Raw genomic sequence first — 54,631 nt, forward strand, 5'->3', positions numbered from 1 at the left:
CTCCTTGCCGCCGGAGACGTGCCCGCTGCGGGCCCGTCGTACACCCGCTCGAACGACCCGAAGACCCGCGGCACGGCCAAGGAAGAAGGTCGGCTTCACCGGGATTAGGTCGACGGTCAACCGGCCGACATCGCTGTGCGCCAGTTTGGCCGCGGACATCAGCACGGCCATTTGGATCATCCGGCCGAAGACATGCGCGAGCGGCAGGAACAGCAGCGTACTGGCGTCCTCGCTCTCGAAGAGTTCTGGCAGCGCCTCGATCGCGCTGGTGATCTCGGCCAGGAAGTTGCCGTGGGTGAGCTCGCAGCCCTTCGGTCGGCCGGTCGTGCCCGACGTGTAGATGATGGTGGCGAGCTTGTCTGCGTTGAGGTTCGCGCGGCGGCGGTCCAGCTCGGCGTCGTCGACCTCGCGGCCGGCCTCGATCAGGCTGGCCAGCGTGTGGCCGGCGTCCTTGCCGTCGATCACCCAGTGGTCGCGCAGCTCCCGGAGCCGTTCGGTGAGCCCGGCGAGGCGGCGGTCGTGCCCGGGCGTCTCGACGATCGCGGCGACCGCGCCGGAGTCGCCCAGGATCCACTCCAACTGGTCGGCTGACGAGGTCTCGTACACCGGCACGGTCACCGCGCCGGCGGCCCAGATCGCCGCGTCGCAGAGCGTCCACTCGTACCGCGTCTTGGACATCAGCGCCACCCGCTCGCCCGCCCCGACCCCGCGCGCGATGAGTCCCTTGGCGACCTCGACCACCTCGGCGTGGAACTGCGCGGCGGTGACCTGCTGCCATTCACGGTCGACGCGGCGCTGCATCACCACCTTGTCCGGGATCTTCTCCGCATGCCGGACGGTGATGTCGGCGAGGCTACGCGGGGCGGGTCGGACCGATCCACCAGGTGTCGAGGCTCATCGGGCGCATCCCTGTCGGGTAGTCGAAGTCACGCAGGGACCTTACGAAACATGGCGTTAACGGTCCAGGACGGCCACCCTAACGCACCAAAGCATGTTCTTCTTTCGCCACCTGAATGATGGGGTATGCGGTGTGTTTGGCAGCCTTCGCGAGTGTCCTTTAGGGGAGCCCGTCGGCTCGGGAGCCCTGACGGCACTTGCCTCTGGGTTTCGTACGTAGGGAGCTTACTCGCGCGGCTCGGGAGGTGCCGTCCTTGTCGATGCGCCGGTACGTGTGGGCGCCGAAGAAGTCGCGCAGGCCCTGGGTCAGCGCGGCCGGCAGTCGAGACGCCCGCAGGCCGTCGTAGTAGCTGAGCGCGGAGGCGAAGCCGGGGACCGGCAGGCCGTACTGCGCGGCGCCGGCGACCACTCGCCGCCACGCCGACTGCGCCTGCCCGACGACCGACGAGAAATAGTCGTCGACCAGCAGGGTTGGCAGGTCGGCCTGCTTGTCGTACGCCTCGCGGATGCGGTTCAGGAAGCGGGCCCGGATGATGCAGCCGCCCCGCCAGATGGTGGCCATCTCACCGAGGTGCACGTCCCATTCGTACGCCTGCGAACCCGCCCGAATCTGGTCGAATCCCTGCGCGTACGCGACAACCTTGGAGGCGTAGAGCGCTTCCCGTACGTCCGAGATGAAGGCGTCCCGGTCGGTCACACCCCAGCCGCCGGACGGGCCGGGCAGCTCGCGGGCCGCGACCCGCTGCTCGGCGTGGCCGGACAGCGCCCGGGCGAACACCGCTTCGGCGATGCCGGTGACTGGTACGCCCAGGTCCAGGGCGGACTGGACGGTCCAGCGGCCGGTGCCCTTCTGCTCGGCGGCGTCGGTGATCACGTCCACCAGCGGCTTGCCGGAGTCGGCGTCCACGTGGCCGAGCACCTCGGCGGTGATCTCCACCAGGTACGACTCCAGGTCGCCGGTGTTCCACTGCCGGAAGACGCCGGCGATTTCCGCGGGCGTCATGCCCAGGCCGCTGCGAAGCAGGTCGTACGCCTCGCCGATGAGCTGCATGTCGGCGTACTCGATGCCGTTGTGCACCATCTTCACGAAGTGGCCGGCGCCGTCCGGGCCGACGTGCGTGCAGCACGGGGTGCCGTCCACGTTAGCCGCGATCGACTCCAACAACGGGCCGAGCGACTCGTACGCCTCAACCGACCCGCCAGGCATGATGCTCGGTCCGTTGAGCGCGCCCTCCTCGCCGCCGGAGATGCCGGCGCCGACGAAGTTCAGCTCGTGTTTACGCAGCTCGGCCTCGCGCCGACGGGTGTCGGTGAACAGCGCGTTGCCGCCGTCCACGATCACGTCGCCGGGTTCCATCAGCGGGACGAGCTCGTCGATCACCGCGTCGGTGGGGCCGCCGGCCTTCACCATGATGATCACCCGGCGCGGCTTCTCCAGGGAGGCGACGAACTCCTGCATCGAGGACGCTGGGATGAAATCGCCCTCGTCGCCATGATCGGCGACAAGCGCGTCCGTACGAGCCTGGCTGCGGTTGTGCAGGGCCACCGTGTGCCCGTGCCGCGCGAGGTTGCGGGCCAGGTTGCGACCCATCACCGCCAACCCGGTGACGCCGATCTGTGCCTTCTCCGCCATGCCCGCTCCCCTGTAGGTCTTTCTGCCGCACTCGTTCCTACCAGGCGCCCATCCCGGCCGCGTGCTGGGAGCCCGACTGCCAACGTGGCGAACCCCACGTCGTCGCGAAGTAGTCCCGGCGCGGCTGGGCGATCCACCCGAATTGCCGATTTTCCTTTGTCCCAAAGGGACCCTTTGGGGCAGTCAACGCCCCAGAATTCCGTTAGCGCTGGCCAGCGGTCCAGGCCAGCAGCTCGTCGACCGGCCACGTGTTGACGATGTGGTCGACGGGCGCGCCGCTCAGAGCCGCGCGTTCGCAGCCGTACGGTTGCCAGTCGAGCTGGCCGGGGGCGTGCGCGTCGGAGTCGATGGAGAGCAGGCAACCGGCCTCGATGGCCAGCCGGAGCAGCCGCTTGGGCGGGTCGAGACGGTCCGGCCGGGAGTTGATTTCCACCGCCGTACCAGCGCTCGCGCAGGCCGGGAAGATCCGCGCCGGGTCGAACTCGGACTCCGGCCGGTTCTTGCCCTTGACCTTGCGGCGGCCGGTGCAGTGCCCGAGAATGTCGGTGTGCGGGTTCTGGACGGCGGCCAGCATCCGCTCGGTCATCTGTTCCCGACCCATCCGCAGTCCACTGTGGACGGACGCGACCACCACGTCGAGCTGGGCCAGCAACTCGTCTTGCTGGTCGAGCGAGCCGTCGTCGAGGATGTCGACCTCGATGCCGGTGAGTACGCGGAACGGCGCGACAGCCTCGTTGACCTTCGCGATCTGCTTCAGCTGCTTCGACAGTCGTTCGGCGGACAGCCCGTTGGCGACCGTGAGCCGCGGCGAATGGTCGGTGATCACGAGGTAGTCGTGGCCCAGGTCGATGGCCGCGGAGACCATCTCCACCAGCGGCGATCCGCCGTCCGAGGCGTCCGTGTGACTGTGGCAGTCGCCGCGCAGCGCGGCCCGGATCCGCTCGCCGCCGACCGCTACCGGTTCGCCGCCAGTGGCCTCTAGCCGGCGGAGGTAGACCGGTTCCTCGCCGGCGAGGGGACTCACCGATGCAGCGCGCGGTCACCTCGCCGACTCCGCGTAGCTCGCCAAGCGTGCCGGCGGTGGCACGCTCGGCCAGGTCATCGCGGCCGGCGATCGCGGTGGCCGCGGACCGGAAGGCCTTCACCCGGTACGTCGACTCGCCGGCCTTCTCCAACAGGAAGGCGATCCGCTTGAGGTCAGCGAGCGGGTCCCGGGGGGGGTCTGCGGCCATCAGGCTTTTCTAGTGCAGCCGCAGCGACGCCGCATCGGCGCCGCCGGTGGCCAGCAGCTGGGTGGCGGCGACATGCACCTGCTGCTCGGCCCGCCGCTCGGCCTGCCGGACGCTGCCGGCGGCCGGGATCTCGGCCCAGTGGTAGTGCCCGCCGGCGACCGGATGCCAGTGCTCGTGCCCGACCGGTTGCACGTAGAGCATCGCCTCACCGTCCGGCAACACCTCCGTGCGCAGGGTCACTGGCCCGCTGACCGTGCCCGCGTCGTCAGTGTGGATCCCGCCGTTCCGTGGCTCGACGCCACTGATGAACGACCAGCCATCCAGCGGCGGAATGGCGTCGATCCCGGTCCCGTTTGACGTATCGAAAGTACGCACAAATACAGCATCTCCCATCACGGAAGGTCATCGTTTCCGGGGGACTCCAGCGTTACCGGGCTTGACCAGCCGGTCAGTCACCGAGCTGGCCGGACGGTCCGTACGGACTGGCCACTATCGGCCACGCCGGTGACCCAGCCGCCGCTCCGGCCGAGTTCCAGCAACGTTCTCCGATCCGCGCGTTCGACCTGCTCAGGACCTGATTCGCCGGGCCATCCGGCGCGTACGCGCTGACCCGCCGCCAACCACGACGTCAGGGCCGCGATCGGGTCCGGCGCGGTCAACAGGTGGCGTGCCTCGGTCAGCTCGGCGATCAGCCGGTCCAATCGCCGGGCCACCGCGGCGCTATTCCCGCCACACATAGCCGCCGTCAACGCCGCCCGAGTGGCGGCCACTCGCGTACCGTCCGCGAAGGACCCCCGGCGGCCAGCGCGAGCGCGAGCGGCTCGTCGGCGGCGCCGGCCGCGACGGCACTCGCGACGACGTGCGGCAGGTGGCTGATGGCAGCGACGGCACTGTCGTGCTCGGCGGCGGTGGCCGGTACGACCCGGGCGCCCGCGCTGGTATACAGATCGGCCAGCCGCAACCAGTCAGCTACCGAGGTCCGCTCGTCCAGGCACAACACCCACACCCGCCCAGTGAACAGCGCCGGATCGGCGGCCGCGAAGCCGGACTTCTCGGTGCCTGACATCGGGTGCCCGCCGACATAGCGAGCCGCCGGGAAAGACCGCGCCACGATCTCTCGGCCGGCCGCTGCTTAACCGACGTGACGTCGGTTAGTACGCCTTCGAAACCGGCGTCTCGTACGAGCGTCACCACCTTCTCCACCGCGGGCAGCGGCACCGCGAGCACGGCGATGTCCGCGCCGGCGACCGCCCTCGCCCCGTCATCCATAGGCTGACCAGCGGCTTCGAGGGTTTGCCGGGTCGGTGTCATAGCCGACCACGTCATGACCAAGCTCGGTCAGCCGCAGCAGCAGCAGCGAGCCACCGATCAGCCCCAGCCCGAGAATCGCGATCCGGTCAGCCATGGCCGCCGGTCGACTCCCGAATCACCAGTTCCGGCATGAAAACCAGCTGTTGGTGCCGGTGTTCGGCGGGCCGGTCGCACTCTTCCAGCAGCAGTTCGCCGGCTCGCCGGGAGACCGCCGCGGTCGGCTGCCGTACGGAGCTGAGCGCGACCGGCGAGGCGGCGGCGATCTCGATGTCGTCGTACCCGATCAGGGCCACGTCCTGCGGGACCTTCACTCCGTGCCGCAACAGGCCGCGAAGGACACCGAGCGCGAGTACGTCATTCGCGCAGAAGATGCCGTCCGGCAGTCCCTCCGCGAGCAGGTCCTCGACGGCTTGCTCACCCGCGGCCGGCGTCATCATCTCCGGCACGACCAGTTCCCGCAGGTGATCGCGTACGGACAGCCGGGCCGCGCCGGAGCGCTCGCCGGACGCCGGCCCGCCGGTCGGCGCACTGCCGGATGCTCCACGTCGAGGAGATGAAGGCGATCCGGCGCCGTCCGATCGAGAGCAGGTGGCTCGCGGCCAGGTCACCGCCGTGCACATCGTCGACCGCGGTGCTGCACTGGTCGGGCTGCTCACTGGCCCGGTCGACCAGCACCACCGGGGTGCCACGGGCTCGCAGCGTGTTCATCACCGCCGGAATCTCCTGCAACGGCGTCAGCAGCACGCCACTGACCTGCTGCTCGACCAGGGCGCGGAGATACGCGGCCTCTTTCTCCGGGGAACCGGCGCTGTTGCACAGGTAGAGCAGATAACCGCTGTCTGTCGCCGCGTCCTCGGCGGCACGTGCGACTTCGGTGAAGAACGGGTTCATCACGTCCTGCACGACCAGCCCGATCGTGCGCGTACGCCCCTGGCGTAGGTGTCGGGCGGAGGCGTTGCGAACGAAGCCGGTCCGGGCGATCACTTCCTCCACCCGCTCGCGGGTGGTGTCGGCGACCATGTGCGGCCGGTTGAGCACGTTCGACACCGTGCCGATGGAGACGCCAGCGACCCGTGCCACGTCCCGGATGTCGTGGATGACGGAGGTATCGGTCGTGCTCATAAGCCCACCCCTATGCGCAGCCAGTGCCTCAAAAGAGTAGGGCCTGCCGGGAGCGCTCGGTGACAGCGGAGAGAGACCACAAGTTGACACAACGTACGACCGGTGTGTGAAAATACAACTGACCACAATGGACGGTCGATGCGCACGGTCACATGCTGCTGTTATGCGTGTGCCGGATGTGGCCAGTGACCGGTGGTCCATCGAACGCACGTGCACCGGGTTGCACGTGCAAACGCACAGTCAAGGGTCCCTTACGGCCCGAATTGGCGTCAGTCGCGCGTGTCCAGCCAGATGAGTTCGGTCAGTCCGTCATGGCCGTGAACACCGAGAATGTCCTCGACGTGGTCCCAAACGGTGACCTGGCCGATGCCGGTGGTGGTGCCGCGCCAGCGCGTGACGGCCTTGCCGTCCGCGTACGCGGTGCCCCAGGCGACCACTCCGACGCCGGAAACTCCGCTCACATCGGTGTGCCGATAGAGCACGAACTGGCGGGGAAGCTCGTCGGGTGCGATCGGTATGGCGCCGAGCTCGAAGCTCGGCGCGATCGTCGGTCCACTCACGCGAACCGTCCCTGAGCTGCGAGTTTAGTTGCCAGCGGCGCCGCCATTGCCGCCGCTGGCAGATCTGTGGGCAGAGGTGGGTGGGGAGCCCGGTCGCGTTGGTTTACTTCCTCGCGTAACCGGTCGAACTGACCCCGATGGGTTCACGTCCGATTCCCCCTCCGCGTCGCGGATGCACCTCGATGTGCGTCGGGTCCGGCCAAAAATGCCACCAACATCCCCCTCGGTGACGACCTACGTACCCGTCGTGACGAAAAGCATATGAGTTGTCGGTAATCGTGCATCTGCACGTGCAGCATAAGATATATATTCGGCCCGCGCATAAACGACAAAAGTGGAGTTAGCGTGGACACGCCGATCATCACCAATCGGTGATCGGCCTTGGGGGGTGAGATCAGTGTCGGCTAGGTATTGCGCCGGTTGCGGCGCTCGCCTCGCGCACGACAACAGGGAAAGCCGGTGCTCGCCGTGCTCGCGGGTGGAAAGCTCGCAGGGACAGCAGGCGCCGGAGATGAGTCCGGAGTTCTGGGCTACTGACCAGATGCGAGACGCACTGGGCAGCCGGGACATGGGCGTGGTCGTACGCGCCTATCGGCGTCATCCGTCCCACGGCCCGCGCCCGTTGTCGCAAGCGAGACTCTGCCGTTGGCTAGGCATCACACAAGGTCAGCTCAGTCGGATCGAAACCGGCCACAACCGGGTCCGCGAGCTGGAGAAGCTCATCGACTATGCCCGCTGTCTGCGCATTCCCAGCGAGCTGCTGTGGTTCGACGTGGACGACCAACCGACTCGCGAGCGGCCGGAACTCAGTGTCGGGGCGATGATCCCGCTGCCCGGTGGCCCGATGGTCTCGGCGGCCGCCAGCCGGACCGAGCCGGCGCTGGCCGAATCGCTGTTGGGCACCCTGCGGCAGTACGCGACGACCGACAACATCGCTGGTCCGCGTTCGCTGCTCGCGGTCGTGCCACAGCAGGTCGCCTTCATCGAACGACTGCTGGACGGCACCAGTGGCCGTGGCCGGGTGGACCTGCTCAAGGCCGGTGCCCGGTTCGCCGAGTTCGCTGGCTGGCTCTACCAGGACGTGGGTGACCTGAGGTCCGCGATGCAGTGGACTTCCGGCGCGCTGGACATGGCCGACGAGGCCAACGACCGGCACCTCGCGTCGTACATCCGGATGCGCAAGAGCAACATCGCCAGCGATGCGCGCAAGCCCGACCTGGCGCTTGCCCTCGCCCGGGCCGCCCTGCAGACCCCGCAGGTGCTGGCACCGCAGGTGCGTGCGGTCGCGTTGCGCCAGGAGGCGTACGCGCACGCTTTGAAAAACAACCATGACGCCTGCGCCAGGGCTCTGGAACAGGCATTTCGTTACGCGGTCAGCGGCAAAGAGGCCGGGACCAGCAACGAGTCGGCCGATCTGGCCAACTACTGCACCACCGAATACCTGGAAATGGAAGCGGCCCACTGCTGGGTCGAGCTGAACAAACCCAAGAAAGCCATTTCCACTCTGCAGGAGGGTTTGGCCGCCTGGCAGCCGACTTTCCGGCGCGACCTCGGCCTTTGTCTGGCCCGGCTCGGCGTGGCGCACGCGCGCGACAACGAGCCCGAGCACGCGGTCACGGTGGCGGAGCATTCCATCGCCATCGCCGCCCAGACCAGGTCCCATCGCACCGAGAAGCAGTTGCGGCGGATCAACGACATTCTGCTCGCGGGCGGTGCCCGCGGCGAAGCCCAGCGATTGCAGCACGCGCTAGCGGCACTGTAGTCGGCTGGGGAAAACCTGACAGGAGATTCCCCGTGCACCTGTTCACGACAGCGACGTCGACAGATGAGTACGGGCGGGACTCGCGCATCGCGGTACTGCCCGTCGGAAGCTTTGAACAGCATGGTGACCATTTACCGCTGGCGACCGACACCATTGTCGCCTGCCTGATCGCCAAGCGAATTGCCGAGGCGAACAGCCTTTTCCTACTGCCTCCGGTGACGATGTCGTGCTCGCACGAACATGAGGGCTTTCCGGGCACCGTCGCGGTCTCCGCCAAGACCTTGATGTGCATCGTGGACGACGTACGGGCCAGCCTGGCCCGAGCGGGTATCCGCCGGCTGGTGATCGTCAACGGGCATGGCGGGAACTACGTTCTCTCCAACGTCGTCCAGGAAGCCAACGTGGACGGGCCGTGTGTCAGCCTGTTCCCCCCGGCCGGTCCGACTGGGAAACCGCCCGTAAGCACGCCGGCATGATTTCCACCGACGCGGAGGACATGCACGGCGGCGAGGCGGAAACCTCGATGCTGATGCACGCCTCCGGAGTTGGTCCGGCCGACGTACATGACCAGCGACTACCACCACGCGACCGAGCGGCCGCATCTGCTGGTCGTGGGGATGCGCGGCTACACGCCGAGCGGCATCATCGGACGGTCCTCCGAGGCGACCCCGGAAAAGGGTCGGGACATGCTCGACAGCCTCACCGCGGCCTTCGCGGACCACCTGCGCGTACTGGCTCTGCAGCCGGCACCGGTACCGGGCGGTTCGCTGCCGGGGCTAGTGTCGGTGCATTGCGACGGTCCACGCGCGGAGGAGGTCTTCGGTGTCCGGATCAGCGGTTCCTAGTTGGTCTGGCGGCTGGTCAGGTGGTACGCCGCGAACCGCCTTCCGGGAGACCCGGCCGGTTCGCGGCTGGTTGGTGGTCGCCGGTTTCGCCGGCACCCTGATCTTCTACGCCCTGGTGGCCGTCGCCAGTTGGACCCCGACGGTCCTGGTGGCCGCCCTCACCTGCGCGATCGTCGCCCTGAGCGTGGTGGCGGGCTTGCTGCTGCGCCGCGGTGACCGGGGGGTGGCGGTCGGATCCGCGCTGATGACCGGCTTCGCCGCGGCCATCCTGGTGCTGGTCCTGATGATCGCCTCGCTGGTGGGTTGATGGGTTCTCGAGGCGAAAAAATCGGACCGACCGCTTGACCGCGGGCAGTCTTCTCGGCAGGGTTTTTCCATGCCCGGTTTCGCGATGTCTGATTTTTCGATGTCCGGCCCGTCACTGCGACGACTCGACCCCGAACGCTACCGTCGCCGTGTCCAACTGCTGGCCGAGATGGCCGAGGCACAGTCCTTACGGACCCGGGTGGCGCTGCGGCGGGCCCGGATGGACCGGTTGCGCGAGATCATCGCCGAGCGCAAGCGCATCGCCTGATCATGACCACGACGCAGGACCGGCCCGACGGGCTGGTCGGATTCGCTCTCACGGTGGGGCGCAACGAGGGCATCTGGTCGGTCACCCGGCTGCCCGATCCGCTCATCGACGACCTGGACGGCCTGCTGGAAGTGCTGGCCGATCGCAACCCGGCGGTCAGCCCGTTCGTCTTGGTGGACGTGGACGACGAGTTCTTCGCCATCCTGCGTCCGGGCCCTGGTCCGGAGCCGCGGGTGCTGCTGTCCGATGTCACCGCGGCGGCTGACTACGACATCGCCGCGGAGCTGCTCGACCTGCTCGGCGAGCAACTGCCAGAAGACCTCAGCGAGGTGTGGCCGGCCGGCGATCTCGGCATTCTGGCCGATTACGGACTTGCCGAGATGGAACTGGGCGCCATCCTGGCTGACATGGACCTTTACGCCGACGACATGGTTTCGGCCATTGCGCACCGGCTCGGCTTCGCTGCGGAATACTCCTCTGCGGTGGACCTGGGACCGGTCCCTTAAGGACTCGTTCAGCCGCCGGTTATTTTGTAGGGGCATACGTCGAAACCGAGGAGAGCCGTGTCGTACTACGCCGTTGCCCTCGCCCGTACGGATACGGGCTGGAGTGCCGCCGAGCTGGATCTCGACGACGATGTGGCCGATGTCGACGAGACCGCCGAGCGGCTCCGCGAGGAAGCCCCGGACGCCGATCTCGCGCTGCTGTTCGTCGAGGCCGATGACGAATATCTGGTGGTCCTCCGGCTGGACGAGGACGACGACTTTCGGGTCTTTGGCAGCGATGCCGCCTTCGCGTCCGAGTCCAAGATCGGCGAGATGCTGATCGGCGACCTGGAGCCGGTCCGCCGGCCGACCAAGGCGGTCGCCGAGATCGAGGAGATCGCCGACACCGAGGACGAGGGCGACATCGAGGTGCTCGCCGGCCTGGAGAACGAGCTCGACGACGACTCCGATGACGACGACGTCGACGAGGACCTCGACGACGGCCTGCACGAGGGCGAGGCCGGCAGCGGCGACGAGCCGTCCGATCGTACGGACAAGCCAGCCAAGGGCCGCGCGTCCGACGATGACGACGACGAGGACCAGCCCGACGGCGGCCGCGAGGTGGCCGCCGCCGGTGATCCGGTCGGCGACGCCGGGCTGCTGTCGGACCTTGGTACGGGTCCGGTCCAGCTGCTGGAGCTGTGCGCGCACGAGGGCATGCTGCCCAGCGACGTGATCGCCGAGGTGTGTGGGAAGGCCGGCTGCGGGCAGGAGTACGAGGAGCTCAGGGACTCTGCCACGCTGTGATCGCCGCTGACCAGGCCCGGATGCGTCGCGCGCTCTCGTCGTCGGCGCGGCCGCGCTGGCCAGCGGTGATGTGCCGGTCGGGGCCGTCGTGTACGACCCGGGCGGCGTCGAGCTGGCCGCCGCCGGCAACGCTCGGGAGGCCACCGGCGACCCGACCGCGCACGCCGAGGTCCTGGCGCTGCGAGCGGCCGCTCAGGTGCTCGGGACCTGGCGGTTGGCCGGCTGCACGCTGGTGGTGACCCTGGAGCCGTGCACGATGTGCGCCGGCGCACTCGTACTGGCCCGCGTCGAGCGCCTGGTCTTCGGTGCCTGGGATCCGAAAGCGGGTGCGGCCGGGTCGCTTTTACGACGTCGTACGGGATCGCCGGCTGAACCATCGGCCCGAGGTGGTTGGTGGCGTACTCGAGGACGAATGCGCTGAGTCGTTGAGGGAGTTTTTCCGCTCGCACCGGTGAGGTGAGGAGCGGCGCGGTTATCGCGTACGGTCGTCCCGTGGTCGAGGTCATCAATCGCGGCAAGCCGACGAACCCCACGCTGGTGTTGTTACCCGGCCTGGGGCTCGGACCCGACCTCTGGGAGCCGCATCTCGACGCGCTTACCAAGAATTTCCGCGTAGTAGCGCCGGAATTGCCTGGTTTTGGGAGTTTCAGTGGTCGCGGGCCGTTTCGTTTCGACGACGCGGCGAGTTTCGTCGCGGACCTGATCGGCGATGACCGCGGCGCGGCCTTCGTCTGCGGGCTGTCGCTCGGCGCGTTGGTCGCCCTCCAGCTCACCGTCGACCACCCAGGCCGGGTGCGCGGCCTGGTGTTGGCCAGCGGCATCGCCCGACCGAACCCCCGACGGCGTACAAACTCCAGACGGCCGTCATGCACGCTGTGCCGACTCGCCGGCTGACCCGCCCTGGCTATCCACGGGCGGCTCTTATGGCCGGCTGGCGAGAGCTGGGCAGGTCCGACTTCCGGCCAGTTCTTCGGCAGATCTCGGTGCCCACCCTGGTCCTCTGCGGCGCCCGCGACTACCTGGGCGTACGCGCCGCCCGGGTCCTCTTCACCGGCATCGGCACCGCGTCCATGCAGACCATCCCGCAGGTCGGCCACCTCGTCACCCAGTCGCCCACCTTTCCCGCGCTGCTGACCACGTTCCTCACCGCCATCCCCGACTAACTCTCCGGCGGTTATTGCGGGGTGACTTCGGGGACGAGGTCGGCGATGGAGTTGACCACTCGGGACGGGCGGAACGGGAAGCGGTCGATCTCCGACTTCCCGGTCACGCCGGTGAGCACCAGGATCGTCTCCAGACCGGCCTCGATGCCAGCGACCACGTCGGTGTCCATCCGTCGCCGATCATCGCCGTCGTCTCGCTGTGGCCCTGCACGGTGTTGAGGGCGCTACGCATCATCAGCGGGTTCGGCTTGCCGACGAAATACGGCTCGACCTTGGTCGCCTTGGTGATCAGCGCCGCCACCGAGCCGGTGGCCGGCAGCGAGCCCTCGTTCGACGGCCCGATCGGGTCCGGGTTGGTGGCGATGAACCGGGCCCCGTTGTCGATCAGCCGGATCGCCTGGGTGATGGCCGAGAAGCTGTACGTACGAGTCTCGCCGAGCAGCACATAGTCCGGATCGGTGTCGGTTAACACGTACCCGATCTCATGCAACGCTGTCGTCAGCCCCGCCTCGCCGATTACGAACGCCGAACCGTTCGGTCGCTGCGAGTCCAGGAACTGCGCGGTGGCCAGCGCGGACGTGAAGATGTTCGCCTCTGGTACGTCCAATCCCGACCGCTGCAGCCGCGCGTGCAGGTCACGCGGGGGGTGTAGATCGAGTTGTTCGTGAGCACCAAAAACCGCTTCCCGGAGTCCCGCAGGCCGCGCAGGAACTCGGCGGCCCCGGGCACCGCCGTACCCTCGTGGACGAGCACCCCGTCCATGTCCGTCAGCCAGCATTCGATGGGCGCGCGATCGATCATGCCCGCCATGGTCGCAGCATGGACACCTGTCTGCAGACCGCCCCGCCGCCGCCGGTATCATTCTTCCCGGTGGTGTGTCCGAGCGGCCGAAGGAGCACGCCTCGAAAGCGTGTGAGGGTTTGCGCCCTCCGTGGGTTCAAATCCCACCACCACCGCCAGTACGCAGGCAAAACGCCCGGCGCTCCGATCGGAGCCGTCGGGCGTTTTCGCGTCTGGTCTCAGTTTTTGGTCTCAGAAAGCTCAGACGGCGAGGAGCTGTTCGCGCAGGATGTCGGCGTGCCCGCAGTGGTGGGCCAGTTCGCGCAGGACCTGCAAATACACCCAGCGCAGCGTGCGGGGTCCGGCCCGGTGACCGGTCACGATGGCGTCCAGCGGCAGGTCGGCGACCACCGCTCGGGCCGTCGCGCACGCCTCTCGGTGGGCCGCGGTGACGGAGGCGATGCTGTCGTCGTCGGCGAGCCGGAAGGACTCGTCCGGGCTCCGTACCAGGCCGAGTTGCTGACGGGACGTGCCGCCGACGCACTCCTGGAACCACACTCGCTGCATCCACGTGACGTGCTTGAGCAGCCCGAGCAACGTGGTCGCGGACGAGACGAGCTGGCGCCGAGCCTGCTCGTCGGTGAGGCCGTCGAGGGTCCGCTCGATGGCGCTCCGATAGTCCTCGACGAACGTGTCGAGCTGCGTACGTTCGTCGTCCAGCAGCACATCGAACGAGCCCATCAGAGTCTCCGATCACACCGCAGGGTTCAATGCCAAAGCAAAAGGCCTCGGATGAGGCCGGCGTTTTCGTCGCGCAGTCTCATTTGTAGCCATCGGCGTGCTTGACTGACAGCCGTGAGCGATCCGACGTTCTCGGTGCGGCCACTGGATGAGGACACCTGGCCCGCGTTCGCCCAGTTGGTCGAGGCGAACAACGGTGTGTGGGGCGGCTGCTGGTGCATGGGCTTCCACGTCCGGCTCAAGGGGCGTACGGCTGCGCAGAACCGGGCCGAGAAACAAGAACGGGTCCGCGAGGGCCGTACGCATGCCTCCCTGGTACTGGACGGCGACCAGTGCCTCGGCTGGTGCCAGTTCGGTTCGCCAGCGGAGCTGCCGGAAGTCAAGAGCCGGCGCCTCTACGAGAAGGGCCTGACCAAGCTGCCCGAGTGGCGCATTACCTGCTTCTTCACGGGCAAGGGGCTTCGCCGCCGAGGCGTCGCCGACGCCGCGCTCGGTGGCGCGCTGACCGAGATCGCCCGCGAGGGCGGCGGTCTGGTCGAGGGCTACCCCGAGGAAACCGACGACCGTGCGGTGTCCGGGTCCTTCTTGCACACCGGACCGATGGCCGCCTTCGAAAACCACGGTTTTACTCGTACGCGCCGATTTCCCCACACCGCTGGGTTGTCACCCGCACCGTTTCCCCCACCTGAAAGCGGTCATCGGCATTATGCGGCCATGGCGAAGAACCTGAGGTAGGCAAGGGTGGCCAACACCCGTCGATGAGAGTGGGAATCCTCCGGCAATTGGAGTTTCGCGAACGTACGGCTGATGTGGCATTCCACGGTCCGTTGGGCGATCACCAGCCGGGCCGCTATTGCCTGGTTGGACAGGCCTTCTGCGACCAGCCCAAGGATTTCCCTTTCCCGGTAGGTGAGCTCCGCGACGCAGTCAGCCATCAGAACCAGAAAGTTGGCTGGTCGATGTTCAGCTGGCTTTTGGCATAGCGCTTGGAAGCCGCCGCTGAGAAGAAGATGTGCTGAGAGGCAGTGTGCAGGTCGCGGAAGCAGCGCTGCAGCGGGTGGTCGAGGTGAATTCCGCTGGATCCGGCGAAACTGTAGGCGGTGTCGACCGCGCTCAGGGCGGCGCGCATCGCCTGTTGGGGTCGCCAGCAAGAAACGGGCCCGTAGCTCAACATGTGGTACGTCGCCGGCGCACGCCGAATCCCACAATGCACCAATGGTGTCGAAAACGAAGGCCCGCGCGGCCTGCAGGTCACCCTCGGCTCGGGTCAGGGCGACCTGCAGGTCGGCTTCCTCGGCGATCGCCGAGGGTCCCGGTGGCCGTACTTTCGAGACAGCGAGCCGAGCGAACTCGTCCAACGCGCGGCGGGCCACCCCGAGCGGGAAGCTGACCAGGAAGAGGCCGGTGAGGGTGAAGAACGGCAGCCGCCACAGGGGGCCGTCGTGCCGCGCGGGCTCGAAGAAGGAGGCCATCGTGAGCTCTTCCGGTACGGACACGGCGGCCGCGGCGATGTCGTGGCTGCCCGTGCCGCGCAGGCCCATGACATCCCAGTTGTCGATCACCGATCCCTGGGCGGCCGGGAACACCGCGAGCCGCCAGTCCGGGCCGCGGTCCGCCAGCATCCGCGGGCCGTTGCGTCGGTGACGAAAGCTCCTGTCATGAACCAGTCGGCATGCAGGCAGCCGCTGGTGAAACCCCATCGGCCGTTCAGCTGGAACTGTTTCGGGCCGCTGGGCGTCAGCCGTCCGGTGGGCGCGAAGGCGCAGGCGCTGAGCGCGTCCGTACGACCGCCAAACAGGTCGGTGGCGACCGCCGGGTCGAGCCACGCGGCGTACGCGGAGCCGTTGCCGATCATGATCGTCCAGCCGGCCGAGCCGTCCGCCCGGCAACATTCCTCCAGGATTTCCACGATCCGTGCCGGCGGGAGCTCAGCGCCGCCGAGCGCGCGCGGGGCCGCCAGGTGGAAAAGACCGGCTCGACGGGCCTGCTCGACCAGGTCCGGCGGCAGAGTGCCGAGCCGTTCGGTCTCCCGGGCCCGCTCGCTCAGCTGCGCCAAGATCGGGGCCGCAGTGATGTCCAGCGTTGATGACTGCTCTGCAAACATGACTTGATCCGTTCGCGAAAGGTTATACGATAGAGTGACCTCTATCTGATAGGAGAGTCTCTACTGAAATGACCGATCCCGTCAAGCCCCCGCGCCGCTACGACGCGTCCCGGCGGCAGGAGCAGGCTGAGGAGAACCGCGCGAGGGTCCTTTCGACCGCCGGGCGGATCTTCCGTGCCAAGGGGTACGCGGACACCGCGATGCCGGAGATCGCACGGGCCGCCGGCGTGTCCGTACAGATGGTTTACAAGGCTTTTTCCAACAAAGCGACGCTGCTCAAGGCGGTGTTCGACGTCTCGGTGGCCGGCGACACCGAGCAGACCTCGATGGCCGAGCGGGACGTGATCGGCGCGATCCAGGCCGAGCCGGACGCCGTGCGCAAGATCACCATGTACGTCTCCCACCTCGCCGAGGGCGCGCCTCGGTACGCGCCGTTGCAGCTGCTCGCGCGGGACGCCGCGAGCGCCGATCGGGCCGCCGCCGACGTGTGGGCGCAGATGCGGCAGGAGACGCTGACTGCGATGACGTACTTCGCGGCGGCGGACCTGCTGGCCACTGGCCAGGTGCGGGAGGGGTTGTCGGCCGAGGAGGTACGCGATGTCCTCTGGACGTACCACAGCGCGGAGATCTACGAGCTGCTCGTCGTGGCGCGCGGTTGGACAACGGATCGCTACGGCCGGTTTGTCACAGCGGCGATGATCGCTGGCGTTCTCGGGTCGGGCACGTGACCGAAGAGGAGTTCTGGCAGGTCGTCGCCGAGTTGGGGGGCGAGGTCGCGGAGCCCGCTTTCGACCGGCTGGCCGCCCGGTTGGCGGCCGGGCCGGTGCACGAGATCGTCGCTTTCGGCACCCAGCTCGACCGGGTGCTGCGCCGGCTCGATCAGGTCGAGCTGTGGAGTCAGCGGGTCTGGGACAGCGAGGACGACCGCTCGGTCGACCCGCCGCCGTTGGACGCGGCCGGATTCTTGGACGCGCGCGCTGCAGTGGTGTGCGCCGGCCGCGACCGCTATCTGGCCGTGCTTGCCGATCCCTCCGCATTCGCCGGGGTCTGGGATTTCGCCGGTGAGATGTTGCTCTATGTGCCAGTCGAGGCGTACGAAACGTCCACCGGCCAGCAGTGGCCGTATCCCCTGCCTGGCACCGATAAAGCCGCCGCCACCGACGTGCCGGTGAGTGCTCCGCCGGTGAGCGCGGCGGACGAGGACACCGGGTCGATCCGGCTGGATGTCAGCGCCGAGGCGTACCGGCTGGTGGACGTGGTGGCCACCTATGACGTCGAGCCGATGGAGGGCATCCTCGCCGAGCCATCGCCGCGGACCGCACTGCCGCCCGGTATGGAGGTCGGCCAGTGGCCGGACTGGGTGACCGAGCGCGCGTTCGGGGTCGCCGCGACCCGGATCAGTCAGGTGATGCGCCAGCACGGCGGGCTGGCCGCGTTGGGAATGCAGCGTCTGTGGGTCGTGCTGGTGTTGGCGCAACACTGGGATTTGACGCTTCTGTTGCGTCCGTTTTCGGGCGCGGTGCACGTAAGTTCGGCCGCGGTGCAGGGGTGGACGTACGAACAGGGCGAGCGTGCGGTCTGTGCGTTAATGGCTCACGTCGTTATCGAGGTGGCGCGGGACTATCGGGTTTCGTTGGAGGCTTTCCAGGAACTACGCCAGATTCGGGACGCCGGCGCGGACCTGGTGCCCTTTGGCGCCACAACTGACTGAGGTTCGTGCATACGGCGTTTTTGCCGCCATGGAGGATGTAGCGATGGACAACGCGCTGGCCAAGGGCTGGGAACTGATGGAATCCGGCGATGTGCAAGGCGCTATGCGTGAGCTTCGGTTGCGTGCCGCGGATATTCCGCCCGCCGAGATCGCACCGCTCGTGGAGCGGGTCGCGCGGCTGGCGGACATGCCGGACCTGGCGGAGGCCAGTGCGGCCCTGATCGCCGCGCCTGATCAGGCCCAGCAGTTGTACGAATATGGATACGAATGTGTCGAGTACGGCGCGAGCTTCCTTGCCGTACCAGCCCTTTCCGCAGCGTTGCCCTTGTTCCGGACGCACGCTCGGTGCTGGTCGAGCTGGCGAGCGCGCTCGAACGCGAGGAAAGGTACGGCGACGCCTTCGACATTCTGCGGGCGCATGAGCCCACTCTCCAGGACTGGCCCGAGCGGTATTTGCTGGCGTTCAACGCCCTGATGACCGGCGACTTGGAGGTGGCCGCTCCGCTGGCCGCCGCGGTGCCCGAGCCGGTGCGGGATGACCAGGCATGGCTGCCGATTTTCGCCCGCCTACAGCGAATCTTCGCTCGGGCCGCGCAGGTTCGGCCAGCGGACAACCGGGATCTTCGCGGCTGGCACTACGTTCTGAACGGTACGCTGCTGACGACTCTGTCCCCGTACGGCTTCGACTCTGGCATGACCGGTCGCTACGCATTCTTCCAGGAAAGCCTCGGTCACTGCCTGTTTTCGTTGAGACGGTTGAAAACAATCCTGGAAGCGGCCAACTTGCGACCGACCACGATCTCGTTGCTGGCGGACCGCTCCCAGCCAGAGATCCTTGGCCTGGCCGCCGCTCAGGTGCTCGATCTGCCCGCCGCGCCCTACGCACCGGGCCGACCCGACACGCTCATCGTCGGGTACGACCTGAATGAAGTCGACGAGCAGCTACTGGCCAAACTTTCCAGTCGTACCAACGGAGAAGTCCTCTACGAACACGCCAGCTGCTGGACTTCGCAGCCGTCGGTGTCCGCAGATGTCTGCGCGATGCTGGTGCAGAGCTGCGTGTCGCCGTGGGGTGTCAGATTGCGGCAAACCCAAGACGGTCCGATGGAACGCATTCCAGCCGACGATCGCCCGGTCGAGAAAGTGGCCGCTGAGATTGTCGCCGCGGACCCGGATCTGGAAGACGGAGACGGCGAAACTCCGCCCGATCCGGACGAAACGCTGGCCACCTTCGCCGCCCGCCTCGCCCGTCACTGGCCAGCCGGCCCTCGCGAAAGTGCCGGCTCCCCGGGCCCCGTCCGCAGCAGCCGTTTCACGTAACACCACTCGCGATCTGGGGGATGGGGCACCGAGGGGGTGGCCCGTTGTATTGGTGGCACTCGCGGACGACCCTGGGTTCTACTTGTGCTTCTTCTTTTTCTTTTTCTTCTTCTTTTTCGGATAGTGCTCCACGTACGCGAGCTGCGTCGGGGTCAGCTTCTTCTCTTCGTTGGTCGCGAACCAGATCTCGTTCTCGATCCAGAACCGGTAGAGGAACTCCTCGAATTCGGGACCGCAGAACCAGAGCTGGTCCAGCGCTTCCTCGGGGTCCAGGTCGGCGGCGGTCTCGAAGTTGAAGGACGACACGACCACGAAAGGTGGGTTTTCTTGGTCGAGGTGCAAATACCAGAAAAGCAGGTCCTGGGAGTCGCGCATGAAACGTACGAGATAGGCGCCGTCGGCGAGCGGGCTGGGTGACGGCTTGGCCGGAATGTCCCACGTACAGCAGGTGCAGCTGGAAACACCGGATAATAGTTTTTCGTTGCCGAGAAAGGTGGTGAAGGCGGCTGGAAGGGTGAAGCCGAGTTCGGTGAGACTACTGACAAGTTCGGCGAGAACCACTGGGTGCTGGGCCGGCGCCTGCGCCAGTAGTTCCTGCTCGCGCTTGTATCTGCGGTCCCATTCGTCCATCAGGTCGTCGTTTGTCTCGCCGTTGAGGCTGACGACAACCTCGACGGGAGCCAGCTGCACGCCGGTGGTGATCGCCATCGGCTCGTCGGCCGGCGTGCCCAGCCATTCGTACGCGCCGGAGAAGAGACTCTCGTCCAGCGGCGGCAGTTCGTCGTACGAATAGAGCTGGTATGTGCCGTCACAGGCCCGGAATTTGCCAAGGTCTGTGCCGACCCAGCCGCGCTTTGGTTCCATGCTCAAGTCCTCTTTGACTCGTCCGGCGAACCGGGTTCCGCTGATCGCGTCCATGATCAGCGGACTCGGCGGCACTGGCGACGCCGAACCGTGAAGCGGCGAGGGCACCGGCAGATGCCCGTACGGTCACCTCGCCAGATTCATCTGGAACCAGTGGTGGGCGTACTTCTCGTCGTTGAAAGCAGCGACCTCGGTGAAGCCCGCCGATCGGTAAAGGCTGATGGCCTCGGTCAGTTTTTTTGTTGGTCTCCAGGCGCACGACCGTGGATCCGTGGTTGTACGCGCGCATCTCGAGGGTGCCGAGAAGCCGGCGGCCGAGGCCCATGCCACGGACCGTTTTCGCCACCCACATCCGTTTGAGATCACAGACCCCGCCATCGCGGAAGCGAAGCGCTCCGCAGCCGACCGGCTCGGTGCCGAGTCGGGCCACCACCAGCAGGCCGGTCGGCGGCCGTAATTCGGACGCTGACGCGGAAATGCTTTGCTTCACGTCAAAGCCGGCATCGAATCTGGTGTTGAGTTCCGCGAAATAGGACTCCAGGCAGTGCTGCGCGTGCGGGTCTTCCGGGTCGGTGTCCGAGATCTCGATCATGCCGGCGCGCAGCAGCAGCTCGACCTCGGCCATCGCGGCCGCCAGTCGCTCCCGCTGCTTCGCGCTCAACGGCTCAAGCAGCAGCTCGGCAAGCTCGTCGCTGCGCCGGTCCAACGTCCGCCGTTCGGCGATGCCGTCGCTGGTCAGCCGGGCGATCCGTACCCGCCGGTCCGACTCCGCCGAGTCGACCGTGACAAGCCTCGCGGCCTCCAGCGACCGCAGAAGACGACTCAAGTAGCCGGAATCCAGGCCAAGGCCGGCTCGCAACGTACGGACGTCCTGGCCCGCCGGCCCGATTCCCCACAGCAGCCGCGCCTCGCCGAGCGCGCGATCCCGCCCGAGGAACCGATCCTGAAGGGCCCCCACCCGCTGAGTGACCGTCCGATTGAACGTACGCACCCGTGCCACCAGCTCCGCATCCATTCTCTGACTTTAGTCAGATACTTTGCTGGATATCGAGGCGCGTACGAGAGGAAGGAAGACCTGGTCGACGATGTCGACGAGGGGTTTTTCGGCGATGGGGTGACGGGTCAACAGCATTTCGTGGCGGAGGAGATCCGCCGGCAGGGTGACGACGCGTACGGGTAGATCTGTCACCTTGAGTTCGCCGCGCTTTTCGGCCTGCTCAAGCAAAGTGGTCATAACGCCGTCGATGACCGTGAGGAATTCCGGGGCCAGGTCTGGTGCCTCGGCCATCAGTCCGTGCAGAATTTCCGGGCCAAGGTCGCGCTGGCGTTGTGTCATCCGCTGGAGAACGGCCAGGACATCGCTGCGGAGTTCGCCGGTGTCCGGAATCTGGTCGGCGACCGACCCGATGTGGTGCCGAACGGCGGTGATGACGAGCTCGGCCCGGTTGCGCCAGCGGCGATAGAGGACCTGCTTCCCGGTCTGGGCCCGGGCGGCGACGCCCTCCATGGTGAGGCGTGCGTAGCCAACGGACATGAGTTCCGTCCACGCGGCCTCCAGGATCGAGTCCTCCAGCGCCGCACCACGCCGTCGTACGGTCACAGACTGCTCCTTTAGAGACCTTGCGTCTCTTGTTCGTTGAGAGCCTATCGTACTCACTAGAGACGCATCGTCTCTTATGACTAGTGAGAGGTGTGTACGTGACGACCGAAAACGGCCCGGAGCGGCTGAGCCCGGCGACGCTCAAGTTGGCCGGCATCCTGATCCTCGGCGCGATAGCGCCCCTGTTGGACAGCACCATCGTGAATGCCGCCATCCGGACGCTGGGTTTTCAGCTGCATGCGTCCGTGTCGACCATCCAATGGGTGAGTACTGGCTACCTGCTCGCGATGGCCGTGGCGATCCCGATCACTGGCTGGACGGTGGAGCGCTTCGGCGCCAAGCGAATGTGGCTGATCTCGCTGATGCTCTTTCTGGCCGGTTCGATGCTGAGCGGAGCCGCCTGGAATGTCGGCTCGCTGATCGTTTTCCGGGTGGTGCAAGGCATCGGTGCCGGTTTGATGCTGCCGATCCTGCAGACGGTGTTAATGCGAGCAGCTGGTGGCCGGGGGATTGGGCGACTGATGTCCGTGGTGACGCTGCCAGCGCTGGTGGGACCGATCCTGGGACCAGTCGTCGGCGGCCTCATCGTCGGACATCTCGACTGGCGCTGGATTTTCTACGTTAACTTGCCGGTCTGCGTACTAGCCATCCTGTTGGCCTGGCGAGGTTTGCCGGTGGATTCGCCGAAAAAGGCTCACCGCCTGGACTTTGCCGGCCTCGCACTGCTTTCACCGGCGTTGGCCGCGCTGATCTACAGCTTGTCGCAGGTCGGCGACCAAGGCGGCTTTGGCCACTGGGAAGTGATAGTCCCGCTGGTGGCCGGCGTCGCGCTACTCGCCGGTTTCGGGTACCGAGCATTGCGTACGACCGAACCGCTGATCGACCTGCGACTGCTCGGTAACCGCCGGTTCGCCGCCTCCTCAGGTTTGCTCTTCCTTTCTGGGCTCGCAATGTTCGGCCCGATGCTACTTCTTCCCCTTTACTACCAACAACTCCGCGGCCTGGGCGTCATCGCGGCCGGCCTGATGCTGGCACCGCACCGAAAGGGTTGGGCAGCCTGCTCGCCCGCGGCACCGGCGGCCTCGCCGACCGTATCGGCCCCCGTCCGGTCATTTTGGGCAGTATCGTCCTGACGGCGCTGGGCACCCTGCCCTTCGCTTTTGCCGACCAGCAGACGAATCCCCTGATTTGGCGGCCGCACTGGTCGTGCGAGGCTTCGGCCTGAGTGCGGCCAACATGGCCGTCATGGTCGGCGCCTTCGACGGGCTCGATCGCGTACAGATCCCGCATGCCAGCAGTACGACCAGAATCATGCAACAGGTCGGCGGAGCTTTTGGTACCGCCGTACTCGCCGTCATCCTGCAACGCCAACTCGCCGACCACCCAGCCGCCATCGCGTACGATCACACTTTCCTGTGGACGCTGGCCTTCACCGCACTCGCCTTTGTCCCCGCTCTCCTGCTCCCACCCGGCCGCCACACGACCGCAGTCCAGCAGACCGCTCCCGCCGAACCGGAACCGGCCCGAACCTGATCGTCTATTTCTGCCCGTACGATGTCCACCTCGTGACACGGTGTTATAGAAGTACAGTTCTATAACCTGTATCCCTACATCCTCCTGGGCCACTTCTGTCCGCGCGGCAGCAGACGCAATGTTGGAACACCGAAAGTCGGGTGTTTCAGACCGATCCGGTTGCTACCTGGGCAGACCCGTACCACTGAACTGGCTGGCCGGTCACGGCAGCGATGCAATCGAAGTCGTGGTCGCGGTGGAGCAATGTCAATCCCTGCAGCTCAGCGGTGGCGGCAACCACGAGATCTACGGGGCCTGCACTGCGGTGCTGCTCCTTCATAGTCAGGGCTTCTTGGACCTGCCAGGCACGATCGTAGGCACGATCGGCGGTCGGCACCCAGATGAACAGTGCCCGTATGTCTTCGATGCCTTTGGTGCGGTCAGCAGCTGAACGTGCGCTGAAGAAGAATTCGAGTTCGGTGATGGGACAGGTCGCAATCAGACCGGCGGCAGCAGCCTCGTCCCATCCGTATTTTTTTCGGCGTCGCCGCGCATGAATCGCGCGAGGGCGCTTGTGTCGATCAGGAATTGTGCGCGACTCACCGACGGTAGTTTCTCTTGTCTTCAAGAAGGTCCAGATCGAAGGCGCCGTTGTTGGCTGCGGAACGCAGCCGGGCCAGCGCCAGAGCGCGGCGGCGATTCTCCAGAACCTCCCGCAGAGCGGTGTTGACTGTTTCTTTTTTAGTGCTGGTGCCTAGGGCCTGAGCTACGTCGGCGACCAGCTCGTCATCTAAGTCGATTACGGTCCTACTCATCGGCACACCTCCGCTGATATCAATCCGTGCGCAAAGTATATCCGACGAGACACATAGATGGTAGAGCTGGACGAAGCAGAGGTGACTGAGATCAGCATGACGAACGCCGGGCAGCGAGCGCTGACCCGGCGTTGGTGCTGGCGGAGGATACGAGATTCAAACTCGTGAGGGGTTGCCCCCAACACGCTTTCCAAGTCCGCATCCACGAGTTCGGCAGGGCCGCCACCGTCTGTGACCTGCGCAAACTCCAGCAACCGTACCTCTGTGGACGGCCCCGAACGGTCGCGAATGAGACCAAAACTGAGACTAGCGACCGCGGTGGCGAACGCGGGAAGGTTGAATTACATCGAGGTAGGTTCAACCTAAGCTCCCTTAAGTTGAATCGTGGGAGCGTCGATGCAACCTACATTGAACCGATCCAAGTCGATTCAAGTTACGAGGTTGAAACGTGAACGGCAACACAAACCATTCAGGTTTAGTATGTTTTACTTGAATGATGGACCTCGACAGGCTGGCGAACTCTCCCATAGGGCGACTTGTCCCCATCTCCGGTGTCACCCCCGGCACTGGCGACACATGGCGGTACCACGCCTTTGTGCCCCCCCAGCCGCTCCCCGTCACTCCCGCTCTCGACATGGCTGCCTTGAACAGCGCATCGAAGGCCGCGATGGAGGTGGCGAGGCTTGATCAAGCTGTCTCACAGCTACCGAATCCTCGGATCCTCGTCCTCGTCCGTCCCGTAGTACGTCGGGAGGCTGCAAGTACAGCCGCCCTGGAAGGTACATATGCGACATTTGGTGACGTACTTGAAGCCGACTTCCTGGAAGATCGACAGCTTTCGAGTGAACAGCGCGAGATTCGTAACTACGTCAATGCAACAGAAAAGGGAGTGGAGCTTCTCGACACGTACCCGATTAGCGTCGGCCTAGTTTCGCACTTACAAGAAATTCTGGTTCGAGGCACGTCGAGTGAAGCTTATGATTCGGGCGGCCTTCGGCAGCGGCAGGTCTATATTGGCCCACGGAATCGTCCAATTAGTGAGGCGCGCTACGTCCCGCCTCCGGAAGGGATGATCCTTGTTGAAGGTATGAGCGACTGGGAAAAATGGGTAAATACTGCTAGTGACGTACCTCTCGTTGCGAAGATTGCATTAGCGCACTATCAGTTTGAGTCACTGCATCCGTTTTTCTGATGGCAACGGCCGCATAGGTCGCCTCGTTGCGCTTCTTCAATTAATCCAGGAAGGAATATTGAGAGTCCCTATCCTGAACATTTCCTCGTGGCTTGAACACAATCGGCAGGAGTACCTGGACTCCATGCTCGAAGTGACTATGAGCGGATCATATGACAAGTGGGTCGCGTTCTTTTCTGAGGCAGTCGGAAGTCAAGCTAAAGCGGGGATTGCCCAGATCGATGGACTCCTAGGGCTAAAGAGTCAGATGATTACGGAATTGCGGGCAGCTGGGATTCGAGGGTCGGCGCTTGAGGTTGCTGAAAACTTGATTGGGTATCCTGTGATCGATGTCAGAACCGCCCAATCGATGATCGAGAAGTCTTTTGAGGCTGCAAACAATGCTATATCGAGGCTCGTGGAACAGGGAATACTTCACGAGATAACCGGGCGAACAACGAATCGGCTATTTGCCTGCCGGCGCGTGCTTCAATTGGTCTAACCGGTGGATGTGAATTCGTGGGACTACGCATCTGGTTGCTACTCAGTGCCGTGTACCGCCGGATGCGTTGAGGGCTTCTCGGAGGCGCCAGGGGGTTCGGGGGCCGGTGAGGACCCCCGAGTGCGTACGGCGCGGATGGACGGACAGCAGCTCGGCCTGGTGCTCATCAGGCAATGCTTCTGGCGTGGAGCGGGGGCGTGCCTCCGGTCGTCTGGCCCAGCGCCGCCCGCAGTGGCGGCGTGGCGGGTCGGGCGCGCCGGAGGCGCGCCCTTGATCCAATACAGAGCAATTCAGCAACGAGACGCACTCGGCCGTGCGACTGCTCTGGACGTGACGCGCTGGTCCTGCTGGCAAGGGTCTACGGACCCTCGGAAGTTCTCCATGCGTACTGATGGGTTGCCCCAGTCGTCTACCACACTGCAGGCTTTTTGGTGGAATGCCGACGGAGTGGCGACATCACATGGCCACTGGGTGGAAGGTATGAGGCAAGAATCACTTTCGGAGGAGCGAGCATGAGTGCGCCACAATATCTACGGGAAATTGCCGATCATCTGCACGATTTTGCGGATGGTCTTGAAGAAGTCACCACGGAGTCTGTCGATCCAGGCTTGGCATGGATAAGTACTGCCGATGATCTTGCGGCGGTGATATGCAGGAGGCTTAACCAGCACGACAGGGATCACCGACACGGCCCTGCGATTACTCCACTGTGCATGCACGTCGCGCGCGCGATTCTTGATGCGGACCCAGGGAGGGTCGCGCGTGACGCGCGCCGGTTCGCCCAGATTCGGAACGGGAAGCCGTGATGCTAAGCAACATCTCGTTAATTATAACGAGTCTCGGAGTCGGAGGACTGTTAGGTGTATTTGCGAAATCGATCTTCGATAGGCGACACTTAAAGTTCACAAAAATATTCGAGTTCAAAGAGCGGCGCTATCAAGCCATATCCATCTTAATGTTAGCCGCGTCGAACCCGTCGAACTACGCGATTGCTAAGCTCACGCAACGGCGACCAGATATAGGCAATCGCGAAGACTTGGATAGAGAGCTTGAAGTCGAATATAACAATGCGATGCTATTTGCCTCCGACGCTGTGCTTAGGCGTCTCAAGGAATTCATTGGAGAGAAAAACCCTCGCAAGGTATGAGACAGTGGCAAAGGCTATGCGGCGAGACTTGTATTTCTAAAGTGTCGGTTTAATGGTCGGCGACGTGTGCCGCTGGACTTCGCGCAAGGCAAGCGACCAAGGGAAAGAATCGAATCGGGCGGAGCCGGACCCTGGTGAATGCGGCTCCCAGTCGCCAGGGCCAAAGAGGATACGGACTCCTTCGGCGCGAAGTTCTTGCAGAGCCCGACGGAACGGCCTACGGGCGGCGAGAGCCGAATTTACGAACGGGAGTATGACAATTAGGGTGCCGCGACCGAGGTTCTCCGAGAGTAGGTCGAGGGCGTATGTGTCGGCGGTGCCGTGGGCGAGTTTGTTGATGGTGTTGTAAGAAGCGGGCGCAACGATGATCGCGTCCGGCGCGGGGCGGCCGGTGGCGCGGCGTTCGGGATGAGGTGCGGTGGCTGGTGCGTACGGGGTTGCCGGTCTGCTTCTCCAGGGCCTCAATGTCGATGAAGCCTGCGCCAGCTGGTGTGGCGATGAGGTGTACGTCCCAGCCGTCATCCTGAGCGAGGGACACGAGGATCCCGACTCGGGCGGCGGGGCCAGCGCCACAGACGAAGACCCAGAGGACGCGCGATTTCTTGGTCGGTTCGTCGGTCATTCCGCGGCTCCGATTCGGGCGGCGAGTTCGCGTACGCGCGGTTGCAGACTGGGCGGTGAAGCGGTGGCGAGCTGGTGGACCAGACCGTGAACCGATGACCGGTTAGTCAGCTCCTCCGGCGCGATGGCTTCGGCGTGGCGGATCGCGAGGTACGCCGGTTCGTGCTTGCCCCACTGGGTAAATCCGGCGGCCACGTCGAGATAGAACGTTGCGCGACGCTCAACCAGTTCGATGGAAGCGTCGTCCACCTCGCGAGCAATCGCAATGGCGCTGCCGGCGTCTCCGAGCGTGACGGCGAGGTTGATTCGGTGCAGTTGAACGTTTGTCGGGCCGAATGCGGTCCAGGCGTGGTTGCCGTCGTGGCCGAGCATGGTGGCGGTTCGTTCTGCCTCGCCGACCAGTTCAAGGGTCGTGTCGTGTCTCGGTCGCTTCCCCGCGCTGCGGCGACAGCGCCTCGCAAGAGCAGTGAACCGTAGACGGAAAGCGATGATTCGTCGTCGGGGTCGAGGTGGGCTTGGAAGCCTTCGGCGAATCGTTTGACGTATGTGCTGGCTTGGCGGGCGCCGCCGCTTCCCATGAGTGCGTGGGAAACGATGCGGGCGCTGGCTCCAATGGTGACCGGGATTTCGCTGTCGCGGGCGGCGTTCATGCTGCGGTCTGCGGCGACTGCGGCGGGGCCCTCGTTGCCGACTTTTAAGAGAATGCCAGCAATAACGTGGTACGCATCGGAGATTGCAGACTGCAAACGGGATTTGAAGTCTCCGCTGGAGACTGTGACTGCGGCTTGTAGTGCGGGGACGAGCTCGGCGAGTGTGCGGCGGCGGCGGCGTCGTAGCGGCATGCCTGGTACTGGTTGCGTACTCGCACGCTGAGGCGCAGCAGCTGATCCGGCGGCACGGCTCGCTCGGTCGGCGATGACGGTGCTAGCGGGAAGGGGATCAGCAGCTCGGTAAGGAAGCTCGAGGCGGTGTTGGCTGCTGAGGCGAGTGAGCCAGCGAGGGTGGAAGCTCCGGCCAGTGCCAAGAGGTCCCGCCTGCGCATGGCGTTGTCTGCTCTCTCGTCCGCCCCGTCCAGTACCCGATCCCACGAAAGTAGCCCGCTGTCAGAGTCCGAGCTATCCATCGCTGAGATAGGTCCGATGTCCAACACGGACGCTTCAGAAGGCACATGAGGGGGTAAGGCCGAGATGCATCCGGGACAGGTCTGGCATGCCCAGACCGTCAGCGACCCGTTCCAGGAGCACGATGCTTTCGGCCTGGTGTATGCCCTTCATGAACTCGCTGATCCGGCCTTGCTTCATGTCTGTAGCGATGCCGATCTGCGTCTGCGTGATCTGGTGGTACTGGCGCAGCAACCGGAACAGACGGCCGAGGTCACGGGCGTGCAAGGCGTCGCAGACCTGGGGGCGAGTCCAGAACGTGGAGGGAAGGTTGATCAGGTCGTGTGCTGGCACCCGCCCGGATACCTCCCGTCTAGTGTGCCTGAGCTGCGGAAACTTCCTGGCCAGTGATCCTAAGCCCGCAGAGGGTCACTGTGGGGTGCCGGACTATCTCATCCCCGGATATCTCATCGTGGGGTGTCCGCGTGACCGGTGGCTCGACAAGCTCTGTGACGTGGGCAGATCAGAGCAAGCACAGACGTGCCGGTCCTGCGAGGGCTGTGGCCGGTTCGCGGTTGCTGGTCTATGCCTCGTCTCGAACCGGAGGACCGGGCCGGGTAGATCCTGGCCGTCTTGATCCGGCACCAGGGCAGGTGTACACGAAATCCGTTTCCGTTTCGATGCAAGGTCGGGATTCGGTTCGTGGTGATCGGCAAATCCGCCTGTCCTGGTGCCCTCCACTCTTTCCCACGCCAGCGCCGAAAGGAGACCTGCCCATGAAATTCCGCGACGCCCACACACAGCCAGAGCTGGACGAACGAACCATCTTCGAAGCATTGGACGTACGCACGGAAAATGTCCAGGACTCGCTGCTGTGGGAGCTGGGCCGCGCGGGTCTGCGATGACCACCGCAAGGGAATCGGGTACTGCCTGATCTGCCAGCAGGAATGGCCGTGCTCGGCTTACCTGCTCGGCGTCAACGGGTTGGACTCCTCGATGCGGCCCGCGTGGCGGCGGCTGTCTTGGCGGTCCGGCCTGCAGCAACTCCGCCGGTCAGCTCGCAGTGGAGCTGACCGGCGTTTTGCCTGGTGGGCATGGCGGAGGATACGAGATTCGAACTCGTGAGGGGTTGCCCCCAACACGCTTTCCAAGCGTGCGCCCTAGGCCACTAGGCGAATCCTCCGTCGAGCATCGTACCTACCCGGTGGAGGGGACCTGACCGGCGGGCCGGCGGCTGAACTGACTGTCGGGGGGCGGGGTAAAGTACTGAGTAGCCCCTCGTGCGGCGTGCATCCTGTGAACTCCCCCAGGGCCGGAAGGCAGCAAGGGTAAGCGGGCTCTGGCGGGTGCGCGGGGGGTCCTTTCTTTTTAGCCGAAACCAGCGCTGACAGGCGAAGAGGGAGGCGGTGTTCAGTGGCGAACCTCGCGCTCTACCGAAAGTATCGTCCGCGGACCTTCGCCGAGGTCGTCGGGCAGGAGCACGTCACCGGCCCGCTCATCCAGGCGCTGAAGAACGGCAAGCTGAACCACGCGTACCTGTTCAGCGGTCCGCGCGGCTGCGGCAAGACCTCCTCTGCTCGCATCCTGGCTCGCTCGATGAACTGCGAGAAGGGCCCGACCCCGACGCCGTGCGGTGAGTGCGACTCCTGCGTGGCGCTGGCGCCGAACGGTTCCGGCAGCCTCGACGTGATCGAGATTGACGCGGCCAGCCACAACGGCGTCGAAGACGCGCGTGACCTGCGGGAACGGGCTTTCTTCGCGCCGGTGTCCAGTCGCTTCAAGGTGTACGTGATCGACGAGGCGCACATGGTCACCACGGCGGCGTTCAACGCGCTGCTGAAGCTGGTGGAGGAGCCGCCGGAGTTCGTGAAGTTCGTTTTCGCGACCACCGAGCCGGAAAAAGGTGCTGCCGACGATCCGTTCGCGTACGCACCACTACCCGTTCCGGCTGATCCCGCCAGCGCGCAGCTGCGCGACCTGCTGGACGAGATCTGTACGAACGAGAACGTGAAGATCGAGCCGACCGTGCTGCCGCTGGTGGTACGGGCCGGTGGCGGCTCGGCCCGGGACTCGCTGTCGGTGCTGGACCAGTTGTTGGCCGGCGCGGGCGAGGACGGTGTGACGTACGAGCGGGCCATCGCGCTGCTCGGAGTCACCGACGCGACCTTGCTCGACGACGTCTGCGACGCGCTCGCCGCGGCGGACGGTGCCGCCGTTTTCCACGCGGTCAACAAGGTGGTCGAGGGCGGCCACGATCCCCGCCGATTCGCCACTGACCTGCTGGAACGGCTCCGCGACCTGGTGGTGCTGGAGCGCGTACCGGATGCCGGCGCGAGCGGGCTGATCGACGTGCCGGCGGACCAGTTGGAGCGGATGACCGGGCAAGCGCTGCGGCTCGGGCCGGGGTCGCTGTCCCGGATGGCCGACATCGTGCACGAAGGGCTCATCCAGATGCGGGGTACGACCTCGCCGCGGCTGGTGCTTGAGCTCCTGTGCGCACGCATGCTGCTGCCGGCGGCCGAGGAGAGTCACAGCGCGCTGATGCAGCGGCTGGAGCGGATGGAGCGCCGTCTGGAGATCGGCGGGATGACCTCGCCGGCGCCCCCGCAGCCAGCTCCGGTTCAGCAGGCGCCCGCCCAGCAGCCGGCTCCGGTGCGGCCGGCGCCAAGTTCAACCTGCGGCTCCAGCTCCGCAAGCTCCGGCTCCTGCCGCCCCAACCCCAACCCCGCCTGCGCCGGCGCCGGTTCAGCAGGCACCGGCGCAGCCGGTCGCCCCGGCGCCAAAGCCGGCCGACCCGGTGCCCGCGGCTTCGCCACCGGCAGCTCAGTCGCGTACCGAAGTGGCCCCCGGCGCGATGGACACCACGGCCGTACGGCAGATCTGGCCGCAGGTTCTGGACAAGGTGAAGGGCATCCGGCGGGCGCACTGGTCGGCCTTGATGGACTCGACGCCCAGCGACATCGAGGGCACCACCCTCGTTATCACGGTGAAGAACCAGGGCAACGCGGCCTGGCTGGGCAAGGACGAGGCGATCCAGGCGGTCGCCCAGATCCTCAACGAGCTGCTGGGCGTCCGCTGGTCTTTGCGGTACGTGACTGGCAAGGCACCAACCGCCCCCGCGCCGCCGCGCCCACGGCCGCGCCGAGCCGGCCGGAGCCACCGGCGCCCGCCGCTCCGGCACCGACCCCGCCCGGCCGCGAGCGCACCGCCGGAGAACGACTGGCCGGACGTACGAGCGGTGCCCGGCGGCAACGCGGCGCCCGACCCGGCACCGGAGAAGACGAATGGCGGCGGGCCGCCGCCCGGCGCGAAGATCGTCGACATTGAGCCGCCACCGGACCCGTACGACGAGCCGTATCCGGACGACGAAGGCTCGACGGGCCTGACCGCGCCGGGCGAACGGGTCGACGTGATGAGCAGCGCCATCCAGGCGATTCAGGTCCTGGGCGCCACCGAAATCAAAGAGACCTGAGCCTGACCAGTAGTTCGCCGCCGGCCGGCTAGGCTGGCGGAAAGCCAACAGAGGGAGTCAGCCGTGAGGCCCGGTGGCCAGCCCAACATGCAGCAGATGCTCAAGCAGGCGCAGAAAATGCAGCGCCAGATGGAGCAGGCCCAGGCCGAGCTCGCGGCCGCTGAGGTGACCGGCTCGGCCGGCGGTGGTTTGGTGACCGCGACCGTCACCGGCTCCGGAGAGCTCACCGCGCTTGCCATCGACCCGAAGGTCGTCGACCCCGACGACGTCGAGACGCTCGCTGATCTGGTGCTCGCGGCCGTACGAGCAGCCAGCGACCAGGCGAAGAAGCTCGCCGAGGAGAAGATGGCCCCGGTCACCGGCGGACTCGGTGGCGCCTTGGGTGGCCTGCCCGGCGGCCTCGGCCTGTGACCAAGGACCGGTAGGCCGGCTGTGTATGAGGGAGCGCTCGCCGACCTGATCGACGAACTCGGCCGATTGCCCGGGATCGGGCCCAAAAGCGCGCAGCGGATCGCGTTCTTCATCCTGTCCTCGGACCCTGCCGACGTGACCCGGTTGTCGGCCGCGCTGACCCGGGTCAAGGACCAGGTCCGGTTCTGCACGATCTGTTTCAACGTGTCCGAGCAGGAACATTGCAAGATCTGCCGGGACACCCGTCGTACGGACGAATTGATCTGCGTGGTCGAGGAACCAAAGACGTGGTGGCCGTCGAGCGTACTCGCGAGTTTCGCGGGAAATACCACGTTTTGGGCGGCGCGATCAATCCGCTGGACGGCATCGGCCCAGACGATCTGCGGATCCGTGAGCTGATGGCGCGACTGTCGTCCGGCCTGACCCGGGAGATCATTCTCGCCACCGACCCGAACACCGAGGGCGAGGCCACTGCCACCTATCTGGCGCTGATGCTCAAACCCATGGGGCTTTCGGTCACCCGGTTGGCGAGCGGGCTGCCGGTCGGTGGTGACCTGGAATACGCCGACGAGGTCACACTTGGTCGGGCATTCGAAGGTCGCCGTGTCCTGGACGTTTAGGAATTCCGTCGTACGGAACGAAAGACACTGTCCACAATGGACAAACCTGTCACGGCCATCACAATACGAGGATATTCGCTAACGACGTCCTACCTTTGCGGCGAGTTCTTAGTGTGACTTCCACGGTTCCCTCCGCGTCCCCGTCTGACCCTTCTTTACTCGGTCGGTCCGGTCCCGATCGTCAGATCGCGGCCGGACTACTCCAGACTCGCCTGGCCGATGTGGCTGCTGGGCATGAGCGTTTATGCGATCGCTGTTTTCCAACGCAGCAGCCTCGGCGTCGCCGGGCTCGCCGGGCTCGCTGCCGCCGCGCATTTTCATGCCGGGCCGGCCGCGCTTTCTCTTTTCACTATTCTCCAACTGTCGGTCTACGCCCTCATGCAGGTGCCGGTCGGGTTGCTCGCCGATCGGGTTGGTCCGCGCCGGATGTTGGCCACCGGGCTGATGCTGATGGCGGTCGGCCAGCTCGGGGTCGCGCTCAGCGACCAACTGGCTGGTGGCATCGCCGCTCGGGTGCTGGTCGGCGCCGGCGACGCGATGAGTTTCGTTTCTCTCCTGCGGCTGATTTCGGCCTGGTTTCCGGCGCATCGATGCGCGCTGATGACGCAGCTCACATCTTTGGCTGGAATGGTGGGAAACCTTGCCTCGGTGCTGCCGATGAGCGCGCTTTGCACGCGTACGGCTGGACGCCGACCTTCCTGGCGAACGCTGGCGTTGCGGCGGTCATGCTGCTGCCGGTGGTTCTTCTGCTCCGCGATCGGCCGGGCGGCCGGCGTACCGCTGGGCCGATTCACACCGCGTCCGTACGACGCCAGCTCGCCGAGTCTTGGGCGCAGCCAGGCACTCGACTCGGCACCTGGACACATATGTGCACCCAGTTTTCGTCTTGTGTTTTTGGGCTGCTGTGGGGATTTCCGTTTCTGATCAAGGGTGAGGGGCTGCATACCGCGACCGCCGGTGTGCTGTTGACGGTGCTGGTACTCGCCGGTGCCGCACTCGCTCAGGTTTTCGGGGTTGTGTCGTCACGTTGGCCGACCGTCCGGCACCGGCTCGCGCTCGGGGTCGTGGTGACGACCATGTTTTCGTGGACGATCGTGTTGCTGTGGTCGCCGCACGTGCCGCTGCCGGTGTTGGTCGTTCACATCATCGTGCTGAGTGCCGGTGGGCCTGCCTCGATGCTGGGCTTTGAACACGCACGGGAGGCGAATCCGCCGCAGCGCGCTGGTACGGCGTCGGGGCTGGTGAACATCGGCGGTTTCAGCGCGTCGGTGGTGGCCATGTTGCTGATTGGGCTTGCACTGCAGGTTTTCGGCGGGCTGGGCGCGACCGCGTACACGATCGCCTTCGCCCTGCAGTTCCTGCTCTTCGCGGTCGGGCTGCGTCAGATGGTGCGCTATGGCCGTCTCGTCGCCGCCGTCAAAGGCAGGGCACCGCAACGAACGCTGCGCGCCATTCCTGTCGGCCACCGCCGATAGCGTTGATTCGGGGGGCCCTGGCGCCCCCAAGGGGGATCGAGGTCCCCTGAATTCACGTTATCGGGCGGCACTGACAAAACGGAGCCCCACAGGTCGTGGCACGAATCCGGCGAACCGCCCTTGGCCGTCCCGGCGGGACAGCGCTGGGTTTAGCTGGGCGGGGGCGGTGGCCGCCGCGGTCGAGAGGGTGACGGGCGCGTACGCCAGCCGTTGCCGGAGCCGAAGCGGCCGATCGCGATCGCGATCGCGGCCAGCGCGAGTGCCACGCCGACGCCGCCGGTGATGGCGAAACCCCAGGTGGCGCCGAGGTAGTCGATCGCGAGGCCGGCCAGCGGAGCACCGATCGAGACGCCGGCGGTGCCGGCGGTGCCGTGCCAGCCCATCGCCTCGCCGCGGCGTACCGGCGGGACCAGTCGGTTGACGTCGGAGACGGTCGCGGAGATCGACGGAGCGCACAGCATGCCGACCGGGAGCAGCGCGATGGCGAGAACCCACCAGTTCGGGGCGGCGGTCAGCAGCATGGTGGCGACGCCGAGCGACACGACGATCGCGGCACTCGAAATCGCCTTCGACAGCCCGCCATAGAGCAGCCCGCCGATCATCGAGCCGACCGCCCAGACGGCTAGTACGACACCGATCCACACGTCCTGGTGTTGGCCGCGGAGCACCGCGATGGCGGCCACCTCGCTGCCGACAGCGCCAGAGTGGAAGACGCCATAAGGACCAGCACCGACACGAAACCAGGACTGGCCATCCCGGCGCGTTGCGGCTTGTCAGCGACGGCTTCGGTGGCCGCGCTGACCACCCGCGGGTTGAGCACGACCAGCGTCAGGCAGGCGATCACCTGGAACGCGCCCAGGCCCACCATCGTGACTGCCGGCGACAGCGCGGTGGAGGCGAGTACGCCGGCGAGCGGACCCACCATGTATGACATTTCGACGAGCACGGAATCCAGCGCGAAACCGGTCCGGCGCAGTTCCTCCGGCAGCATCGAGCCGATCGCCTGCCGGGAGATGCTGAAGACCGGCGGGTTGAACAGGCCGGCGAGCACGGCGGCCGGAACCAGCCAGACAAAACTCAGCAACGGCGCCACGGACCAGAAAATCGCGACCGCGACGATGGAGGGCAAGAGTGCCTTGCGTACGCCGAAGCGGTCGATCGCCCGGCCCCGCCACGGACCGCTCAGAGCCGTACCGAGGGTCATCGCGGTGGCCAGCAGGCCCGCCTCGGCGTAACCGCGATGCAGGCCAACCACCACGTACAAGGTGAGCACGATGCTCGCCGCGAGGCCGGGGATGCGGGCCAGCGTGGTGACGGCCAGCAGCCGGGTCATCCCCGGCACCGCGAGGACGCGGCGATAGGGATTCTGTTTCATACCGATCATTCTCCGGTCCGGTTGACGAGCAGTCCACGCATTTTCCGGCCCGCGGTGGTGGGTGTGCTCACAATTTCGCGCGGCTCCATGGGAGCACCCACCACCGACAGTTTCGGTGGCCAGCGGACCATTTCTGCACAATCGGATTCCGATTGTGCAGACGTACGCAGGGACTCCTCTCACTCATACGAGAGAGAGGAGTCCCTGCGGGCACAACGGGACAGCGGTCGGCGGAGCGTGGTCGACGGCGCCGGCGGCGGTCCTACGAGTGAGTCAGCGGAAAGCGCGGTTTACCGCGCTGACTACTGCCCGCAGAGAGGCGGTGACGATGTTCGCGTCCACCCCGACCCCCCACAGCGTCCGGTCGCCGATCTGGCATTCCACGTACGCGGCCGCCTTCGCGTCCTCACCAGCGGTGAGGGCGTGCTCGGCGTAGTCGAGAACCCTGGTTTGGATGCCGGCCTCGGTCAACGCCGAGGTGAAGGCCTCGATCGGGCCGGTGCCGATGCCTTCCAGCGCGCGATCGGCACCATCAAACGTGACGTCAGCCACGAGCTGGTCCTCACCGCTCGCGGTGGCGTCCGCGGTCGTACGGTGGCCGCGAAGGTGCACCCGCCCCCACGGCACCGCCGAGCCCGGCAGATATTCGTCCGTGAAGATCTCCCACATCCGCCGCGGCGAAACCTCGCCGCCCTCGGAGTCGGTGAGCTGCTGGACGACCTGACTGAACTCGATCTGCAGTCGGCGCGGCAGATCGAGCTGGTGCTCCGTCTTCATGATGTACGCGACGCCGCCCTTGCCGGACTGCGAGTTCACCCGGATGACGGCCTCGTACGTACGACCCACGTCCTTCGGGTCGATCGGCAGATACGGCACTTCCCACGGCATATCCTCGATGGACTTGCCGGCCGCGTCGGCCTCCCGGCGCAGCGCGTCGAAACCCTTGTTGATCGCGTCCTGGTGAGAACCGGAGAACGCGGTGAAAACCAGGTCGCCGCCGTACGGGTGCCGCTCGTTCACCGGCAGCTGGTTGCAGTATTCGACGGTCCGCCGGATTTCGTCGATGTGGGAGAAGTCGATTTGCGGGTCGATGCCCTGGCTGAACAAGTTCATGCCCAGCGTCACCAGGCAGACGTTGCCGGTCCGCTCACCATTGCCGAACAGGCAGCCCTCAATGCGGTCCGCGCCAGCCATATATCCCAGCTCGGCGGCCGCGACACCGGTGCCACGGTCGTTGTGTGGGTGCAGCGAGAGCACCACCGACTCACGGTATTTCAGATGCCGGCTCATCCACTCGATGGAATCCGCGTAGACATCGGCGTGGCCATTTCGACGGTCGCCGGCAGGTTGATGATGACCGGCCGGTCCTTGGTCGGCTGCCAGACATCGTTGACAGCGTTGCAAATCTCAACGGCGTATTCCAGCTCGGTGCCGGTGTACGACTCCGGCGAATACTGGTAGCGAACCTTCGTGTCGCCGACGGTTTCGGTCAGTTTCTGGATCAGTCGTGCGCCCTGCACGGCAATATCGGTGATTCCGTCTTTCTCCAGCCCGAAAACCACCCGCCGCTGCAGGATGGAAGTCGAATTGTAGAGGTGCACGATGACTTCGCGGGCACCCCGAATCGAGTCGAAAGTACGCTCGATCAAGTGATCCCGCGCCTGCGTCAACACCTGGATCGTGACGTCTTCGGGAATCAGGTCGTTCTCGATGATTTCCCGTACGAAGTCGAAATCGGTCTGGCTGGCGGCCGGGAAACCGACCTCGATTTCCTTGTAGCCCAGTTGGCAGAGCAGCTGGAACATCCGGCGCTTACGCTCGGGTGTCATCGGGTCGATCAGGGCCTGGTTGCCGTCGCGCAGGTCAACCGCGCACCACAGCGGCGCCTCGGTGATGCGTTTGGTCGGCCACGTCCGGTCCGGCAGGTCGATGGTCTGGACGAGTTCAGGAAAGGGCCGGTAGCGCTGGAACGGCATCGGGGATGACTGCTGCGGTGCGGGCATTGGGAGGGTGGCTCCTCAGGAGGCTGCCGTGACTGGCAGGGCGGTGAGGGCCGGCGGAGGGCAACAGCAAACTCCGCGACGGGGAGCCGGCCTGGTGATTCGTCAGGCCCCGCCGCGGCAGCGAAGAAGAAGAAGCAGCGCCATCCGCACAAAGATCACAGTAGGCGAGTCCCGCCCCAGGATGGAAACCCCATCCCACTATGTGGACTCCGCGACTCTCCCCATACCCGCTCCCGCCGAAAATTTTCACGCGCGCGCGTCCTCAAACCCCCCCCCCCCACCCGATCACTGGGTGGGGGCCAGAAAACAGGCATCGGTACGACAATTTCACGCCGTAACAGATACCTCACACCCATCCCACCCACACCGCCCCCCCCAACCCAGCCACACCGGCATTCAACTCAGCCCCGTCGGCATTCACCCCAGCCACGCTCGCGCGGCGGCCGGAGGCCGCCCAGGTTCGTGGCGGTGGGGTGCCCGTTCTTTGGGCGCCCCGGCGACGCGAGCCGGATGCGCCGCCGCAGGAACTGCGGCCGTCAACTCAGCCACACCGGCATTCAACTCAGCCCCGTCCGCGCGGCGGCCGGAGGTCGCCCAGGTTCGTGGCGGTGGGGTGCCCGTTCTTTGGGCCCCGCCCCGCGACGCGAGCCGGATGCGCCGCCGCAGGAACTGCGGCCAACAGCTCTGCGAGCCGGATGCGCCGCCGCAGGAACTGCGGCCAACAGCTCAGCAGTGCGGTCATGACACAGCACGTACCGGTGTGCCGCCGGCGACGGTGAATTCGAGGCGGACCTGGATGTCGGTTTCCAATGATCCGTACGTGTGCGATCGCCTCGGACTCGACCTGGCGGCGGACCGCGCCGAGGTCGGCGCCTGGTTCGACGGTGACCTTGAGCACCAGGCGGGGATGGGCCGGCCGGCCGGTCAGTCGGGCGGTGGCTCGCCACACGCCGGCGTAGTCGGCGATCTCGTTGCCGACCGCGTCCAGGATCGCCCGGGTCAGCAGCATCGTGCTGCGGCGGCGGCCGGGTCGCTGGCCAGCTCCAGCCGGCTGACCCGGTCACTGGCCAGCTGCGCGGTCACCCACAGCAGCCCGAGCAGGGCCAGCAGCACCGCGGCGGCGACCACGGCAGGCCAGAACCAGGAGTGGTTCGCGGCGATGAAGGTGGTCGCCTCGGCTGGGAGTAAGGCGTCGTTGCCGAACAGGAACAGCCCAGCCGCGATGCCGGCCGCGCCGGCGACCAGCAGGACGAAACCCAGCAGCGCGAGGACGATCCGGTTGGCCCGGTCGGCGCGCGGGTTCACCGGTCGCCTCCGGTGATCACTCGTACGGTCACCCGCGGTGGTCGGGCCAGTCCGATGTCGGCGATCCGCTGCGTCACCCGCTGGGCCACCCGGGTCGCCACTTCCTTGTCCTGTTCTTCGTCGTGCCTGGTGGTCACGAGTCGGATGATCGCCCGCCGCGGTCCGAGGTTGACGGCCGTCGCGCGTACGCCGTCCTCAGCGGCCGCGGCGGCGTCGATCGCCTTGCGCAGCGAGCTGCGCGGCAGGACGGGGTCGATGCCGTCGGCGGCGCCGGACAGCTCCACGAAACGGCGCTGCCGTGGCCACAGCTGGGAAATCAGCAGTACGAGTCCGACGACCGCGACAGCGACCAGCACGGCCCGTACCGAACTGGATTGCCAGGTGCGCCCGGCGAGCAGCGCGGCGACGTTCTGGTACGGGATCAGCCAGCGCGCCTGGCCGAGGTTCGCCAGCACCACCTCGACGGTGACCAGCACCGCGATGGCCACCATCGCGATGCCGATGACCAGCGCCAACATCCGGTTCACGAGCCGCATCAGACCACCCGCGGCCCGGTCGGCGTGCTCACATCGGACAGCGCCGCGACAGTGATGTCGACCGCGGTGACCGGCAGCCCGGTGAAGGTGGTGACCCGTTCGGTGACGTGGTCGCGGACCTGCTGGCAGACCGTACGAATGCCGTGTGGCCATCGCACGCAGACCTGTAGGTGGACGCTGGCCCGGCCGGCGACGATCCGGGCGCTGGCCCGGGGTGGCGAGTCGATTCGGCCGATGGACGCCCGCCCAGCACTCGCCGCGGCGGGCCGGAGACGGCGTCGATCTCGGCGGCGGCGGTGGCCGCGATCCGCTCCACCACCCGGTTCTCGATCTCCAGGCCGCCGCGTTGGCCGGGGTCGTCCAGCTCAACCGTCTTGGCCAGGCTGACCGGTTCGGTCATCGTGGCCGGCGGCCGTTGCCGCCCAGGTAGCTGGAGATGTCCAGGTCGCCGTCCAGGATCTTGCCGACGCCCAGGCCCCACCGCGCCAAAGACGATCGCGGCCAGGAATCCGAAGAACCCGCCGACCGCGGTCGCGATGGCGATCAGCAGTCCGGCGAACAGACCAATCGTGGTGCGTGACATGGGAAAGTCCTCTGGTCAGTGAACGCGTGGATGGAACCGGCGCTGGATTCTGCGGTTGATCCAGGCGGTGACGCCCGGATTCCACCACCGCTGCCGGTACGCGACCGTGGTGCCGGCGACCGGGCGATCCCGCAAGGATGCCACCCCGGCCGCGAAAACCTCTGGGTCACCGCCCCGGTCGGGGTGGTTTTCCCGTACGAAGGCACGGAAAGCGCGCCGGCGTTCGGTGGGGTCCGCTGGCCAGCCGGTCATGGCGCGAGGACCACGTCGTCGACCGTGACATCGATCGGCAGATCTCCGACAATGTCCCGTACGGCAGCTCGGACGCCTTCAGCGACCGCGAAAACCGAGTGTCCAAACAGGACGGCCACGTCCACGGCCACCCCGTCCGGACGCAGCCGGCCGGACACCCAACACCCGGCGGCCGGGAAGGTAGGTGGCGACCTCACCGAACCGCCCGGACCGTAGCCCGGCCACGCCAGGCGCAAGCAGCACCGCCGCGGCGACGGTGTCGGCCAGTACGCCGTGGACGGTGGTGGAAGGCAGGGGTTGGCTCATACCACCCGGGCCGACTCCTCGGCCTCCGGCTCGTCGCCGGGGATGTGGATGTCGTTGACCGCGATGTTCACCTCGGTCACCTCCAGGCCGGTCATCCGCTCCACCGAGTCGATGACGTTGCGCCGGATGGGCGGCCGCGAGATCGGCGATGGACACGCCGTATTCAGCCACGATGTTCAGGTCGACGGCGGCCTGCCGCTCGCCCACCTCGACTGACACGCCCTGGGTGATGTTCGGGCCACCGGCGCCGACCGGGATCCGTTTCGCGCAGCGCGCCGAGCGCGCGGCCGACCGAACCACCCAGCGCGTACACGCCCGAGATCTCCCGGGTCGCGATGCCGGCGATCTTCTTCTGGACGACCCCGTCCGCGATGATCGTCCGCCCCTCCGGGCCGGTCAGGCTCTCGATCTCGGCGCCGGGTACGAGGGTGGTGTGGCCCGGCTTGGACGCGGACTTGCTGGCGTTCGCGGACTCAGCCATCGCGACCGTTCCCTTCCGTTGGTCATTCACTTGTCTGGCAGTGAGTTTATGTGAGGGCGGTCACCGGCCGCATTTGGTGCATTCGGTACGCGACTATCTCCCGCTCGGGCTGCTGCTGGGCGTCGGGGTCGGGGACACCGGCGCGCCGGCCGCGACCAGTGGCGCGGGCAGCGCGAGCGCCGCCGGCGGCGCTCCGGACGACACCAGTTTCAGGGTGCCGGTGGACGTACGCAGCCCGGTGAGAACACCGTTCGCGTCATAGCAGTACGTGCCGGGGTCGACCGGTGCCGCGATGGACGCGCTGACGATGTCGACCTCGAAACAGACGCCGGTGGGCGCCGGCGGACTGCTGGTCACGTTGACGGCGATCGCGGTGGCCGGGTTGGCCAGTTCCTGCGGCCAGGCGGTGAACACCTTCAGCAGCGCGAAATCGTCGTCCGCAGGTGGTGGCTGGCCGGCCGCGGCGACCTGCGCACAACTCGGCGCGGCTCCACTCAGAGTGCATTTCCAGGTGCCGGCGGTGGTGTGTACGAGCGAGATGACCTGCGCCGAATCCCCGATGTCGAGCCGCCATCCGTCGGCCGTACGACTGATCGTCACGCTCTGGCTGGCCGGCGCCGAGGACGAGGCCGCCTGCTGGGCGTTGCCGCCGGTCAGGGCGTAGGTGGCGGTGAACTTCAGCGCGGTGGCCTGCGCGGCCCGGGCGGCCAGCTGCTGACGCGGCGGAAGCTGTGGCGTCGCGCTCGTGGTGGGCTGCGGCACCGGTGCGGGTCCAGCGCAGGCGGCCAGTGCCAGCAGTGGCACCGCACAGACGGCCGCCACCCACCTGCCGGGCCGCGTTGCCCGGTCGCCCCTGGTCCCCATCTGGCCCAGTGTGTCAGTCGCCACCACGAAAACCTGGCTACCGCGATGCCCGTGTTGGGTGAAGATGGCCGTATGTTCGCGGTAATTCTCGCGGTGATCGCCGCGCTGGCGTACGGCAGCTCCGACTTCGTGGCCGGAGTGGCCTCCCGGCGCATGCACTACGCGCGGGTCGCCGTGCTCGGCCAACTCACCGCGTCGGTGGTGACTGTGACCGCCTCGCTCGTCGTCGGTGGCCATCCGAGCACCGCCGCAATCGGGTGGGGCGCGGTCGGTGGCATCGGCGGTGCGCTCGGGACGCTCGCGCTCTACCGCGGTCTCGCCCGCGGCCGGATCAGCGTGGTCGCGCCGCTGTCCGGAGTGGTCGCGGCCGGCGTGCCGGCGCTGGTCGGCCTGGTCCTCGGGGAGCGGCCGACGGTGGTGGCCGGCGTCGGGCTGCTGCTGGCGTTGCCGGCCGTCTGGCTGGTGTCCACCAGCGCGCCGCTCCCGAGCAGGACAGGCTCGTACGTCCGGAGTCCTGGACGGCGGCGTCCTCGCCGGCCTCGGCTTCGCGCTGCTGTTCGTCGCCTTGCAGCGGGCCGGCGACGGCGTGGGCCTGTGGCCGACGGCGGTCGAGCAGGTCGTCTCGATCGTACCGGTCGCCGCCCTCTACCTGGTCGTACGTGCGCGTACGACCGATCGCGAGCGTTGGACCGTACGCACCGCGGCCGGCCCAGCGATGGCCGGGGCGTTGGGTGCGGTGGCGGTGGTCTTCTACTTCCTGGCCACCCACTTCGGGATGCTGACCGTGGTCGCCGTGCTGACCTCGCTCTACCCGGCCGCGACCATCGCGTTGGCCCGGTTCGTGCTGGCCGAGCGGATCAGCCGCTGGCAGGGCGCCGGCCTCGTACTGGCCGGGGTGGCCGTGGCGCTCATCACAGCGGGATAAGGTCTCGCGTCACAGCGGCCTTTCGCCGCAAAGTTTCGCGAGTCTGATCACACCGGCGGCTAACTGCGTTGTGGTCCGACCCCCGCTCGCGGGTAACCTTTGCCCGTCGATAACCGCCGACCGAGGGGACCAAAGTGGGACTCGTCGTGCAGAAATACGGCGGCTCCTCGGTCTCGAGCGCGGAGCGGATCAAAAGGGTCGCTGAGCGCATCGTCGCCACCAAGAAAGCCGGCGACGACGTGGTCGTCGTCGTGTCGGCCATGGGCGACACCACCGATGAGCTGCGCGATCTGGCCAACCAGGTGACGCCGACCCCGCCCGGTCGCGAACTGGACATGCTGCTCACCGCCGGCGAGCGCATCTCGATGGCGCTGCTGGCGATGGCCATTCACTCGCTCGGATCGCAGGCGCGGTCGTTCACCGGCTCGCAGGCCGGCGTGCTCACCACCTCCAAACACGGCAAGGCCCGGATCATCGACATCACGCCGGGCCGGATCTCGGCCGCGCTGTCGGCCGGGTCGATCGCGATCGTGGCTGGTTTCCAGGGCATCGCCCAGGACACCAAGGACATCACCACGCTCGGTCGAGGCGGTTCGGACACCACCGCGGTCGCGCTGGCCGCCGCGTTGAAGGCCGATGTCTGCGAGATCTACACGGACGTGGACGGCGTCTACTCCGCCGACCCGCGGATCGTGCCGACCGCCCGGCACCTTGCCGAAGTCACGTACGAGGAAATGCTCGAACTGGCCGCGTGTGGCGCGAAGGTGCTGCACCTGCCATCAGTGGAGTACGCGCGACGAAACCAGATCCCAGTGCACGTGCGGTCGTCGTATTCGGACCGCCCGGGCACCATGGTCACCGGCTCGATTGAGGACCTCCCGATGGAAAAAAAGCAGTCATCGTCGGCGTCGCACACGACCGCAGTGAAGGCAAGATCACCGTGGTTGGGGTGCCGGACCGGCCCGGGGTCGCGGCCCGGATCTTCCAGGCGGTCGCGGACGCCGAGATCAACCTCGACATGATCGTCCAGAACGTCTCCTCGGCGGACACGTTCCGTACCGATGTTTCCTTTACTCTCCCCAAAGCCGACGCACCGGCCGCCATGGCCGCGCTGGAGCAGGTGCAGGACGAGCTGGGCTTCACGCACCTGATTTACGACGACAACGTCGGCAAGCTGTCGCTGGTCGGCGCCGGCATGCGGTCGCAGCCGGGGGTCTCGGCGAAGTTCTTCAGCGCGCTGGCCAAAGCCGGCATCAACATCGAGATCATCTCCACTTCGGAGATCCGGATTTCGGTGGTCGTACGGTCCGAAGACCTCGACGCGGCCGTACACGCCGTGCACGAGGCATTCGAGCTGTCCGGCGACGAGGAAGCCACCGTCTACGCAGGGACCGGCCGATGAGCGTACGCAAACCCACCCTGGCTGTTGTTGGCGCGACCGGCGCCGTCGGTACGGTGATGTTGTCGATCCTGTCCGAGCGGGCCGACATCTGGGGCGAGATTCGGTTGCTGGCATCGAAAAGATCGGCCGGCAAGAAGCTGAAGGTGCGCGGCGAGGACGTCGTCGTCGTGCAGCAGGAGCTGACCGCCGAGGCGTTCCACGGCGTCGACGTGGCGATGTTCGACGTGCCGGACGAGATTTCCGCGCAGTGGGCGCCCATCGCGGCCGCCGCGGGTGCGGTCGCGGTCGACAACTCCGGCGCTTTCCGGATGGATCCTGACGTTCCGCTGATCGTGCCGGAGGTCAACCCGGACGCGGCCCGGAACCGGCCGCGGGGCATTATTGCGAACCCCAACTGCACGACCCTGACCATGATGGATGGAATGGGCGCGCTGCACGCGAAATTCACCCTGACCGAGTTGGTCGTCGCCTCGTACCAGGCCGCTTCCGGCGCTGGTCAGGCCGGCGTGGACCGGCTTTACGACGAGCTCGCAGTGGTCGGTGGCCGGCGTGATTTGGGGGTACGAGCCGGGGATGTGAGGGCTGCGCTGGTCGACAAGCTCGGAGACGCTCCCTCCCCATTCCCGGCGCCGCTCGCGCTGAATGTGGTGCCGTGGGCGGGATCGCTCAAAGATGACGGCTGGGCCTCGGAAGAACTCAAGGTCCGCAACGAATCCCGCAAGATTCTGGGAATCCCGGACCTGAAGGTGTCGGCCACCTGTGTACGAGTGCCGGTGATCACGACGCATTCGTTGGCCGTGCATGCCACTTTCGCGTCACCGGTGACGGTCGCCCAGGCTCACGAGGTGCTGTCGGCCGCGCCCAACGTGGTGGTGATCGACGACCCGGCGACCCTGCAGTTCCCCCCCACCCCGGCCGACTCGGTCGGCGCCGACCCGACTTTTGTCGGCCGGGTCCGCCAGGCGCTGGATTTCCCGAACACACTGGATCTTTTCGTGTGTGGCGACAACCTGCGCAAGGGTGCCGCCCTGAACACCGCCCACATCGCCGAAATGATCGCCGCCGAACTCACCGCGTAGCGGTAGCCATCTTGGTGGCGCCGGTGGCCATCTTTGCCGGCTGACCAGCGTCGGTGTGCCCGAACGTGCTGTTGTTGAGTCTTGCCAGCCCCCCCGCCGCGAACAGCGGCGTCTACAGTCCGAGCTAGACCGAAGGTGGCCGCGGTGGACCGTTGTGACGTGGTGATCGTGGGGGCTGGACCGGCCGGGTTGACGCTGGCCAGCGAGCTGGCACTGGCTGGCGTGCGGGCGCTGGTCATCGAGCGGTTGACCGAGGCGGAACAGGCCGAATCCGACCGTACGATGGGAAACCGGTCGGTCACCGTGCCGTCGGTGCGGGCATTTGACCGGCGTGGACTGCTCACGGAACTGCGCGAAGCATCGCAGCGCGGCTTCAACGTGATGGCTGCCGGACAGCCGGACGACGGTCCAAAACTTTACCAGCATTTCGCGTTTCTCTTTCCTCGCCCCGAACTTCTCGATCAAGCCGCGCTGGGGTGGCCCGTCCTTGAGGGATGTTTCGTGCAACGGGCGGACATTCGACGGTTGCTGGCCGGGCGGGCCCGCGAGTTCGGCGCCCAGATTCGTTACGGCGTTGAGGTGACCGGGCTCGCCGCTGACGCCGACGGCGTCACGGTTGAGGCCGGTGCAACGGTGATCCGGGCCGGCTGGCTGGTCGGCTGCGATGGCGCGCACAGCTTGGTGCGTACGATCGCGGGCTTCGATTTTCCAGGCGTGGAACCGGAAATTCTGTTCCGGCAGGCCGCTGTCGACCTGGCCGACCCGGACCTGCTGCCGGTTGGCTGGTTCACTGAGCCGGGAGTTTTCGGGCACGTGCCGCTGCCGTCCGGAGTGCACATGGTGTTCACCGGCGAATTCGGTGCCAAGACGGACGACGTGTCGATGACAGTGGCCGAAATGCAGGAAAGTCTGCGGGCGGCCAGTGGAACGGACGTGACGGTCACCCGAATCCATCAGTTCGGCAAATACACCGACGTGAGCCGGCAGTCGTCGACGTACCGAAAGGGCCGGATTTTCCTCGCCGGCGACGCCGCTCACGTCCATCCGCCGCTGGGCGGCCAGGGGATGAACTTGGGTATCGGCGACGCGACGAACCTCGGCTGGAAGCTGGCCGCGGCCGTACGCGGGGACTCACCGGATGGGCTCCTCAACACGTACACTCCCGAACGGCATCCGATCGGGAAATGGGTGCAGGACTGGACCAGGGCGCAGGTGGCGTTGCTGCGCCCTGATCCGCGCAGCCGCGCTTTACGTGAGGTGATGCGCGAATTGGCGAACACCGCGGACGGATCCACCTATCTGGTCGAAAAAGTCTCCGGTCTCTGGCAACTGCCGATGGCGTCCGGCGGGCATCCGCTGACGGGCCGTACGGTCCCGGAGCTGGCTTTCGCCGACGGCAGCCGGCTGGCCGATCACTGCCACCGCGGACGCGGACTGCTGGTCGACCTGATCGGCCACCCCGCACTGCGAGAGACTTTTCGCGGTTATTCCGACCGGATCGACACGCTGACGGCGAAATCGGAGAATTCCGGAAAACTGGCCGGGCTGTTGGTACGGCCGGATGGGGTGGTGGCCTGGGCCGCGGACCGTACGGTCGGGCCTGCCGACTTGGTCGCGGTCCAGCAGGCGTTGTCGACATGGTGGGGCGATCCGCGGAGCTGAGCGAAAAACCAATGTTGCGTACGAGCGCTCCCGCAGTATGGTGGTTGTGGACTTACCAGCGACGAGACTGATCCCGGGAGGTGGACGCGGTGCCGGTGCGCACACTCAAGCGAGAGCAACGCGTCCTGCCGGGCTGTTGCCCTGGGCGCCTGATCCGGCGTTCGTATCGGCGCACCTCGCTGCCCGCCGGCCAGTGGCGCCGGCGGCCCAGCCGCTAACGAAGTCCCTTCCCTCTGTAGCTCAGCGGAAAGAGCATCGGCCTCCGACGCCGTGTGCGCAGGTTCGAGTCCTGCCAGGGGGACACCCAAAATCAAGGAGTACCAATAATGTCGTACCACGTGCTGGGCGGCACTCGCGCGCCCGTATGGATGTGGGCCGATCCGGCGACCGTCGAATCGCAGGCGTTGAACCAGCTGCGAAACACATCGCCAGCTGCCCTGGACCCACGGCGTCCGGGTGATGCCGGACGTACACCTCGGAAAAGGCGCCACCGTCGGCAGCGTCATCGCGATGGCAGGTGCCGTTTCGCCGGCCGCGGTCGGAGTGGACATTGGCTGTGGCATGACAGCCGTACGCACCACTTTGCGGGCCGAGGATTTGCCTGATGATCTGGGAAAACTTCGGTCCGCGATCGAAAAGCAGATCCCGGTCGGATTCACCTCGCACAAGACACCGGTGAATCCGAACCGGCTGCGGGACGACCGGGGCCAGCTCCGAGTGGAGTCGCGCGGTTGGGCCGACTTCTGGTCCGGATTTGATGATTTGCACCCGGACGTCCAGAAACTGCGGTCGAGGGCGATGTCCCAGCTGGGATCTTTGGGCGGTGGCAACCACTTTCTGGAACTCTGCCTCGAGCAGGACGGTGTGCACGAGGGCCGAGTCTGGCTGATGCTGCATTCGGGTTCCCGCAACATTGGCAAGGAACTGGCCGAGCGGCACATGTCGACGGCCCGCGGCCTGCCGCACAATGCTGACGTGCCGGACCGTGATCTCGCGGTTTTCCTTGCTGGTACGCCAGAAATGGCGGCGTACCGGCGGGATTTGTTCTGGGCGCAGGACTATGCCCGGCGCAACCGGGACGTGATGATGGCACTCTTCCAGAACGCGGTGACCACCGCGCTGCCGCAGACCCGTTTCTACGAGCCGATTTCCTGCCACCACAACTACGTGGCGCAGGAGCGGATCGACGGGGTGGAGCTGCTGGTGACCCGGAAGGGGGCGATCCGGGCCGGTGCCGGCGATCTGGGCATCATCCCCGGGTCGATGGGCACCGGCAGCTACATCGTGCGGGGCCTGGGCAACCTCGACTCGTACGAGTCCGCGTCGCACGGGGCCGGCCGGCGGATGAGTCGTACGGCCGCGAAGAAGGCGTTCACCGCGGCGGACCTGCGCGCCCAGACCGAGGGCGTGGAGTGTCGGAAGGATGCCGGTGTGGTGGACGAGATCCCGGCCGCGTACAAGGACATCGAGGAGGTCATCTCGGCCCAGCGCGACCTGGTCGAGGTGGTCGCCCGCATCAAACAGGTCATCTGCATCAAGGGCTAACCTTTTCCGCAACCGCAGTTTGTCCGCAACGCCCCGTTGCTTGCGCCAGACGCAAGCAGCGGGGCGTTGCGGACGTCACGGCGGGGCGGGAGGTAGCCCGGCAATACTGACGGCAGTGAGGTGGCATTGCCGATAAGGGGGAAATGGGTGACATCCCCGATGCGCGAAACGCCGATCGGCCGGTGATGATGGGCATTGTGCGTACGATTCTGAACGTCATTTGGTTGGTGCTGTGCGGCATCTGGATGGCCATCGGCTACTGCATCGCCGGGGTCATCTGCTGTGTGCTGATCGTCACCATTCCCTTCGGCATCGCTTCTTTCCGGATCGCCGGGTATGCGCTGTGGCCGTTTGGCCACACCATTGTCGACCGGCCCGGTGCGGGCATCGCGTCCGCGATCGGCAACGTGCTGTGGATCATCGTTGCTGGGTGGTGGCTCGCCATCGGGCACGTGCTGACCGGGATCGCTTTGTGCATAACGATCATCGGCATTCCGTTCGGGATCGCCAACTTCAAGATGATCCCGGTCTCGCTGGTGCCGCTGGGCAAGGAAATCGTGGAAATCTAGGCGGCCGGCGTGGTGAAGTCGATCTCGTCCATTTCCGCGTAGCAGTCACCCTTGGTGAACTTGAACGTGTTGGCGCCGGCGGTGACATTCACGTTCACCCCGGTGATGCTCCAGTAATCCCACCCAAAAGACGGGTAGGTGACCGGGAACGGGGTCGCGCCGTTGACGGACAGTTGGTGGCTGCACGGCATGTTCATCCCGTCATCGGCCCGGACGTAGATCCGGCTTGTGCCGGTTTTCGGGGCGTACACGGTGAAAGTTAAGGCGCTGTCTGGAAAGTCGATGTGCCCCACCCGGACGCCTCCAGAGCTGCGATTGCCGGCCACCTGTTGGGTGTCGGTGGAGGTCGCGTTCGCCGCCTGCTCCGACTCGTACCGATAGAACGGGGTGCCGACGATCGCGGAATACCAGCGGGCGGCCATCCGCGAATAGCCGCCGACGGTGGGATGGATGCCGTCCACCAGCTCAGCGGTCGGTACGGCGGAATGCATGTCGACGAAGCTCACGTTCTTGCCGGCCGCCGCTTTGGCGCCGACGATTCCCGGAATGGTCGCGTCGTACGCGAGCACCCGGTTCGCCCCGGCGGCATCGGCCAGCGGGATGATCGAGGCGACATAGACCTTGGCCGCCGGTACGGTCTGGGTGATTTGGTCGAGCAGAGTGGACAATTCAGCCGGCGCGGCCGCACTGGTGGCATCGGTGTACATGTCGTTCGTGCCGATATGCAGCAGAACCATGTCGGGTTTGTACGTTGTCAGCCAACCAACGACCTGCTGACTGAGCTGGGCGATGGTCCAGCCGGGGTGGCCCTCGTGGTTCTGGTCGGGCAGATTCGTCGGCCCACTGGTCTGCGAGCCGACGAAGTCCACGGATCGGCCGTCTGTCTCGAAAAAAATGCCAGAGATCGGTACGGTAGCCGGCGTCCGCCTGACCGTCGGTGATCGAGTCGCCCAACGGCATCACCTTCAGCGGGACAGCAGCCGGCACGATATGCGCGGCCGGCACGGTATGTGCGACCGCTGGCGCCGCGCCGGCCACCAGGGCCGCGACTATCGTTGTCAGGGCAGCAAAACGTACCAACCTCATGAGGTGTCCCCTTGATGGGAGAAGGATGCGGCCGGGCCGCACGCTAACACCGGGACTGCACTCGCGAAAGGCCAAAACCAGAGCAGCTGTCAATCCGCACTTTCCGGCGCGGTGACCGCGGTGGGGTTGAGCACCCTGGACAGGAATGTCTTCGTACGCTCGTGTTGCGGATTTCCCAGCACATCGGCCGGTTGACCCTGCTCGACGACCACTCCGCCGTCCATGAAAATCACCGATCGGCGACATCGCGGGCAAAAGACATCTCATGTGTCACGACCATCATGGTCATCCCGTCGGTGGCGAGTTTTCGCATCACCGCGAGCACATCGCCGACCAGTTCCGGGTCGAGCGCGGAGGTCGGCTCATCGAAAAGCATCAGATCCGGCCCCATCGACAGCGAGCGGGCAATGGCCGCCCGCTGCTGCTGACCGCCGGAAAGCTGCGCTGGGTACGCGTGCACCTTGTCCGCCAACCCGACGATCTCCAGGTTCTGCAGCGCCACTTTCTCGGCTGCGGCCTTGGAGCGGTGGAGCACCCGCCGTTGCGCGATCGTCAGGTTGTTCAGCACTGACAGATGCGGGAACAGGTTGAACTGCTGGAAAACCATCCCAATGGACCGGCGGATCTTGTCGATGTTGGCGTTCGGGTCGGTGACCTCGTTGCCACTAACGAAAATCTTGCCGCTGGTTGGTTCTTCCAGCAGGTTCACGCAGCGCAGCAACGTCGATTTTCGGAGCCCGAAGGTCCAATCACGCACACTACTTCGCCGCGGTTGACGGTGAAGTCGATGCCTTTAAGCACCTCGAGTTTGCCGAAGTACTTGTGCAGCTCGCGAATCTCGATAGCGATCTCGGCGGCGGGCCCGGACTCTTTGCTCATGGTCATCGCGTCCGGCCTCTCATCGGGACTTCTGGTAGCGGCGTTCAAGTCGTTGCACCAGTTGGGAAAGCGGCAGGCAGATGATCAGGTAGCAGAGCCCGGCGATGACCAGCGGGGTCGGGTTGACCCGCGCGTTGACCTGGTCCGAGCCGAACTTGGTCAGCTCGATGCTGGTCGCGGTGACACCCAGCACGTACGCCAGCGAGGAGTCCTTGACCAACAGGATGATCTCGTTGGTCAGCGGTGGGATGACGATCCGGAAGGCCTGCGGCAGGACGATCGACAACATCGCCCGGGTTCCGGACATGCCCAGCGAGCGGGCCGCTTCGACCTGCCCCTTGGGGACCGCTGGGATGCCGGCGCGGATGGTTTCGGACATGTACGCGGCCGCCGGCATGCCGAGGCCGATCGTCACCTGCCCGTACACACCGCCGGCGATCTGGTATTCCGGAAACGCGGTCGGCACCGCGTACGCGACCATGAAAAGCCACAGAAGTGCCGGCAGACCACGGAAAATCTCGACATAGATGGTGCCGAGCCAGCGGTACGGAGGCACCCTCGACAGCCGCATGAGCGCGATCAGCAGTCCGACCGCAAGGCCGAAAATGAACGACAGCAACGTAAAGACCGCGGTGTTGCGCAGCGCGACGGTGATGATGTCGGGGAACAGACTGGCCGCGATATCGAGCCGGAAGAAGCTCGCTCCCAACTGCTTCCAGTCCGCGGAGAGGGCGAAAAGCAGCACGATGACGGCGAAAATGCCGTACTGGATGCCGAGCGAAGTGCGCCGGCGCTGGGTGCGCGTCAGCGTGAGCGAAGCCATCCGGCCTCCTGGTTCGAGAAACGGGACCGTACGAACACCGTCCCGGCCGCTCCCTTGAGCCGGCCGGGACGACAGGGTGTTCTACCGGACTAATCCTGCGGCGGTGTCATGCCCTGGGTGACCAACGGGCTCGGCGCTGGCAGCTGCATCCATTTGGTGTAGAGCTTGGCGTACGAGCCGTCCTTCAGCGAGCTGGTGATGACCTCGTTGACGGTGGCCAGCAGTTTCGGGTTCGCACCCTTGGCGACCGAGTAGCCGTACTGCTCGTTGGTGGCGAACTTGGTGGCGATGGTGAACCGCTTGTCCTCGGCCACCAGCACCGTCCAGATCGGCAGGTCGTCCATCGCGCCCTGGATCTGGTTCGTCGCCAGCGCCTGCTGCAGGGTGGTGGTGTCCTGGTACTCCACCACCGTGAAGCCGTATTTCGCCGCGTTGTTCTGGGCGAACTTCAGCCCGGTGTTGCCGACCTCGCCGCCGATCTTCTTGCCCTTGAAGTCGGCCAGCGTCTTGTACGGCTGACCGGCCTTGACCAACAGTGACTGGGTGTTGTCGAAATACGGCACCGAGAAGTCCATCACCTGCTGGCGCGTCTTGGTGATGGTCATGCCGGCCGCGGCCACGTCACATTTGCCGATCTTGAGGTCCTGGCCGGACTTGATGCCCTCAAACGGCGTGTCGACGATGGTCTGGGTGAGCCCGAGTTTCTTGGCCACCAGATCCATGTAGTCCACGTCGAAGCCGACGATCGCGCCCTTGGTGTCCCGCACCTGGAAGGGTTTGAACGGCAGGTGGGTGCACACGGTGAGTTTGCCCGCGGCGGCCAGCTTCAGGCCGTCCGCGGTCGAGCCGGCATTGGACTTCACGCAGGCACTCGCGCCCGCGGCCAGTGCCACCATCGCAAGCAGTGCGCCGGCGCCTTTGAGCGCCTTTGGCGTCCGCACTGACGCCACCTCCTGTCGGTACAAAGGCGGCCGTCGGCCGCCGTCTCGGCGACCATGGTCGCAGAGAATGGGTTTCCGTGCTGTTAACCTTTCACATTCCTGACGGTCGTACGCTAATTTTGCGCCGACGCCGGAGCCTGGGTACCAATCCATTTCTGGTAGATAGCCGCATAGGCCCCATCGTGTTTGGCACCGGTGATGACTTCGTTGACAACGCTAAGCAGTCGCGGGTTCACGCCCTTGGCCAGTGCGATGCCGTATTGCTCGCCGGTGGTGAACGTCGAAGCCACCCGATAGCCGGGGGTGTGTTTCACAAAGTCGGTCCACACTGAGAGATCGGCGACCGCGCCGTCGATCTGGCCGGTCGCGAGCGCCTGCTGCAGCGTCGCGATGTCCTGGTATTCCACGACCGTGTAGCCGCCGGCCTTCGTGTGCGCCTTCGCGTAGTCGAGACCGGTCGTACCACTTTGCGCACCGACCTTCTTACCGTGCAGGTCACCGATCTTCTGGTACGGCGTACCAGCCTTCACCAGCAGTCCTTGGGCGTCGTCGAAGTACGGGACCGAGAAGTCCAGAGCGGCCCGCTCGGGCGTGGCGTGATGGTGATGCCGGTGGCGGCGAGATCACACTTGCCCGTACGCAGATCCGAGCCGGAGCGGATGCCCTCGAACGGGGTGTCGATGAAGGTCGACCTGAGGTTCAGCTTCTTCGCGATGAGGTCGACCAGGTCCATATCGAAACCGATGAACTTGCCGGTGGAGTCCTTCGACTCGAATGGTGGCGCGGGCAGGTGCGTACAAGCGGTGAGTACGCCCTTGCTGACGAGCTTGACTCCGTTGGGCAGCGTCTCGCCGGGACTGGTCTTCGTGCACGCTGTGACGGTCAGCACAGCGAGCGCCAGGGCGAGCAGGCGTACGACTGGGCGCGGGGTCATCGGCATACCGGCTCCATATCGAGGCGTTTTACATCGTTGAAGTGCCCTCATCGTGGCAGCCGGCCGGCTGCGGCCAGTCCTCGACCCACCGGTTATGCGGCGGCGGCATGACCGATATGCGCGGCTTGGGCGTTGGCAATCACGGATCGTCCATAAGACTGAGCGCTTAGTGGCCGTTCAGGTGAGCGTGTCGCTGCCGGAGGGGGGACGTTCTATGCATTCACGGAGGTATCTTCATCGGTGCCCACAGGGCCCGCACCAGCCCGAGGGCTGGATGATGATCGTGACGGCACCGTCGGTGTCCGCCGAGACCGGGACGCACGTCCATCTCGACGGCCTGTGTGCGGACTGCGGCTCGGCATGGCCGTGCGAGCGCTCGGACGTGTCGGCGTACCAGTTCCCGATGCGCCCGAAGCTGTTGGAAGCGGTCTGACGTGACGACAATGGTGCGCCGCATCGCCATCCCGACGGTGCAGAGCCGCCATGACCGGCACCGGGCCAACCACCCGCGCCGCGAGCCGGAAATCGTCGTCGAGCCGGTCCGCTATCGCGCCGTCGCCATTCGTACGGCCACCGGCCGGATGATCGTCAACCGCCCGACCTAACCAGTGAAAAGGTTGGCAGCCTTCAGCAGCGTTTCGTAGACGCCGTACGCCAGCAGGACGCTGACCAGGATCCACCCGATGGCTACCCGTGCCTTCATGCTGTCGCTCCTTCCGCCGCT

63 protein-coding genes, 3 tRNA genes, 1 other RNA gene and 13 pseudogenes (1 of these 80 cut by a window edge) are annotated in these 54,631 nt (G+C 66.1%); 36 read left to right on the top strand and 44 right to left on the bottom strand.

The annotated features are described in order from the left end of the window. The 11 genes and pseudogenes from GNX96_RS36095 to GNX96_RS36125 form a co-directional block, all read right to left on the bottom strand. On the bottom strand, positions 1-843 hold an 843-nt coding region (locus GNX96_RS36095), incomplete at its 3' end, for an AMP-binding protein (RefSeq protein ID WP_279582400.1). A 214-nt stretch (positions 844-1,057) separates the two neighbouring features. After that, positions 1,058-2,530: an NADP-dependent phosphogluconate dehydrogenase gene (gene gndA / locus GNX96_RS36100; RefSeq protein ID WP_163572330.1), complete on the bottom strand. Its 1,473-nt coding sequence runs from the start codon at positions 2,528-2,530 to the stop codon at positions 1,058-1,060. A gap of 202 nt (positions 2,531-2,732) precedes the next feature. Further along, a pseudogene (locus tag GNX96_RS36105) lies at positions 2,733-3,762 on the bottom strand (PHP domain-containing protein). A 9-nt stretch (positions 3,763-3,771) separates the two neighbouring features. Further along, entirely contained in the window at positions 3,772-4,137 is a 366-nt protein-coding gene (locus GNX96_RS36110) for a hypothetical protein (RefSeq protein WP_163572331.1), read from the bottom strand. Between the two features lie 77 nt (positions 4,138-4,214). Beyond that, positions 4,215-4,532 (bottom strand): hypothetical protein, encoded by a 318-nt coding sequence (locus tag GNX96_RS57825; protein WP_279582374.1) that lies wholly within the window; start codon positions 4,530-4,532, stop codon positions 4,215-4,217. Continuing rightward, positions 4,508-4,873, bottom strand: a complete 366-nt coding sequence (locus GNX96_RS57830; protein ID WP_279582375.1) for a prephenate dehydrogenase/arogenate dehydrogenase family protein — start codon at positions 4,871-4,873, stop codon at positions 4,508-4,510. Before GNX96_RS57830 ends, GNX96_RS57825 begins: the two co-directional genes overlap by 25 nt. A gap of 62 nt (positions 4,874-4,935) precedes the next feature. Beyond that, positions 4,936-5,088 (bottom strand): annotated as a pseudogene (locus tag GNX96_RS65730) (hypothetical protein); the annotation flags it as partial. Next, positions 5,024-5,167, bottom strand: coding sequence for a hypothetical protein (locus GNX96_RS57835; protein WP_279582376.1), 144 nt, complete (start codon positions 5,165-5,167; stop codon positions 5,024-5,026). The pseudogene GNX96_RS65730 and the gene GNX96_RS57835, both read right to left, overlap by 65 nt. Continuing rightward, a complete protein-coding gene (locus GNX96_RS57840) occupies positions 5,160-5,510 on the bottom strand; it encodes a substrate-binding domain-containing protein (protein WP_279582377.1) in 351 nt (116 codons plus the stop codon). Before GNX96_RS57840 ends, GNX96_RS57835 begins: the two co-directional genes overlap by 8 nt. Beyond that, complete coding sequence (locus GNX96_RS36120) at positions 5,488-6,195, bottom strand: LacI family DNA-binding transcriptional regulator (RefSeq protein WP_279582378.1); 708 nt, start codon at positions 6,193-6,195, stop codon at positions 5,488-5,490. The genes GNX96_RS57840 and GNX96_RS36120 overlap by 23 nt, the downstream gene beginning before the upstream one ends. Positions 6,196-6,464: 269 nt before the next feature. Then, on the bottom strand, positions 6,465-6,755 hold the full coding sequence (locus GNX96_RS36125; RefSeq protein ID WP_279582379.1) for a hypothetical protein: 291 nt from the start codon (positions 6,753-6,755) through the stop codon (positions 6,465-6,467). A gap of 511 nt (positions 6,756-7,266) precedes the next feature. Here GNX96_RS36125 and GNX96_RS36130 point away from each other — a divergent pair. The 10 genes and pseudogenes from GNX96_RS36130 to GNX96_RS36170 all read left to right on the top strand — a co-directional run bounded on the left by GNX96_RS36130 (position 7,267) and on the right by GNX96_RS36170 (position 12,391). Then, positions 7,267-8,517, top strand: coding sequence for a helix-turn-helix domain-containing protein (locus GNX96_RS36130; protein WP_163572332.1), 1,251 nt, complete (start codon positions 7,267-7,269; stop codon positions 8,515-8,517). Positions 8,518-8,549: 32 nt separating this feature from the next. Then, on the top strand, positions 8,550-8,993 hold the full coding sequence (locus tag GNX96_RS57845) for a creatininase family protein (RefSeq protein ID WP_279582380.1): 444 nt from the start codon (positions 8,550-8,552) through the stop codon (positions 8,991-8,993). Between the two features lie 69 nt (positions 8,994-9,062). Then, positions 9,063-9,362, top strand: a complete 300-nt coding sequence (locus GNX96_RS57850) for a hypothetical protein (RefSeq protein WP_279582381.1) — start codon at positions 9,063-9,065, stop codon at positions 9,360-9,362. Beyond that, positions 9,340-9,669: a hypothetical protein gene (locus GNX96_RS36140; protein ID WP_163572333.1), complete on the top strand. Its 330-nt coding sequence runs from the start codon at positions 9,340-9,342 to the stop codon at positions 9,667-9,669. Before GNX96_RS57850 ends, GNX96_RS36140 begins: the two co-directional genes overlap by 23 nt. An 84-nt stretch (positions 9,670-9,753) precedes the next feature. Then, complete coding sequence (locus GNX96_RS36145; protein WP_163572327.1) at positions 9,754-9,936, top strand: hypothetical protein; 183 nt, start codon at positions 9,754-9,756, stop codon at positions 9,934-9,936. A gap of 2 nt (positions 9,937-9,938) precedes the next feature. Continuing rightward, on the top strand, positions 9,939-10,442 hold the full coding sequence (locus GNX96_RS36150; RefSeq protein ID WP_163572334.1) for a tRNA adenosine deaminase-associated protein: 504 nt from the start codon (positions 9,939-9,941) through the stop codon (positions 10,440-10,442). Between the two features lie 57 nt (positions 10,443-10,499). Continuing rightward, entirely contained in the window at positions 10,500-11,228 is a 729-nt protein-coding gene (locus tag GNX96_RS36155; protein WP_163572335.1) for a tRNA adenosine deaminase-associated protein, read from the top strand. Between the two features lie 55 nt (positions 11,229-11,283). Further along, positions 11,284-11,683 (top strand): annotated as a pseudogene (locus GNX96_RS36160) (nucleoside deaminase). A gap of 37 nt (positions 11,684-11,720) precedes the next feature. Then, positions 11,721-12,122, top strand: coding sequence for an alpha/beta fold hydrolase (locus GNX96_RS36165; protein ID WP_163572336.1), 402 nt, complete (start codon positions 11,721-11,723; stop codon positions 12,120-12,122). Next, positions 12,095-12,391, top strand: coding sequence for an alpha/beta fold hydrolase (locus tag GNX96_RS36170; protein WP_163572337.1), 297 nt, complete (start codon positions 12,095-12,097; stop codon positions 12,389-12,391). The genes GNX96_RS36165 and GNX96_RS36170 overlap by 28 nt, the downstream gene beginning before the upstream one ends. 11 nt (positions 12,392-12,402) lie before the next feature. On the opposite strand, the pseudogene GNX96_RS36175 reads toward GNX96_RS36170, so the two are convergent. Continuing rightward, positions 12,403-13,192, bottom strand: a pseudogene (locus GNX96_RS36175) (HAD-IIA family hydrolase). A gap of 68 nt (positions 13,193-13,260) precedes the next feature. Between GNX96_RS36175 and GNX96_RS36180 the strand changes: the two are divergent. Next, positions 13,261-13,350: transfer RNA gene (locus GNX96_RS36180), tRNA-Ser, on the top strand. Positions 13,351-13,432: 82 nt separating this feature from the next. On the opposite strand, the gene GNX96_RS36185 is transcribed toward GNX96_RS36180, so the two are convergent. Continuing rightward, positions 13,433-13,912 (bottom strand): DinB family protein, encoded by a 480-nt coding sequence (locus GNX96_RS36185; protein ID WP_163572338.1) that lies wholly within the window; start codon positions 13,910-13,912, stop codon positions 13,433-13,435. A 114-nt stretch (positions 13,913-14,026) separates the two neighbouring features. Here GNX96_RS36185 and GNX96_RS36190 point away from each other — a divergent pair, with 114 nt between their 5' ends. Beyond that, the gene (locus tag GNX96_RS36190; protein WP_279582382.1) at positions 14,027-14,647 is read left to right on the top strand and encodes a hypothetical protein; all 621 of its coding nucleotides are present in this window, start codon (positions 14,027-14,029) and stop codon (positions 14,645-14,647) included. Here the strand turns inward: GNX96_RS36190 and GNX96_RS67435 are convergent. Both GNX96_RS67435 and GNX96_RS57860 read right to left on the bottom strand, forming a co-directional pair. Beyond that, positions 14,617-15,534, bottom strand: coding sequence for a LuxR C-terminal-related transcriptional regulator (locus tag GNX96_RS67435; protein ID WP_279582383.1), 918 nt, complete (start codon positions 15,532-15,534; stop codon positions 14,617-14,619). The two genes, GNX96_RS36190 and GNX96_RS67435, sit on opposite strands and share 31 nt — an antisense overlap. After that, the gene (locus GNX96_RS57860) at positions 15,471-16,016 is read right to left on the bottom strand and encodes an acyl-CoA dehydrogenase family protein (RefSeq protein ID WP_279582384.1); all 546 of its coding nucleotides are present in this window, start codon (positions 16,014-16,016) and stop codon (positions 15,471-15,473) included. Before GNX96_RS57860 ends, GNX96_RS67435 begins: the two co-directional genes overlap by 64 nt. Positions 16,017-16,084: 68 nt before the next feature. Between GNX96_RS57860 and GNX96_RS36205 the strand changes: the two genes are divergently transcribed. The 3 genes from GNX96_RS36205 to GNX96_RS36215 all read left to right on the top strand — a co-directional run bounded on the left by GNX96_RS36205 (position 16,085) and on the right by GNX96_RS36215 (position 19,047). After that, complete coding sequence (locus GNX96_RS36205) at positions 16,085-16,744, top strand: TetR/AcrR family transcriptional regulator (protein WP_163572340.1); 660 nt, start codon at positions 16,085-16,087, stop codon at positions 16,742-16,744. After that, a complete protein-coding gene (locus tag GNX96_RS36210) occupies positions 16,741-17,727 on the top strand; it encodes a DUF4240 domain-containing protein (RefSeq protein ID WP_163572341.1) in 987 nt (328 codons plus the stop codon). Before GNX96_RS36205 ends, GNX96_RS36210 begins: the two co-directional genes overlap by 4 nt. A 345-nt stretch (positions 17,728-18,072) precedes the next feature. After that, entirely contained in the window at positions 18,073-19,047 is a 975-nt protein-coding gene (locus GNX96_RS36215; RefSeq protein WP_279582385.1) for a hypothetical protein, read from the top strand. A gap of 78 nt (positions 19,048-19,125) precedes the next feature. Here the strand turns inward: GNX96_RS36215 and GNX96_RS36220 are convergent, their stop codons facing one another. From GNX96_RS36220 to GNX96_RS36230, 3 genes and pseudogenes are all read right to left on the bottom strand, one after another. Next, positions 19,126-20,019 carry a hypothetical protein gene (locus GNX96_RS36220; protein ID WP_313885863.1) on the bottom strand — a complete coding sequence of 298 codons (894 nt, stop codon included), beginning with the start codon at positions 20,017-20,019 and terminating at the stop codon, positions 19,126-19,128. Between the two features lie 18 nt (positions 20,020-20,037). After that, a pseudogene (locus GNX96_RS36225) lies at positions 20,038-20,926 on the bottom strand (bifunctional helix-turn-helix transcriptional regulator/GNAT family N-acetyltransferase). A gap of 9 nt (positions 20,927-20,935) precedes the next feature. Then, a complete protein-coding gene (locus GNX96_RS36230; RefSeq protein ID WP_279582387.1) occupies positions 20,936-21,511 on the bottom strand; it encodes a TetR/AcrR family transcriptional regulator in 576 nt (191 codons plus the stop codon). Between the two features lie 98 nt (positions 21,512-21,609). Here GNX96_RS36230 and GNX96_RS36235 point away from each other — a divergent pair, with 98 nt between their 5' ends. Continuing rightward, a complete protein-coding gene (locus GNX96_RS36235; RefSeq protein ID WP_279582388.1) occupies positions 21,610-22,644 on the top strand; it encodes a DHA2 family efflux MFS transporter permease subunit in 1,035 nt (344 codons plus the stop codon). Positions 22,645-22,717: 73 nt separating this feature from the next. Then, positions 22,718-23,044 carry an MFS transporter gene (locus GNX96_RS57865; RefSeq protein ID WP_279582389.1) on the top strand — a complete coding sequence of 109 codons (327 nt, stop codon included), beginning with the start codon at positions 22,718-22,720 and terminating at the stop codon, positions 23,042-23,044. Positions 23,045-23,189: 145 nt separating this feature from the next. Here the strand turns inward: GNX96_RS57865 and GNX96_RS36240 are convergent, their stop codons facing one another. Together GNX96_RS36240 and GNX96_RS36245 are read right to left on the bottom strand one after the other, a co-directional pair. Then, on the bottom strand, positions 23,190-23,651 hold the full coding sequence (locus GNX96_RS36240) for a PIN domain nuclease (protein ID WP_279582390.1): 462 nt from the start codon (positions 23,649-23,651) through the stop codon (positions 23,190-23,192). Next, positions 23,623-23,838, bottom strand: coding sequence for a type II toxin-antitoxin system VapB family antitoxin (locus GNX96_RS36245; RefSeq protein ID WP_163572343.1), 216 nt, complete (start codon positions 23,836-23,838; stop codon positions 23,623-23,625). Before GNX96_RS36245 ends, GNX96_RS36240 begins: the two co-directional genes overlap by 29 nt. Positions 23,839-24,472: 634 nt before the next feature. Here GNX96_RS36245 and GNX96_RS36250 point away from each other — a divergent pair. Continuing rightward, on the top strand, positions 24,473-25,030 hold the full coding sequence (locus GNX96_RS36250) for a Fic family protein (RefSeq protein ID WP_163572344.1): 558 nt from the start codon (positions 24,473-24,475) through the stop codon (positions 25,028-25,030). A gap of 1,011 nt (positions 25,031-26,041) precedes the next feature. Here the strand turns inward: GNX96_RS36250 and GNX96_RS36255 are convergent. The 4 genes from GNX96_RS36255 to GNX96_RS36270 all read right to left on the bottom strand — a co-directional run bounded on the left by GNX96_RS36255 (position 26,042) and on the right by GNX96_RS36270 (position 28,733). Further along, positions 26,042-26,194, bottom strand: a complete 153-nt coding sequence (locus GNX96_RS36255) for a hypothetical protein (protein ID WP_279582391.1) — start codon at positions 26,192-26,194, stop codon at positions 26,042-26,044. A gap of 500 nt (positions 26,195-26,694) precedes the next feature. Then, positions 26,695-27,180 carry a flavoprotein gene (locus tag GNX96_RS65750; protein ID WP_390624231.1) on the bottom strand — a complete coding sequence of 162 codons (486 nt, stop codon included), beginning with the start codon at positions 27,178-27,180 and terminating at the stop codon, positions 26,695-26,697. 96 nt (positions 27,181-27,276) lie between these two features. Beyond that, a complete protein-coding gene (locus GNX96_RS36265) occupies positions 27,277-27,651 on the bottom strand; it encodes a hypothetical protein (protein ID WP_163572346.1) in 375 nt (124 codons plus the stop codon). A gap of 785 nt (positions 27,652-28,436) precedes the next feature. After that, the gene (locus GNX96_RS36270; protein ID WP_163572347.1) at positions 28,437-28,733 is read right to left on the bottom strand and encodes a helix-turn-helix domain-containing protein; all 297 of its coding nucleotides are present in this window, start codon (positions 28,731-28,733) and stop codon (positions 28,437-28,439) included. Positions 28,734-29,155: 422 nt separating this feature from the next. On the opposite strand from GNX96_RS36270, the gene GNX96_RS57870 reads away from it, so the two are divergent. Then, positions 29,156-29,284, top strand: coding sequence for a hypothetical protein (locus GNX96_RS57870; RefSeq protein ID WP_279582392.1), 129 nt, complete (start codon positions 29,156-29,158; stop codon positions 29,282-29,284). Positions 29,285-29,474: 190 nt separating this feature from the next. Here GNX96_RS57870 and GNX96_RS36275 read toward each other — a convergent pair. Next, positions 29,475-29,562 (bottom strand) — tRNA-Ser (locus GNX96_RS36275). A gap of 86 nt (positions 29,563-29,648) precedes the next feature. Here GNX96_RS36275 and ffs point away from each other — a divergent pair. From ffs to GNX96_RS57880, 6 genes and pseudogenes are all read left to right on the top strand, one after another. After that, positions 29,649-29,745, top strand: an RNA gene (gene ffs / locus GNX96_RS36280) — signal recognition particle sRNA small type. Positions 29,746-29,792: 47 nt separating this feature from the next. Next, entirely contained in the window at positions 29,793-31,706 is a 1,914-nt protein-coding gene (locus GNX96_RS36285) for a DNA polymerase III subunit gamma and tau (RefSeq protein ID WP_279582393.1), read from the top strand. Next, entirely contained in the window at positions 31,618-31,851 is a 234-nt protein-coding gene (locus GNX96_RS57875) for a hypothetical protein (protein WP_279582394.1), read from the top strand. Before GNX96_RS36285 ends, GNX96_RS57875 begins: the two co-directional genes overlap by 89 nt. A 63-nt stretch (positions 31,852-31,914) precedes the next feature. Beyond that, positions 31,915-32,262, top strand: a complete 348-nt coding sequence (locus GNX96_RS36290; protein WP_163572348.1) for a YbaB/EbfC family nucleoid-associated protein — start codon at positions 31,915-31,917, stop codon at positions 32,260-32,262. A 21-nt stretch (positions 32,263-32,283) separates the two neighbouring features. Continuing rightward, positions 32,284-32,882 (top strand): annotated as a pseudogene (gene recR / locus GNX96_RS36295) (recombination mediator RecR). A gap of 234 nt (positions 32,883-33,116) precedes the next feature. After that, a pseudogene (locus tag GNX96_RS57880) lies at positions 33,117-34,357 on the top strand (MFS transporter). 149 nt (positions 34,358-34,506) lie between these two features. On the opposite strand, the gene GNX96_RS36310 reads toward GNX96_RS57880, so the two are convergent. From GNX96_RS36310 to GNX96_RS65755, 7 genes and pseudogenes are all read right to left on the bottom strand, one after another. Next, the gene (locus GNX96_RS36310; RefSeq protein ID WP_163572351.1) at positions 34,507-35,040 is read right to left on the bottom strand and encodes an MFS transporter; all 534 of its coding nucleotides are present in this window, start codon (positions 35,038-35,040) and stop codon (positions 34,507-34,509) included. Next, positions 34,980-35,732, bottom strand: coding sequence for an MFS transporter (locus tag GNX96_RS36315; RefSeq protein ID WP_163572352.1), 753 nt, complete (start codon positions 35,730-35,732; stop codon positions 34,980-34,982). The genes GNX96_RS36310 and GNX96_RS36315 overlap by 61 nt, the downstream gene beginning before the upstream one ends. A 273-nt stretch (positions 35,733-36,005) precedes the next feature. After that, positions 36,006-37,735: pseudogene (gene leuA / locus GNX96_RS36320) on the bottom strand (2-isopropylmalate synthase). A 562-nt stretch (positions 37,736-38,297) separates the two neighbouring features. Then, on the bottom strand, positions 38,298-38,744 hold the full coding sequence (locus GNX96_RS36325; RefSeq protein ID WP_163572353.1) for a hypothetical protein: 447 nt from the start codon (positions 38,742-38,744) through the stop codon (positions 38,298-38,300). Further along, positions 38,735-39,040 (bottom strand): hypothetical protein, encoded by a 306-nt coding sequence (locus GNX96_RS36330; RefSeq protein ID WP_163572354.1) that lies wholly within the window; start codon positions 39,038-39,040, stop codon positions 38,735-38,737. The genes GNX96_RS36325 and GNX96_RS36330 overlap by 10 nt, the downstream gene beginning before the upstream one ends. After that, positions 39,037-39,576, bottom strand: a complete 540-nt coding sequence (locus GNX96_RS36335) for a DUF6286 domain-containing protein (protein ID WP_163572355.1) — start codon at positions 39,574-39,576, stop codon at positions 39,037-39,039. The genes GNX96_RS36330 and GNX96_RS36335 overlap by 4 nt, the downstream gene beginning before the upstream one ends. After that, the gene (locus GNX96_RS65755) at positions 39,576-39,734 is read right to left on the bottom strand and encodes an Asp23/Gls24 family envelope stress response protein (RefSeq protein WP_163572356.1); all 159 of its coding nucleotides are present in this window, start codon (positions 39,732-39,734) and stop codon (positions 39,576-39,578) included. The genes GNX96_RS36335 and GNX96_RS65755 overlap by 1 nt, the downstream gene beginning before the upstream one ends. 12 nt (positions 39,735-39,746) lie before the next feature. Here GNX96_RS65755 and GNX96_RS65760 point away from each other — a divergent pair, with 12 nt between their 5' ends. Continuing rightward, positions 39,747-40,181, top strand: coding sequence for a hypothetical protein (locus tag GNX96_RS65760; protein WP_390624232.1), 435 nt, complete (start codon positions 39,747-39,749; stop codon positions 40,179-40,181). Here GNX96_RS65760 and GNX96_RS36350 read toward each other — a convergent pair. From GNX96_RS36350 to GNX96_RS57885, 4 genes and pseudogenes are all read right to left on the bottom strand, one after another. Further along, complete coding sequence (locus GNX96_RS36350) at positions 40,175-40,411, bottom strand: hypothetical protein (protein ID WP_163572328.1); 237 nt, start codon at positions 40,409-40,411, stop codon at positions 40,175-40,177. The two genes, GNX96_RS65760 and GNX96_RS36350, sit on opposite strands and share 7 nt — an antisense overlap. Beyond that, complete coding sequence (locus GNX96_RS36355) at positions 40,408-40,608, bottom strand: hypothetical protein (protein WP_163572357.1); 201 nt, start codon at positions 40,606-40,608, stop codon at positions 40,408-40,410. The genes GNX96_RS36350 and GNX96_RS36355 overlap by 4 nt, the downstream gene beginning before the upstream one ends. Before the next feature lie 105 nt (positions 40,609-40,713). Then, positions 40,714-41,198, bottom strand: a pseudogene (locus GNX96_RS36360) (Asp23/Gls24 family envelope stress response protein). A 93-nt stretch (positions 41,199-41,291) separates the two neighbouring features. Beyond that, positions 41,292-42,299 carry a hypothetical protein gene (locus GNX96_RS57885; protein ID WP_279582395.1) on the bottom strand — a complete coding sequence of 336 codons (1,008 nt, stop codon included), beginning with the start codon at positions 42,297-42,299 and terminating at the stop codon, positions 41,292-41,294. Here GNX96_RS57885 and GNX96_RS65765 point away from each other — a divergent pair. The 8 genes and pseudogenes from GNX96_RS65765 to GNX96_RS36400 all read left to right on the top strand — a co-directional run. After that, positions 42,192-42,473, top strand: a pseudogene (locus GNX96_RS65765) (EamA family transporter); the annotation flags it as partial. The gene GNX96_RS57885 and the pseudogene GNX96_RS65765 overlap by 108 nt on opposite strands. Before the next feature lie 103 nt (positions 42,474-42,576). Further along, positions 42,577-42,987: an EamA family transporter gene (locus tag GNX96_RS57895; protein WP_279582401.1), complete on the top strand. Its 411-nt coding sequence runs from the start codon at positions 42,577-42,579 to the stop codon at positions 42,985-42,987. Between the two features lie 134 nt (positions 42,988-43,121). After that, a pseudogene (locus GNX96_RS36375) lies at positions 43,122-44,389 on the top strand (aspartate kinase). After that, the gene (locus GNX96_RS36380; protein WP_163572359.1) at positions 44,386-45,468 is read left to right on the top strand and encodes an aspartate-semialdehyde dehydrogenase; all 1,083 of its coding nucleotides are present in this window, start codon (positions 44,386-44,388) and stop codon (positions 45,466-45,468) included. Before GNX96_RS36375 ends, GNX96_RS36380 begins: the two are co-directional and overlap by 4 nt. 144 nt (positions 45,469-45,612) lie before the next feature. Continuing rightward, positions 45,613-47,130: an FAD-dependent oxidoreductase gene (locus GNX96_RS36385; protein WP_163572360.1), complete on the top strand. Its 1,518-nt coding sequence runs from the start codon at positions 45,613-45,615 to the stop codon at positions 47,128-47,130. Between the two features lie 229 nt (positions 47,131-47,359). Next, positions 47,360-47,431, top strand: a tRNA-Arg gene (locus GNX96_RS36390). Between the two features lie 25 nt (positions 47,432-47,456). Beyond that, a pseudogene (locus GNX96_RS36395) lies at positions 47,457-48,675 on the top strand (RtcB family protein). Between the two features lie 197 nt (positions 48,676-48,872). Further along, positions 48,873-49,244: a YccF domain-containing protein gene (locus GNX96_RS36400; RefSeq protein ID WP_163572373.1), complete on the top strand. Its 372-nt coding sequence runs from the start codon at positions 48,873-48,875 to the stop codon at positions 49,242-49,244. On the opposite strand, the gene GNX96_RS36405 is transcribed toward GNX96_RS36400, so the two are convergent. From GNX96_RS36405 to GNX96_RS36430, 6 genes and pseudogenes are all read right to left on the bottom strand, one after another. Further along, a complete protein-coding gene (locus GNX96_RS36405) occupies positions 49,241-50,113 on the bottom strand; it encodes a GDSL-type esterase/lipase family protein (RefSeq protein WP_163572361.1) in 873 nt (290 codons plus the stop codon). The genes GNX96_RS36400 and GNX96_RS36405 overlap by 4 nt on opposite strands. A gap of 306 nt (positions 50,114-50,419) precedes the next feature. Beyond that, positions 50,420-51,209 (bottom strand): annotated as a pseudogene (locus GNX96_RS36410) (amino acid ABC transporter ATP-binding protein). A gap of 19 nt (positions 51,210-51,228) precedes the next feature. Continuing rightward, positions 51,229-52,032, bottom strand: coding sequence for an amino acid ABC transporter permease (locus tag GNX96_RS36415; protein ID WP_163572362.1), 804 nt, complete (start codon positions 52,030-52,032; stop codon positions 51,229-51,231). A gap of 89 nt (positions 52,033-52,121) precedes the next feature. Beyond that, a complete protein-coding gene (locus tag GNX96_RS36420) occupies positions 52,122-52,973 on the bottom strand; it encodes an ABC transporter substrate-binding protein (protein ID WP_279582396.1) in 852 nt (283 codons plus the stop codon). Positions 52,974-53,086: 113 nt separating this feature from the next. Then, positions 53,087-53,503 (bottom strand): transporter substrate-binding domain-containing protein, encoded by a 417-nt coding sequence (locus tag GNX96_RS36425; RefSeq protein WP_390624233.1) that lies wholly within the window; start codon positions 53,501-53,503, stop codon positions 53,087-53,089. Next, positions 53,500-53,913, bottom strand: a complete 414-nt coding sequence (locus GNX96_RS36430; RefSeq protein ID WP_163572363.1) for a transporter substrate-binding domain-containing protein — start codon at positions 53,911-53,913, stop codon at positions 53,500-53,502. The genes GNX96_RS36425 and GNX96_RS36430 overlap by 4 nt, the downstream gene beginning before the upstream one ends. Before the next feature lie 208 nt (positions 53,914-54,121). Here GNX96_RS36430 and GNX96_RS36435 point away from each other — a divergent pair, with 208 nt between their 5' ends. Next, positions 54,122-54,340, top strand: coding sequence for a hypothetical protein (locus GNX96_RS36435; RefSeq protein WP_163572364.1), 219 nt, complete (start codon positions 54,122-54,124; stop codon positions 54,338-54,340). 10 nt (positions 54,341-54,350) lie between these two features. Next, a complete protein-coding gene (locus GNX96_RS36440) occupies positions 54,351-54,512 on the top strand; it encodes a hypothetical protein (RefSeq protein WP_163572365.1) in 162 nt (53 codons plus the stop codon). Here the strand turns inward: GNX96_RS36440 and GNX96_RS67440 are convergent. Continuing rightward, positions 54,509-54,610, bottom strand: coding sequence for an MFS transporter small subunit (locus GNX96_RS67440; RefSeq protein WP_425551942.1), 102 nt, complete (start codon positions 54,608-54,610; stop codon positions 54,509-54,511). The two genes, GNX96_RS36440 and GNX96_RS67440, sit on opposite strands and share 4 nt — an antisense overlap. Then, positions 54,607-54,631: the end of an MFS transporter gene (locus GNX96_RS36445; protein WP_313885865.1), read on the bottom strand. Its footprint extends 914 nt past the window's final position; the window shows 25 of its 939 coding nt (coding positions 915-939); its start codon lies beyond the right edge, outside the window; the stop codon is at positions 54,607-54,609. Before GNX96_RS36445 ends, GNX96_RS67440 begins: the two co-directional genes overlap by 4 nt.

This window comes from Fodinicola feengrottensis (assembly GCF_010993775.1).
Classification (GTDB): Bacteria; Actinomycetota; Actinomycetes; order Mycobacteriales; family HKI-0501; genus Fodinicola; species Fodinicola feengrottensis.

Bases quoted from the DNA above. Each gene is read 5' to 3' on its own strand.
- gndA (WP_163572330.1), bottom strand. From the start codon at position 2,530: ATGGCGGAGAAGGCACAGATCGGCGTCACCGGGTTGGCGGTGATGGGT.
- GNX96_RS57835 (WP_279582376.1), bottom strand. From the start codon at position 5,167: ATGGCTGACCGGATCGCGATTCTCGGGCTGGGGCTGATCGGTGGCTCG.
- GNX96_RS57840 (WP_279582377.1), bottom strand. From the start codon at position 5,510: ATGATGACGCCGGCCGCGGGTGAGCAAGCCGTCGAGGACCTGCTCGCG.
- GNX96_RS36120 (WP_279582378.1), bottom strand. From the start codon at position 6,195: ATGAGCACGACCGATACCTCCGTCATCCACGACATCCGGGACGTGGCA.
- GNX96_RS36130 (WP_163572332.1), top strand. From the start codon at position 7,267: ATGAGTCCGGAGTTCTGGGCTACTGACCAGATGCGAGACGCACTGGGC.
- GNX96_RS36145 (WP_163572327.1), top strand. From the start codon at position 9,754: ATGTCTGATTTTTCGATGTCCGGCCCGTCACTGCGACGACTCGACCCC.
- GNX96_RS36150 (WP_163572334.1), top strand. From the start codon at position 9,939: ATGACCACGACGCAGGACCGGCCCGACGGGCTGGTCGGATTCGCTCTC.
- GNX96_RS36170 (WP_163572337.1), top strand. From the start codon at position 12,095: ATGCACGCTGTGCCGACTCGCCGGCTGACCCGCCCTGGCTATCCACGG.
- GNX96_RS36185 (WP_163572338.1), bottom strand. From the start codon at position 13,912: ATGGGCTCGTTCGATGTGCTGCTGGACGACGAACGTACGCAGCTCGAC.
- GNX96_RS67435 (WP_279582383.1), bottom strand. From the start codon at position 15,534: ATGCTGGCGGACCGCGGCCCGGACTGGCGGCTCGCGGTGTTCCCGGCC.
- GNX96_RS57860 (WP_279582384.1), bottom strand. From the start codon at position 16,016: ATGTTTGCAGAGCAGTCATCAACGCTGGACATCACTGCGGCCCCGATC.
- GNX96_RS36205 (WP_163572340.1), top strand. From the start codon at position 16,085: ATGACCGATCCCGTCAAGCCCCCGCGCCGCTACGACGCGTCCCGGCGG.
- GNX96_RS36245 (WP_163572343.1), bottom strand. From the start codon at position 23,838: ATGAGTAGGACCGTAATCGACTTAGATGACGAGCTGGTCGCCGACGTA.
- GNX96_RS36250 (WP_163572344.1), top strand. From the start codon at position 24,473: ATGGCTGCCTTGAACAGCGCATCGAAGGCCGCGATGGAGGTGGCGAGG.
- GNX96_RS65750 (WP_390624231.1), bottom strand. From the start codon at position 27,180: ATGACGGCTGGGACGTACACCTCATCGCCACACCAGCTGGCGCAGGCT.
- GNX96_RS36265 (WP_163572346.1), bottom strand. From the start codon at position 27,651: ATGCTCGGCCACGACGGCAACCACGCCTGGACCGCATTCGGCCCGACA.
- GNX96_RS57870 (WP_279582392.1), top strand. From the start codon at position 29,156: ATGAAATTCCGCGACGCCCACACACAGCCAGAGCTGGACGAACGAACC.
- GNX96_RS36315 (WP_163572352.1), bottom strand. From the start codon at position 35,732: ATGAAACAGAATCCCTATCGCCGCGTCCTCGCGGTGCCGGGGATGACC.
- GNX96_RS36325 (WP_163572353.1), bottom strand. From the start codon at position 38,744: ATGCTGCTGACCCGGGCGATCCTGGACGCGGTCGGCAACGAGATCGCC.
- GNX96_RS36335 (WP_163572355.1), bottom strand. From the start codon at position 39,576: ATGCGGCTCGTGAACCGGATGTTGGCGCTGGTCATCGGCATCGCGATG.
- GNX96_RS36350 (WP_163572328.1), bottom strand. From the start codon at position 40,411: ATGACCGGCTGGCCAGCGGACCCCACCGAACGCCGGCGCGCTTTCCGT.
- GNX96_RS57885 (WP_279582395.1), bottom strand. From the start codon at position 42,299: ATGGCCACCGACGACGAGCGAGGCGGTCACAGTCACCACCGACGCGGT.
- GNX96_RS36380 (WP_163572359.1), top strand. From the start codon at position 44,386: ATGAGCGTACGCAAACCCACCCTGGCTGTTGTTGGCGCGACCGGCGCC.
- GNX96_RS36415 (WP_163572362.1), bottom strand. From the start codon at position 52,032: ATGGCTTCGCTCACGCTGACGCGCACCCAGCGCCGGCGCACTTCGCTC.
- GNX96_RS36430 (WP_163572363.1), bottom strand. From the start codon at position 53,913: ATGCCGATGACCCCGCGCCCAGTCGTACGCCTGCTCGCCCTGGCGCTC.
- GNX96_RS36435 (WP_163572364.1), top strand. From the start codon at position 54,122: ATGCATTCACGGAGGTATCTTCATCGGTGCCCACAGGGCCCGCACCAG.
- GNX96_RS36440 (WP_163572365.1), top strand. From the start codon at position 54,351: ATGGTGCGCCGCATCGCCATCCCGACGGTGCAGAGCCGCCATGACCGG.
- GNX96_RS67440 (WP_425551942.1), bottom strand. From the start codon at position 54,610: ATGAAGGCACGGGTAGCCATCGGGTGGATCCTGGTCAGCGTCCTGCTG.